Source organism: Proteus hauseri (genome assembly GCF_040139125.1).
GTDB classification, from domain to species: Bacteria; Pseudomonadota; Gammaproteobacteria; order Enterobacterales; family Enterobacteriaceae; genus Proteus; species Proteus hauseri_B.
Genome location: NZ_JBEEUB010000010.1, coordinates 57,672 through 115,342 on the forward strand (window position 1 = coordinate 57,672; position 57,671 = coordinate 115,342).

44 protein-coding genes and 2 riboswitches (2 of these 46 cut by a window edge) are annotated in these 57,671 nt (G+C 38.8%); of the genes, 27 read left to right on the forward strand and 17 right to left on the reverse strand.

The genetic code is table 11. The features are described from left to right. On the forward strand, positions 1-658 hold the 3' portion of the coding sequence (hldE, locus tag ABN099_RS15620) for a bifunctional D-glycero-beta-D-manno-heptose-7-phosphate kinase/D-glycero-beta-D-manno-heptose 1-phosphate adenylyltransferase HldE (RefSeq protein ID WP_349465009.1). It extends 767 nt beyond the left edge of the window; 658 of the gene's 1,425 nt are visible here — the last part of the coding sequence; its start codon lies off the left edge, out of view; the stop codon is at positions 656-658. A gap of 300 nt (positions 659-958) precedes the next feature. Here the strand turns inward: hldE and ubiK are convergent, their stop codons facing one another. Then, complete coding sequence (gene ubiK, locus ABN099_RS15625) at positions 959-1,267, reverse strand: ubiquinone biosynthesis accessory factor UbiK (protein WP_349465011.1); 309 nt, start codon at positions 1,265-1,267, stop codon at positions 959-961. Positions 1,268-1,469: 202 nt separating this feature from the next. After that, positions 1,470-1,629, forward strand: a riboswitch (FMN riboswitch). Positions 1,630-1,749: 120 nt separating this feature from the next. Here ubiK and ribB point away from each other — a divergent pair. From ribB to ABN099_RS15645, 4 genes are all read left to right on the forward strand, one after another. Next, positions 1,750-2,403, forward strand: a complete 654-nt coding sequence (ribB, locus tag ABN099_RS15630; RefSeq protein ID WP_349465013.1) for a 3,4-dihydroxy-2-butanone-4-phosphate synthase — start codon at positions 1,750-1,752, stop codon at positions 2,401-2,403. Between the two features lie 177 nt (positions 2,404-2,580). Further along, positions 2,581-3,366 carry a 4,5-DOPA dioxygenase extradiol gene (gene ygiD / locus ABN099_RS15635; RefSeq protein WP_349465015.1) on the forward strand — a complete coding sequence of 262 codons (786 nt, stop codon included), beginning with the start codon at positions 2,581-2,583 and terminating at the stop codon, positions 3,364-3,366. Between the two features lie 367 nt (positions 3,367-3,733). Then, positions 3,734-3,985 (forward strand): type II toxin-antitoxin system CcdA family antitoxin, encoded by a 252-nt coding sequence (locus ABN099_RS15640; protein WP_349465017.1) that lies wholly within the window; start codon positions 3,734-3,736, stop codon positions 3,983-3,985. Next, positions 3,985-4,305 carry a CcdB family protein gene (locus ABN099_RS15645; RefSeq protein ID WP_349465019.1) on the forward strand — a complete coding sequence of 107 codons (321 nt, stop codon included), beginning with the start codon at positions 3,985-3,987 and terminating at the stop codon, positions 4,303-4,305. The genes ABN099_RS15640 and ABN099_RS15645 overlap by 1 nt, the downstream gene beginning before the upstream one ends. Positions 4,306-4,375: 70 nt before the next feature. Here ABN099_RS15645 and ABN099_RS15650 read toward each other — a convergent pair whose 3' ends face one another. The 3 genes from ABN099_RS15650 to tolC form a co-directional block, all read right to left on the reverse strand. Beyond that, positions 4,376-5,539, reverse strand: coding sequence for a glutathionylspermidine synthase family protein (locus tag ABN099_RS15650; protein ID WP_349465021.1), 1,164 nt, complete (start codon positions 5,537-5,539; stop codon positions 4,376-4,378). Positions 5,540-5,544: 5 nt separating this feature from the next. After that, positions 5,545-6,252 carry a DUF1190 family protein gene (locus ABN099_RS15655; protein ID WP_064721035.1) on the reverse strand — a complete coding sequence of 236 codons (708 nt, stop codon included), beginning with the start codon at positions 6,250-6,252 and terminating at the stop codon, positions 5,545-5,547. 305 nt (positions 6,253-6,557) lie between these two features. Next, positions 6,558-7,958 (reverse strand): outer membrane channel protein TolC, encoded by a 1,401-nt coding sequence (gene tolC / locus ABN099_RS15660; RefSeq protein ID WP_349465023.1) that lies wholly within the window; start codon positions 7,956-7,958, stop codon positions 6,558-6,560. Positions 7,959-8,171: 213 nt separating this feature from the next. On the opposite strand from tolC, the gene nudF reads away from it, so the two are divergent. The 9 genes from nudF to ABN099_RS15705 all read left to right on the forward strand — a co-directional run bounded on the left by nudF (position 8,172) and on the right by ABN099_RS15705 (position 22,784). Next, entirely contained in the window at positions 8,172-8,807 is a 636-nt protein-coding gene (nudF, locus tag ABN099_RS15665) for an ADP-ribose diphosphatase (RefSeq protein WP_349465025.1), read from the forward strand. 224 nt (positions 8,808-9,031) lie between these two features. Next, positions 9,032-9,871, forward strand: a complete 840-nt coding sequence (gene cpdA, locus ABN099_RS15670; RefSeq protein ID WP_349465027.1) for a 3',5'-cyclic-AMP phosphodiesterase — start codon at positions 9,032-9,034, stop codon at positions 9,869-9,871. 3 nt (positions 9,872-9,874) lie between these two features. Then, complete coding sequence (yqiA, locus tag ABN099_RS15675) at positions 9,875-10,450, forward strand: esterase YqiA (protein ID WP_349465029.1); 576 nt, start codon at positions 9,875-9,877, stop codon at positions 10,448-10,450. A gap of 123 nt (positions 10,451-10,573) precedes the next feature. After that, positions 10,574-12,469 (forward strand): DNA topoisomerase IV subunit B, encoded by a 1,896-nt coding sequence (gene parE / locus ABN099_RS15680; RefSeq protein WP_349465031.1) that lies wholly within the window; start codon positions 10,574-10,576, stop codon positions 12,467-12,469. Positions 12,470-12,502: 33 nt separating this feature from the next. Then, complete coding sequence (parC, locus tag ABN099_RS15685; protein WP_349465032.1) at positions 12,503-15,460, forward strand: DNA topoisomerase IV subunit A; 2,958 nt, start codon at positions 12,503-12,505, stop codon at positions 15,458-15,460. Between the two features lie 64 nt (positions 15,461-15,524). After that, the gene (locus ABN099_RS15690; RefSeq protein ID WP_349465034.1) at positions 15,525-16,274 is read left to right on the forward strand and encodes a 1-acylglycerol-3-phosphate O-acyltransferase; all 750 of its coding nucleotides are present in this window, start codon (positions 15,525-15,527) and stop codon (positions 16,272-16,274) included. A 241-nt stretch (positions 16,275-16,515) separates the two neighbouring features. Then, positions 16,516-17,937, forward strand: a complete 1,422-nt coding sequence (gene ftsP / locus ABN099_RS15695; protein WP_349465036.1) for a cell division protein FtsP — start codon at positions 16,516-16,518, stop codon at positions 17,935-17,937. Between the two features lie 442 nt (positions 17,938-18,379). Next, entirely contained in the window at positions 18,380-21,613 is a 3,234-nt protein-coding gene (gene pta / locus ABN099_RS15700) for an autotransporter Pta (RefSeq protein WP_349465038.1), read from the forward strand. A gap of 112 nt (positions 21,614-21,725) precedes the next feature. Next, positions 21,726-22,784, forward strand: coding sequence for a hypothetical protein (locus tag ABN099_RS15705; protein ID WP_349465040.1), 1,059 nt, complete (start codon positions 21,726-21,728; stop codon positions 22,782-22,784). Between the two features lie 32 nt (positions 22,785-22,816). On the opposite strand, the gene ABN099_RS15710 is transcribed toward ABN099_RS15705, so the two are convergent. Beyond that, positions 22,817-23,431, reverse strand: coding sequence for a LysE family translocator (locus tag ABN099_RS15710; protein WP_349465042.1), 615 nt, complete (start codon positions 23,429-23,431; stop codon positions 22,817-22,819). A gap of 176 nt (positions 23,432-23,607) precedes the next feature. On the opposite strand from ABN099_RS15710, the gene folA reads away from it, so the two are divergent. Continuing rightward, a complete protein-coding gene (gene folA / locus ABN099_RS15715) occupies positions 23,608-24,093 on the forward strand; it encodes a type 3 dihydrofolate reductase (protein ID WP_349465044.1) in 486 nt (161 codons plus the stop codon). 499 nt (positions 24,094-24,592) lie between these two features. Here folA and apaH read toward each other — a convergent pair whose 3' ends face one another. The 6 genes from apaH to lptD form a co-directional block, all read right to left on the reverse strand. After that, complete coding sequence (gene apaH, locus ABN099_RS15720) at positions 24,593-25,414, reverse strand: bis(5'-nucleosyl)-tetraphosphatase (symmetrical) ApaH (RefSeq protein WP_349465046.1); 822 nt, start codon at positions 25,412-25,414, stop codon at positions 24,593-24,595. 2 nt (positions 25,415-25,416) lie between these two features. Further along, positions 25,417-25,794 carry a Co2+/Mg2+ efflux protein ApaG gene (gene apaG, locus ABN099_RS15725; RefSeq protein WP_349465048.1) on the reverse strand — a complete coding sequence of 126 codons (378 nt, stop codon included), beginning with the start codon at positions 25,792-25,794 and terminating at the stop codon, positions 25,417-25,419. 24 nt (positions 25,795-25,818) lie between these two features. Then, a complete protein-coding gene (gene rsmA / locus ABN099_RS15730; protein WP_349465049.1) occupies positions 25,819-26,631 on the reverse strand; it encodes a 16S rRNA (adenine(1518)-N(6)/adenine(1519)-N(6))-dimethyltransferase RsmA in 813 nt (270 codons plus the stop codon). After that, entirely contained in the window at positions 26,624-27,625 is a 1,002-nt protein-coding gene (gene pdxA / locus ABN099_RS15735; protein ID WP_349465051.1) for a 4-hydroxythreonine-4-phosphate dehydrogenase PdxA, read from the reverse strand. The genes rsmA and pdxA overlap by 8 nt, the downstream gene beginning before the upstream one ends. Next, the gene (surA, locus tag ABN099_RS15740; protein ID WP_349465053.1) at positions 27,615-28,925 is read right to left on the reverse strand and encodes a peptidylprolyl isomerase SurA; all 1,311 of its coding nucleotides are present in this window, start codon (positions 28,923-28,925) and stop codon (positions 27,615-27,617) included. The genes pdxA and surA overlap by 11 nt, the downstream gene beginning before the upstream one ends. Before the next feature lie 77 nt (positions 28,926-29,002). After that, complete coding sequence (lptD, locus tag ABN099_RS15745; protein WP_349465055.1) at positions 29,003-31,366, reverse strand: LPS assembly protein LptD; 2,364 nt, start codon at positions 31,364-31,366, stop codon at positions 29,003-29,005. A 430-nt stretch (positions 31,367-31,796) separates the two neighbouring features. Here lptD and djlA point away from each other — a divergent pair, with 430 nt between their 5' ends. Then, on the forward strand, positions 31,797-32,597 hold the full coding sequence (gene djlA / locus ABN099_RS15750) for a co-chaperone DjlA (RefSeq protein ID WP_349465057.1): 801 nt from the start codon (positions 31,797-31,799) through the stop codon (positions 32,595-32,597). A gap of 245 nt (positions 32,598-32,842) precedes the next feature. Here the strand turns inward: djlA and rluA are convergent, their stop codons facing one another. From rluA to thiB, 6 genes are all read right to left on the reverse strand, one after another. Further along, positions 32,843-33,496: a bifunctional tRNA pseudouridine(32) synthase/23S rRNA pseudouridine(746) synthase RluA gene (gene rluA / locus ABN099_RS15755; protein WP_349465059.1), complete on the reverse strand. Its 654-nt coding sequence runs from the start codon at positions 33,494-33,496 to the stop codon at positions 32,843-32,845. Between the two features lie 53 nt (positions 33,497-33,549). Then, a complete protein-coding gene (rapA, locus tag ABN099_RS15760; protein WP_349465061.1) occupies positions 33,550-36,453 on the reverse strand; it encodes an RNA polymerase-associated protein RapA in 2,904 nt (967 codons plus the stop codon). Positions 36,454-36,642: 189 nt separating this feature from the next. After that, positions 36,643-38,997, reverse strand: a complete 2,355-nt coding sequence (locus ABN099_RS15765) for a DNA polymerase II (RefSeq protein ID WP_349465063.1) — start codon at positions 38,995-38,997, stop codon at positions 36,643-36,645. 120 nt (positions 38,998-39,117) lie between these two features. Continuing rightward, complete coding sequence (gene thiQ, locus ABN099_RS15770) at positions 39,118-39,819, reverse strand: thiamine ABC transporter ATP-binding protein ThiQ (protein WP_349465065.1); 702 nt, start codon at positions 39,817-39,819, stop codon at positions 39,118-39,120. Next, positions 39,812-41,392 carry a thiamine/thiamine pyrophosphate ABC transporter permease ThiP gene (thiP, locus tag ABN099_RS15775; RefSeq protein ID WP_349465067.1) on the reverse strand — a complete coding sequence of 527 codons (1,581 nt, stop codon included), beginning with the start codon at positions 41,390-41,392 and terminating at the stop codon, positions 39,812-39,814. Before thiP ends, thiQ begins: the two co-directional genes overlap by 8 nt. Next, complete coding sequence (gene thiB / locus ABN099_RS15780; protein WP_349465191.1) at positions 41,392-42,357, reverse strand: thiamine ABC transporter substrate binding subunit; 966 nt, start codon at positions 42,355-42,357, stop codon at positions 41,392-41,394. The genes thiP and thiB overlap by 1 nt, the downstream gene beginning before the upstream one ends. A gap of 115 nt (positions 42,358-42,472) precedes the next feature. Continuing rightward, positions 42,473-42,567: riboswitch (TPP riboswitch) on the reverse strand. 112 nt (positions 42,568-42,679) lie between these two features. On the opposite strand from thiB, the gene rppH reads away from it, so the two are divergent. The 11 genes from rppH to recB form a co-directional block, all read left to right on the forward strand. Continuing rightward, positions 42,680-43,210 (forward strand): RNA pyrophosphohydrolase, encoded by a 531-nt coding sequence (gene rppH, locus ABN099_RS15785; RefSeq protein ID WP_349465069.1) that lies wholly within the window; start codon positions 42,680-42,682, stop codon positions 43,208-43,210. 8 nt (positions 43,211-43,218) lie between these two features. Continuing rightward, complete coding sequence (gene ptsP, locus ABN099_RS15790) at positions 43,219-45,465, forward strand: phosphoenolpyruvate--protein phosphotransferase (protein WP_349465071.1); 2,247 nt, start codon at positions 43,219-43,221, stop codon at positions 45,463-45,465. Between the two features lie 81 nt (positions 45,466-45,546). Beyond that, entirely contained in the window at positions 45,547-46,434 is an 888-nt protein-coding gene (lgt, locus tag ABN099_RS15795) for a prolipoprotein diacylglyceryl transferase (protein WP_349465073.1), read from the forward strand. Positions 46,435-46,482: 48 nt separating this feature from the next. Beyond that, complete coding sequence (locus tag ABN099_RS15800) at positions 46,483-47,334, forward strand: thymidylate synthase (protein ID WP_349465075.1); 852 nt, start codon at positions 46,483-46,485, stop codon at positions 47,332-47,334. Positions 47,335-47,500: 166 nt separating this feature from the next. Further along, complete coding sequence (locus ABN099_RS15805) at positions 47,501-48,019, forward strand: prepilin-type N-terminal cleavage/methylation domain-containing protein (protein ID WP_349465077.1); 519 nt, start codon at positions 47,501-47,503, stop codon at positions 48,017-48,019. Beyond that, a complete protein-coding gene (locus tag ABN099_RS15810; protein ID WP_349465079.1) occupies positions 48,013-48,657 on the forward strand; it encodes a prepilin peptidase-dependent protein in 645 nt (214 codons plus the stop codon). The genes ABN099_RS15805 and ABN099_RS15810 overlap by 7 nt, the downstream gene beginning before the upstream one ends. After that, positions 48,654-49,115 carry a DUF2509 family protein gene (locus tag ABN099_RS15815; protein WP_349465081.1) on the forward strand — a complete coding sequence of 154 codons (462 nt, stop codon included), beginning with the start codon at positions 48,654-48,656 and terminating at the stop codon, positions 49,113-49,115. Before ABN099_RS15810 ends, ABN099_RS15815 begins: the two co-directional genes overlap by 4 nt. A gap of 44 nt (positions 49,116-49,159) precedes the next feature. Beyond that, a complete protein-coding gene (locus ABN099_RS15820) occupies positions 49,160-49,444 on the forward strand; it encodes a hypothetical protein (RefSeq protein ID WP_349465083.1) in 285 nt (94 codons plus the stop codon). A gap of 16 nt (positions 49,445-49,460) precedes the next feature. Continuing rightward, the gene (recC, locus tag ABN099_RS15825) at positions 49,461-52,838 is read left to right on the forward strand and encodes an exodeoxyribonuclease V subunit gamma (protein ID WP_349465085.1); all 3,378 of its coding nucleotides are present in this window, start codon (positions 49,461-49,463) and stop codon (positions 52,836-52,838) included. 15 nt (positions 52,839-52,853) lie between these two features. Further along, entirely contained in the window at positions 52,854-55,742 is a 2,889-nt protein-coding gene (ptrA, locus tag ABN099_RS15830; RefSeq protein WP_349465087.1) for a pitrilysin, read from the forward strand. Then, a protein-coding gene (gene recB / locus ABN099_RS15835; protein ID WP_349465089.1) for an exodeoxyribonuclease V subunit beta crosses the window boundary here: on the forward strand, positions 55,739-57,671 show its 5' portion. The gene runs 1,691 nt beyond the window's last position; 1,933 of the gene's 3,624 nt are visible here — the first part of the coding sequence; its start codon is at positions 55,739-55,741; the stop codon falls past the right edge of the window. Before ptrA ends, recB begins: the two co-directional genes overlap by 4 nt.

Consider the following 57,671-nt stretch of genomic DNA (forward strand, 5'->3'; position numbering starts at 1 on the left):
TTATGATGTGACGGGTGCTGGCGATACTGTTATTGGTGTTTTAGCAACCTCGTTAGCTGCGGGTAAATCACTGGCTGAAGCTTGTTTCCTAGCTAATGCTGCCGCAGGTGTTGTGGTTGGTAAACTGGGTACATCTACCGTTTCGCCTATCGAACTTGAAAATGCTATCCGTGGTCGTTCTGATAATGGTTTTGGCATGATGGCAGAAGAGCAATTAAAACAAGCTGTTGAGTTAGCGCGTCAACGTGGCGAACGTATTGTGATGACCAATGGCTGTTTTGATATTCTTCATGCGGGACATGTAAGCTATTTGGCTAACGCACGTAAATTAGGGGATCGTCTAATTGTTGCTGTCAATAGTGATGCTTCTACTAAGCGCTTAAAAGGTGAAACTCGCCCTGTGAATCCATTAGAACAGCGCATGACAGTGCTTGGCGCTTTAGGTGCTGTCGATTGGGTTGTTGCTTTTGAAGAAGATACACCACAGCGTCTAATTGCTTCTGTATTGCCTGATATTTTGGTAAAAGGTGGCGATTACAAACCTGAAGATATCGCAGGTAGCAAAGAAGTTTGGGCTGCTGGTGGTGAAGTTAAAGTGCTAAATTTTGAAGATGGCATTTCTACAACAAACATCATTAATGCGATTAAAAAGAAATAAGCACAGCTTAAATGCGACACAAAAAAGTACTCTTCGGAGTGCTTTTTTATTGCATAAAATAGGTGTGTTTTAGGTTGCTAAATAATCTGATTGATTGGTTTTAATTATTATTTTTCTGGGGTAATTAATGTTCTTTTAGTTGGTTAGAAAAATACGTGAAGCATTAACCTATTTACCTATGGTTTATTTTAATTTAAATAGTGATACCTAGGGTGTTAATTTTCCTTTTCTAATAAACCACCCTGTACCTTTTTGTGGTGATACAGGGGATTGCAAATAGCATTATGATAATGCGATAGCTTATGCTTTATCTTCAGTTGTATCTTCTACAACAACTTCAGTTACTTCGATTTGAGCCACTTCAGTTTGTTGTCCCGCTTCTAACTCATTTAAACGTTGTTCTAAACGTGACAGTTTTTCACGGGTACGTAATAGCACCTGAGTTTGTACGTCAAACTCTTCACGATTAACTAAATCTAATTTGTTTAATTGAGATTGTAGAACAGTACGAATTTTCTTATCAATATCATCACCAAAATCTTTTAGTCCTTGTGGCAGAATATTCTGGATTTGGCGTGCGACCTGTTCAATTTTTTTTGGGTCCAACATGGGAAGTCCTCATCAATAAAATAGAAAGCTAGGCTAAGTGTAATATGTAGCCATTGGGAATAAAACCAGATATGAGGATTATTGTTACTTTTTTATTATAAAGAGTTAAATAACACGTATATCGTAAACTGAATATGTGACTCGACAAAGATTGTTACTGATTGATGATTGCCTCTTATTATTTTAAAGCGTATAGTTTTGCCGTTAATCTCAGGGCGGGGTGTAAGTCCCCACCGGCGGTAAATACCTAATTATTCAGGTAAAGCCCGCGAGCGCTTTGTATTGCCATTGCAATTCAAAGGTCAGCAGACTCAGTGTAATTCTGGGGCCGACAGTTAAAGTCTGGATGGGAGAGAGTAAAATAGCATCAGTAGGATCACTGTATCCATTTCTGTTGTTTCTACTTATTTATTAAGTAGAGATCCACTCCTAAGACTGCCCTGATTCTGGTAACTTTCATTAATTATTGAGGTTTTTTTACCATGAATCAGACGCTACTTTCCGAATTTGGTAATTCATTTGAACGTGTAGAACGTGCTCTCGAAGCGCTTCGTGCTGGCAACGGTGTGATGGTGCTTGATGACGAAAACCGTGAAAATGAAGGCGATATGGTTTTCGCCGCACAAACAATGACAACTGAGCAAATGGCTCTGTCTATTCGCCATGGCAGTGGTATTGTTTGTTTATGTATTACAGAAGAACGTCGTCAACAACTTGATTTGCCTATGATGGTTGAAAATAATACCAGCCATTTTCATACTGCATTTACAGTAACCATTGAGGCTGCTCAAGGTGTAACAACCGGAGTTTCTGCTTCAGACCGTTTAACGACAGTTCGTGCAGCAATGGCTGATGACGCTAAGCCAGGCGATTTAAATCGCCCAGGTCACGTATTTCCATTACGTGCACAACCTGGCGGCGTGTTAACCCGTGGTGGACATACAGAAGCTTCTATCGATTTAGCCACCTTAGCAGGGTTTAGACCTGTTGCGGTGTTATGTGAGCTCACTAATGACGATGGCACAATGGCAAGGGCACCAGAGGTGATTACTTTTGCTAAAAAGCACAATATGCCAGTACTAACGATTGAAGATCTGGTTGCTTATCGTCTTCGTGAGGAGAAAAAAGTCGGCTGAAAATAATACGTTGTAAACGACACTGAAACACACACACACTTATATCAAGCCGTCTGAGGAAACTCAGGCGGCTTTTTTCATATTTTTTGAATAACTATTTCATACTTCTTTGACTATATTTCAAGTAAGAAGGCAGTATTCTATCGTCATATTATAACAAAGCCATAAGAGGTGATTATGGACACAACAATGATGCCGGCTCTGTTTATTGGACATGGTAGCCCAATGAATGTATTAGAAAATAATGCATATACTCGCCTCTGGACGCAGTTAGGGGAAGCGCTTCCACAGCCTAAAGCGATTTTAGTTGTTTCAGCACACTGGTATACCGAAGGCACCTATGTAACAGCAATGTCTCAGCCAAAAACTATCCATGATTTTTATGGATTCCCGCCAGAGTTATATCAAATCGAGTATCCAGCAAAAGGTTCGATCAGTTTGGCTGCATTAATTGAAGATCTTATTGATCCGATTAAATTAAAGCTCGATATGGATCAATGGGGATTAGATCATGGTAGTTGGGGGATACTCGAAAAAATGTACCCTAATGCGAATATTCCTGTTGTTCAATTAAGCATCGATGCATGTCAATCGGCTCAATGGCACTATGAATTAGGTCAAAAATTAGTTGAGTTACGTAAAGAAGGCGTCTTGATTATTGGTAGTGGAAATATCGTTCATAATTTAAGAATGATGGATTGGAAAAATAGTGATACAACGCCTTATCCATGGGCATTAGCGTTTAATGACATGATAGAAAGCAGCTTAGAAAGCGATAAAACACCAGAAGCACTTTTTCATATTCTTTCTACTGAAGAAGGTAAGCTTTCTCATCCAACACCAGAGCATTTTTTACCTGTACTGTATATTTTAGGTTTAAAACAGAAAGGTGAAAAGGTAACACTTTTAAATAATGATATTGTTAATAAATCACTCAGTATGATGACATTTCAGATTGGATAAAACTTCAATACTCCCATCCTGTAAAGTGAATTAATAAAATAAAAAGCTAAATTCCATTAACTGAATTTAGCTTTTTTTATGTCATAAATAATATGTATTACTAATTAAAATCATATAACCATATTCTATTCCAATTTTTTATTTAGATATGATAAACACATTTAACTATTTGTTTGTATTGGTTTTATTTATTATCAAAAAAGAGTCTGATAAGATTAGCCTTAATTAAATGAATATTTTTACTTCTTTAGTTAATAAAATCGTTCAGATTGTTTTTTGAGCCTACTCTAAGTTTGATGTCGATAATTATTTATTCTACTATGTGCATAAACATGATCATAAAATATGCGTATAAATGGAGTGCATAATGAAAACATTAGTAATGAGTAAAAAGGATAAACGAGGAGTTAATGTGTATCTAACAGCAAAATTGGTGGACGAAGCGAGAGAGCTTGGAATTAATTTGTCAGCAACACTCGATCAAATGTTATCTGACGCCATTCGTGAAAAAAAACGGGAACAGTGGAAAGCAGAAAATAAAGAGCGTATCCAAGCCCTTAATGAGTTTGAGCATGAAATGGGTCTGTTTACGGATGATGATGAATATGGGGTTATTTAATGTCCCAGTACACGGTGTATCGCAATAAATCGCTTAAATCGAGAGAAAGATACCCTTATATTATTGATATTCAAAATGATTTATTGGGGGATTTTGATTCGCGGATTATTATGCCAATAGCGCTGCTATCAGATAAAAATTCTCAATTAAAAATATTAACGCCAGTGATTGAGATAGATAATCAGAAATGTGTGATCATTACAAAATCAGTAACAACAATGGCAAAAAGCCAATTAAAAATAGCTGATATTGTGTGTGTTATACCTGACGTTCATACTGAAATTGTAGCTGCTATGGATATGATTATTTCTGGGATTTAGGAAATAAAAAAACACCCCACTACTTAATAAGCAAGTGAGGTGCTTGAATAGTGACACAACAGGTTTTAGATCAATCTAAAATAATATGTGGATAGAAGCGAGAGAGATCTTGTGTGATTAACTCTCTATCTTCTCTGATACAGATACCTGCAGATTGATCATTTACTAACCAGCTACCAATTAAGGTGTAGCTATCGCCAAATTGTGGCAATGGATGGAAGTCTTGAACAATAAAGCCTTCTTCACCATAAGGACCATCAGCAACTGCAATATCTTTGCCATTATCTACGATACGAATATTTGCACCTTCACGTGAAAATAGCGGTTTAATAACATAGCGAGATAATGATTCTGGTGCTTTACCATTATAAAAGTAAGCAGGTAGCAGATTTGGGTGATTAGGAAACATTTCCCACAGCATTGGTAACAGTGCTTTATTAGAGATAATGCTTTTCCAAGAAGGTTCTAACCAACGGATCCCAGCATCTGCCAGTTTGGTTGAAAAGTCTTCACGGAACATAAATTCCCATGGATAAAGCTTAAACATATTACTAATTATCTGATCTTGAGTATCCGTTAATTCACCACGTTCACCCAAGCCAATATCTTCAATAAATACAAAGTCAGTCGCTACTTCCGCTTCAACTGCACAATCTTGCAGATATTGCACAGTACCGCGATCTTCTTCAGTATCTTGACAACATGCCATGTGCAAATAGCCCATGCCATATTGATCACGCAACTGTGCAAAGCGATCAATCAGCTTTTCTTGAATGCTATTAAATTGATCGGCATTTTGCGGTAATCGACCTGCACTTACTTGATCTTCAAGCCAGATCCACTGAAAAAATGCAGATTCATACAGTGAAGTAGGAGTATCTGCGTTATTTTCTAATAATTTAGCTGGACTTTTTCCATCATAAGCTAAATCAAGACGTGAATAGAGTGAAGGTTGTGATGATTTCCATGAATCACGCACAAAATCCCAGCAATGACGAGGAATTTGAAAACGCGTTAGCAACTCTTCACTGTTAGCGACCTTGTCGGCAACTTGCAAACACATCTGGTGTAGCTCTTCAGTGGTCTCTTCTAGCTCTTCAACTTCTTGCATTGAAAATTGATAGTAAGCATCTTCAGACCAGTAGGGTTCGCCATACATAGTATGAAAATTGAAGCCAAATTCCGTGGCTTTTTCGCGCCAGTCAGGGCGCTCAATAATTAATTCGCGTTTCATGGTTATTAGCCACCTGAACGATAGGAGGATGAACCGGTTGAGCTGCGGTTATTATTAGTAGCTGCTTGTCTTGAAACCGTATTACCGAAACCACCACGAGTTACTGTAGAGGTTGTAGAAGGTTTTGGTGTCATTGCTGTTTTTGGTACGTCCATTTGGCGACCACCAACAGCAGGACCATAGTTACGACCTGTTGCATCAACAAATTTACCATTCGCTGGGCTTGTTGGGTTACGCGAGCTAAACAGTGGTTGTGAAGCACCACCACCCATCATTCGACCCATCATATAACCCGCCATTAATGGCATAAAGAAACTACCACCTGAGTTAGCTTGTGCCATTTGAGTGTTATCTGGGTTTAGATTATTGGCATTTTCAGTGCTAACAGGTTGACCATCAATTGATGCAGTTTGTGTACATTGTGCGTCACCAAATTCAGCAACACAGTCTTCAAGAGTGGCGTATTTAGGCGCTGTACGCTGTGCTTCTTGTAACGCTGTGCGATAAGAATCTTCACATTGAGCAGCTTGTGATGGGTTAGCTTGCGCACATTCTTGTGCATTCATATACAGTGAAACTGTTTCATCGCTCTCTTCACATCCTGAAAGCGCGAATACAGCCGTGATAGCAATAGCGACGGGCGCAAGACGATAAGGGCGGAATGCTTTACGAAAAGCATCACGATTAATCGATTTGGTACGTTTCATTGGCATATTGGTAAGATCCATTAAAAGTAAAACGTTCAAAATAAAAGCTAGGATAGGTTAAATAGACTAGAAAATAAATAAGAAACACCTTATCACAAGGGATAACCAGAAAATTGTGATCTTTATAAGGTTGAGGCAGATGAAATTAACAGAGTTCTCTATTTTTAAAACTATTGTCGTTAATATTTCTAGCGACTTAGTTTAATACAACGGGCAAAATTGTATCGATAAACATTAACGTAAAAAAAACCGCTTATCAGCATATGACTGAAAGCGGTTTATTATTTTCGACCCATTAAAAGGGCGTTAACTTAAGGCACTGGATTAATTGCAGGGCTAGTTAAGTTACGAATAATGCTATCTGGAGAAGTTGAAACTTCTTGACCTAATGCATTATTTAATTGGATCACATCATTTTCGTTTAGTGTACCGCGAGCATATTGAATATTTAATTGGTTAATTAAATAATCGTAACGAGCGTTTGATAATTTCTGTTTTGCATCATAAAGCGTAGTGGTTGCATTCAGTACATCAACAATTGTGCGAGTACCGACTTGGTAACCTGCTTCGGTTGCATCTAAAGAGCTTTGCGCTGAAACAACAACTTGTTGATACGCTTTAATGCTACTGATTGATGCCGAAATATTGTTGTAAGAAGAACGCGCAATTTGCACAACAGAGCGGTAAACAGATTCTAACTGCTCACTTGCACTGGTAAAGCCATATTGAGCTTGTTCAACCTGTGAGCTTGTTCTGCCACCTGTGTATAACGGAATGCTTAGAGATAGACCAATACTGTTTTGTCCAGTGTAGCTATTACGACCGCTGCTTTGACTCGTTATAGATGGTAAAGCACTACCATGGCTATGAGAGTTAGAAACACCTGTTGAGGCATTTAAATCGACAGTAGGTAAGTGACCTGATTGTGCTAAACGAATATTCTCACGCGCTAAATCTTGACCTAAACGTGCACTTAATAAACTTAAGTTACGTTCTTCAGCTTCTTTTAACAGTTTTTCAATTGAATCAGGCGCTGTGGTTGTAAAGCGGTTAATGTTTAGTGATGCAAGATTGATATAGTAAATACCACTGACTTGGCGCAGTCTTTCTAATGCATTATCAACTTCGTTACGACCCGCAACTTCTTGTGCCAGTACGCTATCATAATTTGCACGTGCATTTTGTACGTCAGTAATTGCAACTAAACCCACGTTAAAACGTTGAGTTGTTTGATCTAATTGACGATAAACTTGCTCTTTTTGTGCTTCAATAAATGATAAAGAATCAATTGCACGTAAAACATTAAAGTACGCTGTTGATGTGTCTAAAATCAGCTGTTGTTGGCTGGTTTGATAAGTTACATCACTCATACCGGCTGTTTTTTCTTGTATGTTAAGCTGACGCCATTTAGACATATCAAAGACAGTCTGAGTTAGCGTTAAATTCGCACCAAGAGAATTGGATTCAGTATCTCTAGCATCACGATAACCACTTTTATAGTCAACAGAAGCGCCTAAACCCAGTTGTGGTAATAATGGGCTACGAGCTTCATTGATCTTTTCAAAAGCTTGATTACGTTCAGCAAATGATTTGCGTAACTCAGGGTTACTGTCCTTTGCTTTTTGATAAACTTGAAGCAGATCCTCAGCCTGACTTGCAGTGCTGAATCCTGCCAAACTCATCGCGACCAAAAGAGAGAGCAGTTTTTTCATTTTAATTCCTTGTTGCAACAGTTTCGCTGAGTTGCCTCTGTTAATCTTAATTGAGGATAATTCTAACAGATAGTTTCCCTAACTAGGGGTAGCCATTTGTGCCATATCCTTTTATTTTAGATTAACCTTACATGATTTGTCGGTAAATTTCTTTAAATCTGTATTAAACGTAAGCAATAAAAAAAGTCTTAAAGATAACTTAAGGAATATTGTATGAAGAAAAAGGAAAATATACCATTTTTATACTCTCGTGATGATGTGGAGTTTTTAAGTAAACGAGACTTGTATAAAGGTTTTTTTCGACTAACTGAATATCGTTTTAAGCATCGTCTTTTTGAAGGCGGATGGAGCGAAGAAGTTAAACGGGAAGTGTTTGAACGTGGTCATGCTGGCGTATTGTTGCCTTATGATCCACAACGTGACGACGTCGTATTAATTGAACAAATTCGTATCCCCGCTTATGAAACCAGTGAAACACCGTGGCTATTAGAAGTGGTTGCAGGCATGGTAGAAAAAGGCGAAAGCCCTGAAGAAGTCGTAAGACGAGAAGCGCAAGAAGAAGCAGGCATAAATGTTGCGCGTTGTGAACCGATTATTAGCTATCTCTCCAGTCCTGGCGGTACAAGTGAAAGAATGCATGTGTATGTCGGTGAAGTGGATGCAACAACCGCAAAAGGTATCCATGGGTTAGCGTGTGAGAACGAAGATATTCGAGTTCATGTTGTAAGTAGAGAACAAGCATATCAGTGGGTCGAAGATGGCGTTATTGATAATGCAGCATCAGTTATTGCAATTCAGTGGCTACAACTTCACCATCTTGTATTAAGAAAACGTTGGGCTACGTGTTAATTTTATTGTTAGCATATTTATGTATTCCAAAAGATGTATTAAATATGACAATTATCGTTAAGTATACGATATAAAATGAATTAAATGATAAAATGAAATGCAAAAAGAGTGACTGAGAGCGAGAATATTTCCCAGTAATCTTTTGAAATGTGTATTGGTTGGCAGATTTTTAATACAAAAACGCGTTAAAATAACCGTTATTGAGAGTGAAACAAGGAAACCTTTTGGAAAGCCTGCTTGAATTGTCGGTGACTCAAAGAAACACCGTAAGAATCTTACAAATTACAGATACCCACCTCTTTGCTAATGTGGAAGATACACTGCTGGGTATTAATACCTATCGCAGTTATCACGCGGTGTTAAACGCGGTTAAAGAGCAAGGATTAGAGGTTGATCTGATTGTCGCTACGGGTGATTTAGTTCAAGATCAAACCTTCGAAGCTTATCAGCATTTTGCCGACGGCATTGCAACCTTAACACCACCGTGTGTTTGGTTGCCGGGTAATCATGACTATCAGCCAGCGATGATCGACGCTTTAAATCAGGCGGGTATTTTGTCGGCAAAACAAGTGTTTATGGGCGAAAATTGGCAAATGCTGTTATTAGATAGCCAAATCCAAGGTGTTCCTCATGGTGAGTTATCCGATTGCCAGCTAGATTGGTTAACACGTTGCCTTGAAAGTAATAAAGAAAAAGATACGGTTATTTTACTGCATCATCATCCAATGGCATCAGGTTGTACATGGCTAGATCAACACAGCTTAAGAAATTCTCAAGCATTTTCTGAACGCTTAGCCGGGCACTCTCAGGTGAAAATGATGCTTTGTGGTCATATTCATCAGGAAATGGATGAAATGTGGAATGGCATTCGAGTGTTGGCAGCGCCGTCAACGTGTATTCAGTTTCGTCCACATTGCACTAATTTTACGTTAGATACCGTGTCTCCGGGTTGGCGTTATCTCGAACTATCCCTTTCACCCGATGAGAAAGGAAAAATAGAGACACAAGTTTATCGCCTAAAAGGGACTGAGTTTTGTCCTGATCTTGATGCGGATGGCTATTGAGTTATGCCTCGAATTCTGTATTTACATGGCTTTAATAGCTCGCCTAAATCTGCCAAGGCGCAAGCATTTCAACAGTGGCTAACAACAACTTACCCCGACATTGAGTTATTAGTTCCCCAATTACCTCCTTATCCTCAACAAGCGGCTGAATTGATAGAGACATTAGTAAAAGAAAATGCCGATGATAAATTAGGATTGGTTGGTTCATCGCTGGGGGGTTATCTTGCTATTTGGTTATCTCAACGATTTCATTTACCTGCTGTTGTTGTTAATCCCGCTATTCGTCCCTTTGATTTACTGCAAAATTTTCTCGGTGATAACGAAAATCCATATACAAATCAAAAATACAGATTAGAACCTCATCATATGGATGAATTGCTCGCATTACGTCTCTCCTCAATTACCTCGCCTGAACTTATTTGGTTGCTTCAACAAACTGGAGATGAAATACTTGATTATCGTCAAGCGGTTTCATATCTTGGCGCATGTCGGCAAACCATAGAATCGGAAGGAAACCACGCCTTTGTTGGTTTTGAGCGTTTTTTTCCACAAATTATTCAGTTTTTAAAGATAATTTAGCCTTTCGGTCAATTAACCTGTAAAAGATAGGTTGATATATCTACCCGAAAATTAATATCATATTGCCGCTAACACCTGTTATTATAAACAGTATTTTAAAACAGCGAACCGCAGACTAATACAATGACTCAATCAAGTTATAATGCAAAGGATATTGAGGTTCTAAATGGTCTAGAGCCAGTACGTCGCCGTCCTGGTATGTACACCGATACATCTAGACCGAACCATTTGGCACAGGAAGTGATAGACAATAGCGTGGACGAGGCGCTTGCGGGACACGCAACTAAGGTCGATGTCATTTTATATGACGACCAATCAATCGAGGTTATTGATAACGGGCGAGGAATGCCTGTCGATATCCATCCCGAACTTAAGGTCTCTGCTATTGAGCTTATTCTTGCTCACCTTCATGCTGGTGGAAAATTCTCTAATAAAAATTATCAATTTTCTGGCGGGTTACATGGAGTAGGGATATCAGTTGTCAACGCATTATCTAAACGAATAGAAGTTACTGTTCGTCGAGATGGCAAAATATATCAAATTGCTTTTGAAAACGGCGATAAAGTCGAAGAACTTCATGAAATAGGCACTTGTGCTAAACGTGATACCGGAACCAGCGTTCACTTTTGGCCTGATGTGTCTTATTTCGATATTCCTCGTTTTTCTACCAAAAGCTTAGCTCACGTATTAAAAGCTAAAGCAGTACTTTGTCCCGGTGTTAGTGTCTCTTTTGTTGATAAAGTTAACAACACGCAAGAGAACTGGTGCTATGCAGATGGACTTACAGATTATTTAACGGAAGCTGTCGCTGAATTTATTCGTCTACCAGAAGAGCCTTTTACTGGCAAATTTGAAGGTGATAACGAAGCGGTTGAGTGGTCAATGCTTTGGCTACCAGAAGGCGGTGATTTACTCACGGAAAGTTATGTTAACTTAATACCAACAGTACAAGGTGGTACTCACGTTAATGGCTTACGCCAAGGCGTGTTGGATGCAATGCGTGAATTTTGTGAATTCCGTAGCCTGCTACCAAGAGGCGTTAAACTAACAGCAGATGACACATGGGAACGTTGTGCTTATGTGTTGTCCGTGAAAATGCAAGATCCTCAATTTGCGGGTCAAACTAAAGAGCGTTTATCTTCACGCCAAACCAGTGCTTTTGTCGCTAATGCAGTAAAAAATGCGTTTATTTTATGGCTTAATCAGAACGTTCAAGTCGGTGAATTACTGGCTGAAATGGCGATTAGTAGTGCGCAACGTCGTATGCGTGCGGCAAAAAAAGTCGTCAGAAAAAAATTAACGTCAGGTCCTGCTTTACCCGGCAAATTGGCAGATTGTACTTCCCAAGATCTCCGTTACACCGAACTCTTTTTAGTCGAAGGGGACTCTGCGGGTGGTTCTGCTAAACAAGCACGAGATCGCGAATATCAAGCAATTATGCCATTACGCGGTAAAATTCTAAATACGTGGGAAGTCTCTTCTGATGAAGTTTTAGCATCACAAGAGGTGCACGATATTTCAGTTGCTATTGGTATGGATCCGGATAGTGATGACTTAAGCCAATTACGTTACGGTAAAGTCTGTATTCTTGCGGATGCTGACTCTGATGGCTTGCATATTGCTACACTGTTATGTGCTTTGTTTGTTCGCCACTTCCCTGCACTTGTGAAACAAGGGCATGTTTATATGGCAATGCCTCCACTTTATCGTATTGATTTGGGTAAAGAAGTTCATTATGCCCTCGATGAATCAGAGAAAAACGCCATTTTACAACGCCTTAGTCGTAAAAAAGGGAAACCAAACGTACAGCGCTTTAAAGGGTTAGGTGAGATGAACCCAATTCAACTGCGTGAAACAACACTTGATCCGAATACGCGCCGATTGGTGCAATTGATTATTGATGATGAAAATTATCAAGAAACTCTTAGCATGATGGATATGTTGTTGGCGAAAAAACGCTCTGAAGATCGTCGCAATTGGCTGCAAGAAAAAGGCGATGAAGTTGATATTGAAGTGTAAATGGATACCACAAGAGTCTGAGGAAAATATTGAATGAGCGAATTGACTCATGATGGTGTAGAGCGCCAAGCGCTCCACTTGTTTACGGAAAATGCCTATCTCAATTACTCCATGTACGTCATTATGGATCGTGCATTGCCTTTTATTGGTGATGGGTTAAAGCCTGTTCAGCGTCGTATTGTTTATGCAATGTCTGAATTAGGGTTAAGCAACAATGCAAAATTTAAAAAGTCAGCGCGTACAGTTGGTGATGTTTTAGGTAAATATCATCCTCATGGTGATAGCGCTTGCTATGAAGCCATGGTGCTAATGGCTCAACCCTTTTCTTATCGCTATCCATTAATTGATGGACAGGGAAACTGGGGGGCACCTGATGATCCGAAATCATTTGCTGCAATGCGTTATACCGAGTCTCGCCTATCAAAATATTCACAAACACTATTAAGTGAATTAGGGCATGGCACTGTAGATTGGGTACCTAACTTTGATGGCACGATGCAAGAGCCAAAAATGTTACCCGCTCGCCTACCTAATATTGTGTTAAATGGTACAACAGGTATTGCTGTAGGGATGGCAACAGACATTCCGCCACATAATACCCGAGAAATAGGGCAAGCATTAGTTATGCTATTGGATAATCCAGACGCAGGATTATCTGATGTAATGCAATATGTTCAAGGACCTGATTACCCAACTGAAGCTGAAATAATCACTGCACCCGACGATATTAAGAAAATTTATAAAACAGGTCGTGGTTCAGTAAGAATGAGAGCCGTTTGGCAGAAAGAAGATGGTAGTGCTGTTATCACGGCACTGCCTCATCAAGTTTCTGGCGCAAAAGTACTTGAGCAAATTGCCGCATTAATGCGAGCGAAGAAACTGCCTTTAATTGAAGATTTACGTGATGAATCTGATCATGAAAATCCAACAAGGTTAGTGATTGTTCCTCGTAGTAATCGTGTCGATTTAGAACAGGTGATGTTCTATCTATTCGTTAATACTGATTTGGAAAGAAGTTATCGTGTAAACCTGAATATGATTGGGTTAGATAACCGCCCGGCAGTAAAAGGCTTACTGACTATTTTAAATGAATGGTTGGTTTATCGCCGTCAGACAGTAACAAATCGCTTAAATCACCGCTTAGAGAAAGTTCTACGTAGATTAGAAATCCTTAAAGGATTACTTATTGCTTATCTAAATATTGATGAAATTATCGAAATTATTCGTCATGAAGATGAGCCAAAAGCAGAGTTAATGCGTCGTTTCGAGCTTTCAGATATACAAGCTGAAGCTATTTTGGAATTGCGTTTACGCCACTTAGCAAAACTTGAAGAGATGAAGCTTAGAGGTGAGAGCGATGAGCTTGAAAAAGAGAGAGAGAGTATTGAAAAATTACTTAACTCACCTCGTCGTTTAAATACCTTGTTGAAAAAAGAGATAGAAGCGGATGTAAAAGAGTTTGGTGATGACAGACGTTCACCTATTCACCCTCAAGAAGAGGCGAAAGTCGTTAATGAACAGGATATGTTGCCATCAGAACCGATTACTATTGTGCTTTCTGAAATGGGCTGGGTTCGTAATGCTAAAGGACATGATATAGATCCTAGTGCGATGAGTTATCGCGCTGGCGATAACTATCATAGTGCTGTACGCGGTATGAGTAATCAACCTGTGCTATTTCTTGATTCAACAGGGCGTAGCTATTCATTAAGCCCAGCAGATATGCCATCAGGAAGAAGTCAGGGAGAACCGTTAACGGGTAAATTGACATTCCCACCTGATGCCAGCGTAAAATATATGTTGGCAGGTAATGCAGGGCAAGAGTACTTACTTGCTACCAAAGAGGGTTATGGCTCAGTTTTCTCTTATGAAGAGATGGAAACGAAAAATAAAACAGGTAAAGGGTTACTGGCAGTTTCTGAAGATACTGAGTTATTAGAGCCATTCTTAGTTGATGCACAAAAGAAAAATGATCAGCATTGGTTAATTATCATCACAGACAAAACACGTATTTTAGCCGTTTCAGCAGAACAACTGAGTGAAATGAATAAAAAAGGGCGTGGCACTCGCTTAGTTACTTTAGGCAAAGATCAAGGTGATGTTATTGATCAAATTATATTGGCACCGAAAAATGAAGCATTAATCTTTATGGTTGATGGTCAACATGAAGTGCTAAAAGCTGAAGAAATTAACTATTTCAGCGGTAATGCCGGGGATGAGCCAATCCCACTTAAGCATCTTCATCCTGAGGCAGTGACGGTTATTATGTCTGAAAACGGCTTAATCCGTTGTCAGAAAGGTCATAATATTGATGCTGAATCTGCAGGTTTTAAAGCAGGCGATAGCTACTTTAACGCCATTGAAGGTATGAGTAATCAGTCTGTCCATTTAATTGATACCACAGGTCAAAGTTATACCGTTGATATTGATGCATTACCTTCTGGTAGAAGTAAAGGCGATACGCTTGCTGATAGACTTAAAATTCAAAAAGGTGCGCAATTACGCCATGTCATTATGGGTGAAAGCACAGATAAAGTCCTTATGGCATCCGATGCAGGTTATGGCTTTATTTGTCAGGTCGAAGATTTAACTTCTAAAAATAGAGCGGGTAAATCGTTACTAACACTACCTGAAAATGCGCTACCATTACCGCCACAACGTTTGAATAATGAATCAAGTGATCTGATTATGATCATTACTCAAGGTGGTAGGATGCTAATTTTTGAAGCCTCAGAATTGCCAACAATGGTAAAAGGAAAAGGAAATCAAATGGTTTCTATTCCAGCCGCTCAGGCAGCAAGTGGTGAAGATAAAGTTGCTTGGTTACGCATATTGCCAGAAAATGCATCTGTCACATTGCATTTTGGTAAGCGTAAATTAACGATGTCGATGAACGAGTTATTGAGCTTTAAAGCCAAACGTGGACGCCGAGGAACCTCTTTACCTCGTGGTGCTCAAACCATTGATCATATTGATATCGAAACAAATTAATTACTATATTTTAATTAATAATTAGTGGGTCATTTGACCCACTTATATTAGGACGCTAAAACCTATGTTAGCTATTATTCGTGGCATTATCGTCATTCTTTACACGATTATTGTGGTGACGTTTGGCATTATCTGTTGCATGTTTTCACCAAGAAATCCTAAGCATGTTATGACCTATGGCCGTTTATTTGGCAGATTATCTCATGTTTTCGGCATTAAACTGGTAGAGCGTTTTCCAAGAAATGCACAAAGTTATGGTCCAAGTATTTATATAGGTAACCATCAGAATAATTTTGATATGGTGACTATGTCGAATGCTGTTCAGCCAAACACGGTGACTGTAGGTAAAAAAAGCTTAATTTTCATTCCATTTTTCGGGTTGCTTTATTGGATCACTGGCAATATTTTAATTGATCGTGCTAATCGTTCTAAAGCGCATGGCACAATTTCTCAAGTTGCTGACCAGATAAAATCAAAGAAAATTTCTGTTTGGATGTTTCCTGAAGGAACCCGTAGCCGTGGTCGTGGTTTATTGCCGTTTAAAACAGGCGCTTTTCATGCGGCGATTCAAGCTGGTGTGCCTATTATTCCGGTGTGTGTCTCTACTACGCAAGATAAAATAAAGCTAAATCGTTGGAATAACGGTTATGTTATTGTGGAAATGTTGCCACCGATAGATGTATCCAAATACAATAAAGATCAGGTGCGCGAACTGGCTGAAGATTGCCGCCAAATAATGAAAGCAAAAATTGAAGAACTAGACAAAGAAGTTGAAGAAATGAATCAACGAGATTTTGCTGGTAAATTGAATTAATAGAGACAAAAATTACTCAACTTTCATAATATAAGCCTGTTTTTCAGGCTTATATTGTTTTTAATGTATGAAAACACACTATGCTATCAACTATTTTTAGGATTTACGTCACATCCGCGCTATTATGCTCCCGTAATTTCATTTAAGTCCCCTGTATTTAGAAATCACAGCAGCTTTTTTTTCCTAACACAGCACTTTTTATTGTGAACAAGGAATATTGGTATTTTGTTGCGGAGAAAGTATGTCATTTAGTCGTCGCCAGTTTATTCAGGCTTCAGGCTTTGCGGTATGTCTGGGCTCATTATCTTCTACTGTTCGTGCCGAATCAGCCATTGATAAACAATTACCGATCCCCCCATTGTTAGAATCTCGCAATGGTCAGCCTCTTTTTTTAACGTTACAAAATGTTCATTGGGCATTTAACGGCACACAAAAAGTCGAAGCGTGGGGTGTTAATGGCTCAATGCCAGGACCTACCATTAAGGTAAAAAGTGGCGATGATATAAAACTGATTTATAGCAACCGTCTTAGTGAAGCCGTATCAATGACGATAAGCGGGCTATTAGTTCCAGGAACTCAAGTTGGTGGCGCTGCAAGGCTTATGTCGCCGGGCGCTTATTGGTCTCCTGTATTGCCTATTCGTCAAAAAGCAGCCACCTGTTGGTATCATGCTAATACACCTTTCAAAATGGCACCCCATGTTTATAACGGTCTTATGGGAATGTGGATTATTGAAGACGATGAAAGCAAATCACTGTCACTACCAAAACATTACGGTGTGAATGATTTCCCTATCATAATTCAAGATAAACGCATTGATAACTTTGGTGCTCCTCAGTATGACTCTGATGCGGCAACAAACGGTTTTTACGGCGATACACTGTTGGTTAATGGTCGTGAAGATCCCTATATTGAAGTCTCAAGAGGCTGGATCCGCTTACGTTTAGTCAATGCCTCTAATGCCCGGCGTTATGAATTAAAAGCAAATGATGGGCGTTCACTCTATCTAATTGCTTCTGATCAAGGTTTATTAACAGCGCCTGTAGAGTTGAAATCTATTCCTATGGCACCGGGTGAAAGACGAGAAATCTTAGTCGATATGTCTGAGGGAAACGAAGTCACTATTACTGCGGGTGAAAGCGCAGGCTTTATGGATAAATTGCGAGGTATTTTTGAGCCTTCGAATTTATTGCGTAATGCCAATATTCTCACCATTAGACCTACGGGATTAATGTCATTAATGACAGATAAAGTCCCTCAACAGTTGGCAATAGATGACACCCAAATTACGACGGCTATTCAACCAAGAAGCATTCAATTACATGATAGTCCTCCGGGAATTAATAATGCTCGATGGGAGCTATCCAGAATAGATTTGGTCGGTAAACAAAATAATTGGGAACGTTGGATGGTAACCGTGCCTAGCCCTCAACCTTTTCATATTGAAGGGGTTCGTTTTAAAGTCATTAGCCATAATGGACAAAAACCTGCACCTGCTGATTTTGGCTGGAAAGACACCATATGGATTGAAAACCAAAGTGAATTATTGGTGGAATTAAAACAGCCTTCTTATGGTCACTTTCCTTTTTTGTATTACAGTCAATTATTAGAGAATGCAGATAAAGGTATAGTTGGGCAAATGGAAATAACGCCTACAGAATAATACGAATCGAATTAAAATAAAGACAGTACTTTTAGCCTAAAAGTCTGTCTTTTTTTTGCGTAAAAAGAGTACATTTTGTTTTTATTCAACTAAAGTTAAATAAGCTGAAAATATTTATTTTTTATAGTTGTTAACTAATTTAACAGTATTGTTTATTTATGTATTATTTTTTATTTAATCTATTTAAATATTTAATTAAACCATCATAAATTTATTAATCGTTAATATATCGAGTTTGTAAAATCATCTTTATTGATCAAATATTGTTTCATCTATCTGTATATTTGTGATTAACCAGTCATTCTATCTATTTTTATTGTTGTTTTTCATATTTTTGCGATGTTCTTCAAATAATTATTTCTATATAAAACGCAGAATCCTAACGCCTTTATTTTTGATTTCTAATTGATGTCATTAATTTAAATTTAACTAAGGTATTAGAATGAACAAAGAAATAGCTTTAAGTCATCATCACAGTTCAAAGAAAAAAATTATAATAAATAAAAATATATTTCAGCTTTCACTTGTTGCATCAGCGCTTCTCTTTTCTGGATATTCTGTTGCTTACTCTGAAACAGGACAACTTGGCGATAAGCAGAGTTGGGAAAGTCAGGAGTATCAAAAAGATTGGGGGCTTGCAGCAATGAATGCATCTAGTGCTTATGCACTAGGCTATTATGGGCAAGGCGCTAAAATAGGTGTAATGGATTCAGGGGCTTTATTGTCTCATCAAGAGCTAAGTGGTTCACGTTTTCATGCTGTAAAAGCGAAAGGCGAATATGGCACAACGGGAATGCGTTATCCTCAAGAAATGGGCGGCAATTATAAGAAAGGCGAAGCATTTGATGTCGATGGTGGCTGGATCAAAGGTGTAAATGATACACATGGTACGCACGTAACAGGCACTGTAGGTGCTAACCGTGATGGTAATGGCATGCATGGTGTTGCATGGGGTGCTGATGTTTATCTTGGTAATACAGGCGCAACAGATAGCAATAACTATGGTCCTTATCAAGACTACCAGTATTTTTATACTGGCTGGAAAGCCATGGTAGATGCGGGTGCTCAGGTGATTAATAATAGCTGGGGGACTAACCCACGTATTGTTAATACTATTCCAACCAAAGGTCCTGATGGTGGTAATACCACAGTACATATGCCGGTTGATACCACAGCGCAAACAGAATATGAATATTTCTATTTCAAAAAAGTCTACGGAGATAAACCTTCTTTTGTTGATGCCGCCTATGATGCAGTAAAAGGCACCAATACCGTACAAGTATTTACAACGGGTAACCGTGACTTTGCTCAGCCTTATTATCGTCCTCTTTATCCTTATTTTAATCCAGAAGCTGAAAAACATTGGATTGCGGTTGCAGGTCTTGAACAAACTGCAGATAAATCGGGCTATCAACTTATTAAAGTCTTTAATGAAGCTGGTAATGCGAAATGGTGGACCGTTGTTGCACCAGGACGCGCAATTTACTCTTCTGTTGTAGATGAAGAAGGAAATGCGGGTTGGGATACCTTTAGTGGAACATCAATGGCTGCACCGCACGTAACGGGGGCAATGGGTGTTTTGATGTCACGTTACCAATCTATGAATGCAATGCAAGTACGTGATGTGATGTTCACAACGGCTAATCATCATAATCCAGATGGCTCTTTATATGATAGCTGGACTGCTGCTGAAGGCACTCCTGATGTACGTTATGGTTGGGGAACTCCTGACTTAGATAAAGGTATGTATGGTCCTGGTCAATTCTTAGGTAAATTTGAATATAACTTAAGCATGACCCCACTGGATGTTTGGACTAATGATATTTCTCAAACAGCATTAGATTTACGTGAACAAGAAGATCTTGCTTGGCTTAAAGATTACCAAGAAAAAGGTATTGAAGCGGGTGGTGATTATAATTTAGGTACTGATTTTGTTATCAATGATGGCAACCCAGACCCAACCTCTCACATTGTAACGAAAGAAGATGCTGAGAAATGGCGTAAAGAGTATTACCAAAAACGTGCTGATGCTATCCAAGCTAAAATAGATGCTGGCTTATACGATGGCGCTTTAGTGAAAAAAGGTGAAGGTACTTTAGTTATGACTGGTGACAACACATATCGTGGTGGTACAACAGTCGAACAAGGTACGTTATATGGCTTTACTGAATCTTTTGGTACTGAAGTGGTAAATGTGAATGGCGGTAAATTAAGTGTTATTGATCGCTATAACGACACATTCACTCAACAAGGTCAGTTAGCTTCAAATGAAAGTCATAAAGCGAATATTAATATCAACGACAAAGGGACTTATTTAGTCACTGTTGGGCACGATGTTAATGTTGGTGATATGTCACTCAATAAAGGCGCTACCTTAGATATTGGTGCTGATAATGTGGGGCAATTACGTGATGTTTATCTTAACGATAATCTCGCAACAGGAACCGTTAACGCTGATAATTTAGTTGATAATAGAACTAAAACTAAGATGTTAGCCGCTAACAGTAATGTAGCAACTAACAATGATTATGCGTTATTTGATAAGAATCTTACCGTAAAAGATAACACCATTACAGGTACCTTAAGTAAGAAAGAAAATACTTCTTTAGCCACTTTTGCAAACAATGAAAATGGTCGTTCTATTGCCAATGCTTTAGATAATAATGGCAGTGGTGAGTTATTTAATGCTGTGTTACCAATGAATGAGAGAGATTTAAGTAAAACCTATCAATCATTAGGTAGCGATATGTATTTAAATGCGAATAACGCCAGTGTTGTTAACGTATTAGGATTAACAAGAACCGTTAAAGATCAAGCAATCGGTATTGGTAATGGTCGTTATGCAAAACTTGATAATAGTAATGCGCGTATTTGGATGACGGGTATTGGTCAATGGGGTAGCGCTGACTATGGTCAAAGCAATATGGATGTTGATTTCTATGTTGGTTTATTAGGCGCAGAAATTGATATTACTGAAAATACAAAAGCGGGGCTATTCTTTGGTGCGGGTTCAACCAAATATAAAGGTAATGAACAAGGTAAAATAGAAAGTAACGATATTCATATTGGTGCTTATGGGGTATCAAACCTCTATGATGTTGCCTCTTTAAATTACGGTATTACTCATACCAATCAAGATAGAGATGCAAAAAGAACACTTTGGGTAGGACAAAATGCAGGTTATAACTCTACTAGTTATGATGCAAAAATTACTCAAATTTTCTTAGAAGGTGCTTATACCCAATTTAATACTGATAAGTATTCTATTGAACCTTATGCCGGATTTAACTGGTTACGTGTATCAACTGATGATATCAATGAAAATGTCGGTAATATGAAATTTACCACTAAGACTGATTCACAAGATATTCAAGTGGGTACAGTCGGTTTACGTGGTGGTTATCCATTTATGGCGGGTAATGTCAATATGGCATTAAAAGGTGATATTTCTGCAAGCCATCTATTTGGTGATAACCGTCCTGAATCACGCCTATTCTTATCAAATTCTGGTGATGCAACATTACGTGGTGGTAAATTAGATAACTTATTTGGTGTTGGCTTAGGTGTTGATGCACAATTAAGTAAATCAACCACATTTGGTATCTCTTACCAAGGTCAATATAACAGTGATGTAAGTTCAAGTGGTGTTAATGCAACCTTGAAAATTAATTTCTAATTTATATTGATTATTTTCATAGATTAAAGCCCTTAGCGATAAGGGCTTTTTTTGGTATTAAAAATTGTTTTTTTTAATTATAAATATTCTTATTTAAGAAAGAGTATGAGTCATGATTTCAAAAACAAATAATAACAACTTGTCTAGTTATGTAAATAATGAAAGTAAAGTTACTATTGAATTAAATGAGGTTAGGAATAGACTTAGTAAAATAGAAAACATACACTTCGCTCTCTTTTTACCAACTGAAAGTAAAAGCTTTATTTATAAAATAGTGGAAAAAATAAAATCTATTTTAAATGTAGAGAAAAAAATAGGTTTTATTAAGGGGAGTAACCTATTTAAATCTTCTGTTTTTTTAACTGATGATATATGTGAAAAAAAAGTAAAAGACCTTAATAAAATAACCATTAGTAAAAAACAATTTCATAATTTTATTATTGACTATAATAATAACAATAAATCAAACTCATTTAATTGGTTTGTTAATCAATATGTTAAAACCAAAGGTGATTTATTGTTAGCAACAAAAGTAGCGCATTTTTTAGAAGCTAATGGGAGGGGAATTAACCCATTGAGTTTAATAAGTGAATCTACATGTGTATCAAATTTTTTACCTTTATTTAATTTAATAATCACTGAAACGAATAAAGAAATTAAAAAGGAAATTTTCTTCAATATTATTGATGGCTATTTTAATAAAAGCAAGGATATTTTTGATTCAAATAAAAATGTAAATAAGTTAGATTTTCTTTTAGAGAGTAATTATATCATCGAATGGTCAGATAAATTAAAAGATGCATTTAAAAATATAATGAAAAATATGATCGATAAAAATATCGATCTTAACTACTTTCTTAAGGGGGTTATTAGCTTTGACCTTATCGACATAAAGAAATGTTTTAATGATTTTGGAACAGCAGAACATTATGTTGAAGTTTTAAATAAAATAATAAATAAGCATATATCTGATTATCCAAATCAGAAAGTATGCCGTAACAATATTAGCTATATGATTAATAGTGAAAAAAATATTGATAACTTTATTTGTCAATATCTAAATAAAATAGAGGGTGATTTATATATAGGAATAGATAAAGAGCAATATTTAGTTAGAACAGGGCAAGTTTTAGATGTTTTTAGAAATTTTATAGAGTTAAGTGAAAAATAAAGCACCCATTTAGGTGCTATATTTTTTTGTATTTAGCTCAATGCCACTTTAATACCTAATCCAATAAGCACCACACCCAGTACTTTATCAATACTTTTTTGGATTTTATTGAGCACATTTCTAACGGGGGCACTTTGAATTAATAGCACCAACAATGGCCAGTAAACAATCGCTAATCCCCAAATAATAAACGCATACCACAATTTTTCACTAATAGTAGAGTCCACACTTAAGACTTGTGTGAAAACAGCCAAAAAGAACAGCGTTGCTTTAGGATTAAGCAAATTACACAAGAAGCCTTGCATAAATGCTTTTTTAAAACTGATTTGTAAGTGAGTAGCTGTAGTTTCATCAATCGTATGATTAGATTTTGACAGCAAACTTTGAAAACCGATCCAGAGTAAGTAAGCCGCACCTGCATATTTTAGAGCGGAAAATAGCCATGGAGTGGTAGTAATTAATACCGCGATACCAGCAACACAATAAGACATATGAACCAGCAAAGCGGCAACAATGCCCATTGCAGTCATCATTGCCGCAGAACGTTGATAACGAGCCGCATTTTTCACAACAAGAAAAAAGTCTGGTCCTGGTGAGATCATTCCAAGTAAGGCAATTGTAAAAACGACTAAAGAAGTTTCAAGCATAATAGCGCCTTCTATATAACAATATTATAATGACTGAATCTTATATGATTAAGTTAACACTTCGAGTATAAAGCAATTAATTATTATCATGGAAGCATAAATTGTATCGACTCGGGTTTTAGCTTTACGTATAGTGTGAACAGTTTTTTTCCCCATCTTTACCCGTAGGTGTGTAAATGAATATTAGTTTAATCGCAGCATTAGCGATGGATCGTATTATTGGTATGGAAAAGGCAATGCCTTGGACATTACCTGGTGATCTCGCATGGTTTAAAAAGAATACGTTAAATAAACCCGTTATTATGGGCAGGGTTACTTATGAATCTATCGGTCGTCCTTTGCCGAATCGCCTTAATATAGTATTGAGTAGCCAACCTGGAACTGATGACAATGTTGTTTGGGTTAAGTCGGTAGAGGAAGCATTGCAAGCTGCTGAAAATCATGAAGAAATCATGGTTATTGGTGGCGGTAAAGTGTATGAACAATTCTTGCCAATGGCGAGCTCACTATATTTGACTCATATTGATGCAGAAGTTATTGGTGATACAACTTTCCCTGATTACGAGCCTGATGAATGGGATTCTATCTTTATGGAATATCATGAGGCAGACGAAAATAACTCACATAATTACTGTTTTGAAATACTAAAAAGAAGAAAATAACATTAATTAATTGAAAAGGGAGATTAAATATCTCCCTTTTTATTATTCTAGTTTTATTAATACATTTATATTTATAATGTAAACTTTATGTTCTAATAAAAATATAAGAAAAATAAAAATAGTTTTATGATTAAATAATCATTATTTATATTTTAATAAACTGGCTTTAAAAGAATAAAGTATGAGATATTTTTAATTATATAGAGGTTTTATTCTAAAACCACTAAAAAGTGGTACTTATTTCACAACGATAAAAAATAACTTATTGAATTTTAAGGGTTAATTTAATGAAGAATAGGCTAAGACCTTTTGCACTATATAATAGTCATTATTAGAGTGAAAATAGGTTTATTAATTAGAATAAAAGCTAAATATTAGCTATAAAACAGTATGGTAAATAAGCAATTTATCCAATACAGTGTAAAACCCGTCCTTTAGGGCGGGAAGATGTAAACTTGTATTCTCTACTTAGAAAAAGCTAGCGTTGAGATTGCGATACTTATTCTGCTGCAGATAGGCTTGCTTGAGTAAAATAACATTTATCTTCCCAGCGTAAGCAAGTGAGATCACCTCCCCAGCAGCAACCTGTATCTAATGCATAAACATTAGCAGGTGTACCTTTTCCCTCAAGAGATGCCCAGTGACCAAAGATAATACTATACTCTTCTGGTAGCTGACGTGGTAAATCGAACCATGGCTTTAACGGTGCAGGAGCTTCTAATGGCTTATCTTTGCAAATCATATCGAGTTGACCATTAGGAAAGCAATAACGCATTCGTGTTAACGCATTGGTGCTAAAACGCAAACGAGCAAGTCCTGAAAGTTCAGGAGACCAGTTATTAGGCATATCACCATACATCGAGTTAATGAATAGCGGGTAGCTATCACTGCTTAATATGGCTTCAACTTCACGAGCACAGATTTTAGCCGTTTCTAAATCCCATTGCGGTGTAATACCGGCATGTGCCATCACTAGTTTTTTTTCTTCATCAACTTGTAATACTGGCTGGCGTCTTAACCAATTAATTAGTTCGTCGATATCCGGTGCATTTAATAATTCATTTAATTTATCTTTTGGTTTGTTGCGACTGATTTTTGCAAAAACGCCAAGTAGATGAAGATCGTGATTACCCAATACGAGTTTAAGACAAGAGCCTAAGCTTTTTACAAAGCGCAATACATCGAGTGAATCAGGGCCTCGTGCAACAAGGTCCCCCGTTAACCAAAGTGTATCCTGAGTAGGATCAAAATTTACTTTATCAAGCAGATGGCGTAATTCCTGGTAACAACCATGAATATCACCAATTAAATAAGTAGCCATAATTAGTTTATCAATGTCGGAAGTGCAAGACGGAAAACAGGGATCTCAATTTGAAAAATGCGACCATTAGCATCTATCATTTCATAATGCCCTTCCATGGTGCCCATTGGTGTTTCAATAATGGCACCACTGGTATAGCGATATAGTGTTCCTGGTTCAATGAGAGGCTGTTCACCAACAACCCCTTCACCTTGAACTTCAGTGGTATGTCCTTGTGCATTGGTAATTAACCAATATCTACGCAGGAGGCGAATCGCACACTTATTCAAATTGTGTATGGAGACCGTGTAAGCAAAAACATAACGCTGATTATCGGGTAAAGATTGACTCTCAATGTAAACGCTTTGTACTTGTATCGCCACTTTTGATGAGGTGAACATAGTGCCTCCTGTTCTGGTATTTTCTTATGCTTCTTGTTTTTGCGATAACCAGTTTGCCACTTTACAGTACTGCTCAACAGAGATATTCTCTGCGCGAGCGGTTGGATCGATATCAAGCGATATCATATCTTCTGCTGTCAATAATCCACCTAAGCTGTTACGCAGTGTTTTACGACGCTGGTTAAATGCTTGTGCAGTAATACGGCTTAACATTGTTAAGTCACTCACTGGATAAGGCTTTTCTTTGTAAGGGATCAATCGAACTACCGCTGAATCTACTTTTGGTGCTGGTCTAAATGAAGTTGGTGGAACTTCAAGAACAGGGATGATTTGGCAATGATATTGCGCCATTACACTTAATCGGCCATAAGTTTTACTTCCATGACCCGCAACTAGACGATTAACGACTTCTTTTTGCAGCATAAAAGTCATGTCTGAAATCGCATCAGCAAAACTAAATAGGTGAAACATTAACGGGGTCGAAATGTTATAAGGCAAGTTACCAAAGACACGTAGAGGTTGCTGACGTTCTTTTGCTAATGCAGCAAAATCAATGGTCATCGCATCTTGCTGAATAATGGTCAGCTTGTCTTTTAATGTTGGATGAATTGCCAAACGAGCGGCTAAATCGCGGTCGATTTCAACCACGGTCATTTTATCCATTCTTGCAGCAACGGGTTCCGTTAGTGCACCTAATCCGGGACCGATTTCGACAACGGCTTCACCTGGTTTTGGATAAATGGATTCAACAATACTTTCGATAATATAGCTGTCTGTTAAAAAGTTCTGCCCGAAGCGTTTGCGGGCAAAGTGACCCTGATGGACTCTATTATTCATTACAATTTTGTATCATATTAATGGCTAAATTTAATGCGGTGCGAAAACTGCCAGCATCTGCACTTTTAGTACCTGCAAGCTCAAGGGCTGTCCCATGATCAACAGATGTACGGATAAAAGGAAGACCGAGGGTAATATTCACTGCACGACCGAAACCTTCGTATTTTAGCACAGGTAATCCTTGATCGTGATACATTGCCAGCACAGCATCTGCATGAGACAGATATTTAGGCTGGAAAAGGGTATCCGCAGGATAAGGACCATGAAGGTGAATACCTTGGTCGCGTAACTGTGCTAATGCAGGTTCTATAATATCAATCTCCTCACGACCCATATGACCACTTTCACCGGCATGAGGATTAAGACCACAAACATAAATTTGGGGAGAAGTTATGCCAAATTTTGTTTTTAAATCATGGTTTAGTATAGTAATTATTTCGTTGAGAAGCTCACCAGTTATTGCATCGGCAACATCTCTTAAAGGGAGATGAGTGGTTGCTAAAGCGACTCTTAGCGTGTCTGTTGCCAGCATCATCACAACACGTTCGCAGTGACTACGATCCGCAAAAAACTCGGTATGCCCTGTAAAGGGTACGCCAGCATCATTAATAATGCCTTTATGTACAGGTCCTGTCACTAATGCAGAGAATTCTCCATTAAGACAACCATCACAAGCTCTTGCTAATGTTTCAACAACATATTGCCCATTACGTGCATCAAGAGAGCCTGCAATAACATCTGCATGAATAAGTGGCACTGGCAGTATATAGATTTGGTTAGGAATATGGACTAACGGTGGCGTATTTGGGGAGTATTCGACTAAGGTAAGCGGAATATCTAATAGCTGAGCCCTAGCTTTAAGTAATTGAGGATCTGCGCAGACAACCCAAGGCAGATCCCAATTCATTTGAGCTAATGAGATGATGAGGTCAGGACCAACCCCGGCTGGTTCGCCGGGGGTGATAACAAGGGGTTTATTTAGCTTAGTTTGCATTATTCTCGTTCATAATTTGTACATAAGCCCCTGCACGCAACTCTTGCATCCAGTTTTGAACCTCTTCACTAAACTTACGGTTAAACAGTAAACGGTAAGCTTGTTCTTTATTTGCTGCATCTGTTTTATCAACACTGCGAGTGTCTTCTAGTTCAATTAGATGCCAGCCAAAGTTTGAGCGAACAGGTTGGCTTATTTCATTTTTATTTAAACGCATTAAGGCGTCGCGGAATGCTGGATCATACACATCTGGCATTGACCATCCTAAATCACCACCACGTAATGCGGAACCTGGATCTTCAGAATACTCTTTAGCGGCATCAGCAAAGCTGATTTTTCCACTGCGAATATCGGCTGCGATTTGTTGTAATTTCGCATAAGCCTGCTCATCATTCATAATTGGTGAGCTTTTTAGCAGAATGTGGCGACCTTTTACTTCAGTGACAGAGATAGTTTTTGAACCACCGCGGACATCATTAACCTTGATGATATGTAAACCCACACCAGAGTGAAGCGGTCCTACAATTTGACCTTTTTGAGAATTAGCGAGCTCTTTTGCGAACAGCGTTGGTAATTCATCAATAGATGCCCATCCCATATTACCGCCATTTAGTGCTTGAGGATCAGCGGAATAGGTTGCTGCTAATTTACCAAAATCAGCGCCACTTTTAATTTGATTCATAATACGAGCCACTACTTGCTTTGCTTTTTCCATTTCAGCGGGTGCTGGATTTTCTGATAATGGAATCAAAATATGGCTAAGATTAAGATCGACACTTTGGCTGCTTTGGCTCTCAATTTGTTTGGCTAATGAGTCAACTTCTTGAGGCAAAATAGTAATACGACGACGTACTTCATTATTACGCACTTCTGCTAGCATCATCTCTTTACGAATATCTTGGCGGTAATCGTTGTAAGAAATACCATCTGCTGCAAGACGTTTTTTCAGATTTTCAAATGAGACATTATTTTCAGCCGCAATACCTTTAATGGTTGATTCAACCGCGGCTTCTGGAATATCAATTTGCATCTGCTGTGCCATTTGCAAAATGATGTTATCCATCACTAAACGCTCTAAAATTTGTTGGCGAAGAACTTGCTCATCAGGCATCTCTTGCCCTGCATTTTTTGCGTTCATTTTCACGGTTTGTAGCATTCTATTGACGTCACTTTCTAGAACGACACCGTTATTCACTACTGCAGATACGCGGTTTAATTCTTGTGCAGCAAATGCTGTTGAGCTGGTGGCTGCACCGACTGTGATCATAAAGCCGATAAACAGCGTTTTCCAATTTTTCATAAGTTTCCCATTATGTGTTTTCCGCTTCTATTTGCGGGGTGACATATTTATTCAGCCAATTCCGTAGTCTGATAAAATCAGAATGCTCTTTGATAAGGTAAGATACCGCGTTCAAGCATTTTCTGGCTACCCAAACTATGATTGTTACTTAGGCCTCTGAGTTCCACATTGACAGACCATTTATTATCAATATCGCTGTGGTCAACTTTCCAGCCAACAATTTTGCGTTCATAACCGACGTTTACTGCCCAACAACAGGTATTATATTGTACGCCAACCATTTGGCTAACTGACTCTGATTCTTTGGTATCAAAGTAATAGGAGCCTACAAGTCCCCAACGCTCAGCTAATGGCCAACTTCCCACAATACCAATTTGAGAAATTCCTTTTTGGTATTCAGGGAGTTCATTCATTTTACCGTCATAAGGACGAATACGAGTTGCTTGAATATAATCACGGTCAACATAACGATAGTTTAACTGTAGAAGGTGGTCGCTATCTTTACGATATTCCATAATCGCATCACCCATAGAAACACTGCCTAAGCGACGGTCATATTGTAATCCACCTCGCATACCCCACTCATCAGAGATACGCCAGTAAGTATCACCTGCCCAAACCATTGAGCCAGTTTCATCTTTACTATTAATAATTTCGTTGCTTGAGCCCGTTTTTGGACGCTCAAAGAAATAGATTTGACCTACAGAAACGTTAAAACGTTCAACCAGTTCGCTATCATAAAAACGCGATGTTACACCTGCGGTTAATTGGTTCGCAGACGCAATTCTGTCTAAGCCACCATACATTCTGTCACGGAATAGACCACTGTAGTTTGATTGTAGTAAAGCAGAGTCAAAGTTATTGATATTTGATTGATTTTTATAAGGAACATAAAGATATTGAACGCGAGGCTCTAAGGTTTGAGTAATATCCCCTTGAGTATATTGGCGTTCGAAAACCACTTTTGCATCAGATTTAAATTGAGGTAATACCCGATTTACGCTGTCATCAAGTTGATCAGGATGCTGTTTCTTATAAGCATCCGGAATATCCTGATCGTAATGCGTTGCCATCACCTTAAATTCATTATTAAAACTTGCCCAGCCATTTGAAAGTGGTAGTGAAACAGTTGGTTCGATATGGAATCGATTTGCTTCAGGTATATTGTCACCTACGCTAGTAAAGCGGACAAATTGAGCATAGGTACGAAAATCAAATGGACCAATATCATTTTTGTAATAATTGAGATCAAGCTGTGGCTCTGCACGATAAGCTTTGGCATTTTTATCTTCAGAGAAAATCTGGAACTGTTTGGTGGTGAGTGTGGCATTCCAGTTTTGTTGTGCATAACCCGTGCTGAATTTTTGTGTTGCGTAACCGTCAGTGGTATTACCGTATTGCGAAGTGAAATCGGTAAAGTATTTATTATCACTGACTTTGGTGTAATCAACGTTAAAACGCCAGACGTTGTTCATTACACCATTATGACCCCAGTAAAATAACCAACGATTTGCGTTATCACGCGGTAGATAACCCGAATTTGTTTCGTTTTTGTCTTTATTATATTGCGAGTCGTGATTTATCCAGTCAACGGCGATAGTACCGCGCCCTGGCGTGGTTAAATAACGGAATTCATTATCTAATTTTAAGCCACGACGACTAATATAATTAGTGGTGATAGTGGCATCATAATTTGGGGCAATATTCCAGTAGTAAGGCAGTGAAAATTCTAAGCCTGAGCTACGTGAATAGCTTCCGTTTGGAATAAGAAAACCAGAACGGCGTTTATCACCAATAGGAAGTTGCAGATAAGGGCTGTAAAAAATAGGCACATTGGCAACGCGAAAACGTGCGTTCCAGATTTCAGCCACTTGCTCTTCTTGGTCTAGGATCACTTCTGAACCTAAGACACTCCAGCTATCATCACCGGGTAAACAAGAGGTGAACATCCCTTTATCCATAATGGTATAGCGGTTTTCTCCACGCATTTGCATTTTATTTGCGTAGCCGCGACCTTGACGGCCAACCATTTGGTAATCACCTTCTTCAATATCTGTGTCTTTATTATTTAAATTAGACCAAGCACGAGGGCCTTTTAAGATGATTTGTGGATCATCATAAGACACATTACCTGTAGCTGTTACCATTCTTAATGGTGTTTCACCCTCAGTTTGTGTCAATTCAACACTATCTGCACTGAGTGTCTGGTTGCCTTGTTTAATATCCACATCACCTTTATATCTAACCATACGCGGGTATTCCCCTTGCATATCATTAGCGGTAATTTTGACAGGTAATTTATTAGGATCACCTTCAACGAGTGGTTTGTTATAAACAGGAACTCCCAGCAGGCATTGAGAGGCAAGATCAGCATAAGCAGGCTGACCATATATTGTGGCCCAAACCAAGGTGGCCAGCAGTGTGGGATAACTTTTTTTCATAAGTATTTATGTGCTTCCGTCATCAGTGGCTTCTTACTGCTAAATAGCCAGAAACTAACGCAGGGAGTTACGTGACATCAGCCCGACGTCCTGAACATTGTTCTAACGGTAACCGAAAAAATGGCGTTAACCTCATTTTTTCGATGTTTCTGTGTTGAAATAGGTTAATAGCTTTATTTAAAACAAAAAAACACCGCGCTCGTGCGGTATTTCATGCTACATAACAACGCTAAAGTTATTTGTTTGGTCACTCATTTTACTTTAACACAATTTAAACGAAAACAGCATTATCTCTGTATAAAGAGAAGGGGTGATTTTATCCATTTTAAGAAAAATTCTATTTGATGTTGGCTTGGTGGTAGGTGTGAAAGCAAATGAATAGTATGATAATGCAAATTTGCGAGCAGGGCATTGAAGATTTGAGGAGTGTATGCGCTATTGGGGAAAATTATTAGGCCTTATCATCGGCAGCTTTGCTGGTGTGGGCTTTTGGGGAATTGTCATTGGTGTTTTTCTTGGCCATCTGTATGACGTGCAAAGAAGTAAATTGGGCAATGGCGGACGTTTTACTCGTGATAGACAAGCATTTTTCTTTGCTGCAACTTTTCAGGTGCTTGGACATCTTACAAAATCAAAAGGGCGAGTTACACAAACAGATATCACACTTGCTAGCCGTTTAATGGATAGAATGAATTTGCATGGGGCTGCTCGTCAAGCTGCGCAACAAGCTTTTCGTGAGGGTAAAGCATCTGATTTCCCATTACGAGCTACATTACAGCGTGTTAAACAAAATTGCGTTGGTCGCAGTGACTTACTTCAGATGTTTCTGGAAATTCAGTTACAAGCGGCATTTGCTGATGGAGAGCTTCATCCTAACGAGAAAAAAATGTTGTTTATCATTATTGATGAGCTCGGTTTCTCTCGCGCGCATTTTGAACATATATTAGCAATGATGCATGCTGGTCAACATTTTCATTATCAAAAAGGCAATGCTTATCAGCAAGCATCTCAAGGTCCAACGCTATCTGATGCTTGTAAAGTGCTCGGCGTTAATGAGAGTGATGATGTTAAAACGATAAAGAGATCTTATAGAAAATTAATGGGCGAACATCATCCAGATAAGTTAGTGGCAAAAGGTTTGCCACCTGAAATGATGGAGATTGCAAAACAAAAAGCACAATCTATACAAGTAGCTTACGATTTGATTAAAAAAGAAAAAGGATTTCGTTAATATCTTGTAAATGAAGATGATAAAAGAGAGAATTGTTCCGTGATGGAGATAACTTAGACGTAGTTGAGTTAATTATTTATCACGGTAAAATATAAGTGAAATTTAATTATTTCATTCACTCTTCTCTTAAAAAAGGAACTGTATCAATGTCAAACGTCCGTGTTCTTGTTGGGGTTATGGGATTAGCGCTTTGCCTGCTCCTTGCTTCACTAAGTTCGGTGACCGTTTTAGTTTCGTAACAGAAACTAAAAATCTGCAAGGCATTCAAAATGTATCGGCGAATGAAATGCTGGATGCGTAATGAATAATTCTTGTGCGTGTAACTGCAGGCGAGGTGCCATCGCTCTTGCCTGCTGGTGTGCATAAAAACGATCACCTAAAATAGGATGACCTAACGCCAGCATATGTACTCGCAATTGATGAGATCGACCCGTTATTGGTGATAATTTTACACGAGTTGCATTCTCTTCATATTCCAACACTTCATAAAAAGTTTGCGCTGCTTTCCCTGTCTCATGGCACACTTTCTGTTTTGGTCTATTTGGCCAATCACAAATCAGTGGTAAATCAACTAATCCTTCTTCTTTTTCAAGAAGTCCCCATACGCGGGCGATATAGGTCTTTTTCGGCTCACGCTCACGGAATTGACGTTTTAGCTCTCGTTCTGCTGCTTTGTTTAATGCTACAACCATTACGCCACTTGTTGCCATATCAAGGCGATGCACACACTCTGCATTAGGAAACTCGGCTTTAACACGAGACATAATACTATCGTGATGTTCTGGTGCCTTACCCGGAACAGAAAGCAATCCACTTGGCTTATTAACAGCAATAATATGTTCATCTTGATAAAGAACATGTAACCAAGGATCTGTTGGCGGGTTATAAACTTCCATCATGGTGGATATCTCACAAAATAACGGGGAGTGTAGACTCCCCGTTGTCAATATAACTACTGGTGGGTAACAACAATAAGGCGAATTGCATCTAAACGCCATGTTGCTTCATCTAAGTGATTGAGAATATGAGTGCGCTCATTTTCAATCGCTTCAACTTCATCATCACGAATATTTGGGTTAACTGCGCGCAGTGCTTCTAAGCGAGAAAGCTCATGTGTTAATACACGGTCTGCTTCAGTTTTCGCTTTGCTAATTAACGCAGTCGCTTCAGTTTCCATTAATGGCTCTGAGGCTTTAAGTACATGGTGAACTTCGCTTTGTACAGCATTAACCAATTTACTCGATGTATGACGATTAACGGCATTAAGTTGGCGATTAAAGCTTTCAAATTCAACTTGAGATGCAAGATTATTACCTTTTAAATCCAGTAATAAGCGCACGGGTGTTGCTGGTAAGAAGCGACTTAAATGTAGATTCTTAGGTGCTTGAGCTTCTACAACATAAATCAACTCAATTAATAGTGTACCTACTGGCAGTGCTTTATTTTTCAGTAAAGAAACGGCACAGCTACCCGTGTCGCCAGAAAGTACTAAGTCTAAGCCATTGCGGATAATTGGGTGTTCCCAACTGATAAATTGGGTATCTTCGCGAGATAGCGCTTGCTCTCTATCAAAAGTAATTGTGCAGCCATCTTGTGGTAGACCAGGGAAATCAGGCACTAACATATGATCAGATGGCGTTAAGATGATTAAGCTATCACTGCGATCTTCTTGATTGATACCCACAATATCAAAGAGATTAAGTGCAAAGTTAACCAGTTCAGGATCGTTATCTTGTGCTGCAATTTTACCCGCTAACTCAACACCTTCGTTTCCACCATTAGAGTGCATCTCTAATAGACGGTCACGACCTTGTTCTAGTTTGAGTTTCATGTTGTCGTGCTGTTTACGGCAAGAGGCAATAAATTCATCAAAATCACCGAGTTCATTAGGTTGAGCAAGGTAATTAACTAGTGCATTGTATTCATTATCGTAAATAGTACGACCAGTTGGGCAAGTATGCTCAAAAGCATCTAAACCTTCATGATACCAACGCAGTAAAACAGATTGTGCTGTACCTTCAAGATAAGGAATGCTGATATCGATATCACGGTTTTGACCAATACGGTCAAGACGACCAATACGTTGCTCTAATAAATCAGGATTGAAAGGAAGGTCAAACATAACCAGTTGATTAGCAAACTGGAAGTTACGACCTTCAGAGCCGATTTCAGAGCATAACAGAACTTGAGCACCTTCTTCTTCAGATGCAAAATAAGCCGCAGCGCGGTCACGTTCAAGTAGTGACATGCCTTCATGGAAAACGGCGGCACGAATCGCTTCGCGCTCACGTAGCACTTGCTCTAATTGCAGTGCTGTAGCCGCTTGAGCACAAATGACGAGTACTTTTTCATGACGATTAGCCGTTAAGAAACCTAATAACCACTCAACGCGAGGATCAAAGTTCCACCAAGTCGCATTTTCACCTTCAAACTCTTGGTAAATACGCTCAGGATAAAGCATCTCTTTTGCGCGTACTTCAAGGCTCTTTTTTGCTGCCATAATTTCAGCAACTTTAATGGCTGTTTGATATTGTGTTGGCAGTGGCATTTTAATCGCATGAAGTAAACGATTAGGAAAGCCTTTAACACCCGAACGGGTATTACGGAACAATAAACGACCAGTACCGTGTCTATCCATTAACATATGGATAAGTTCTTGGCGAGATTGAGTACGATCTTCACCTTTGGTATTTGCGGCTTTAAGCAGTGGCTCAACGTCTTGTTCGCTGATCATTTCGCTAATGATATTTTGTTGTTCGACACTTAAATCGTCTTCAGACAGTAAAATAGTCACTGCATCAGCAACAGGGCGATATTTTTGTTGTTCGTTAATAAATTCGTTGTAGTCGTGAAAGCGGCTAGGATCAAGTAAACGTAAGCGCGCAAAGTGACTCTCTTGCCCTAATTGTTCAGGTGTTGCGGTTAATAACAGCACGGATGGAACTGAATCGGCTAACGCTTCAATAACTTGATATTCACGGCTTGGTGCATCTTCACTCCAAACAAGGTGATGGGCTTCATCGACAACTAACATATCCCATGTTGCTTCAACCAGATGCTCAAAGCGCTGTTTGTTTTTACGCACAAAATCTAATGAACAGATGATCATCTGTTCTGTTTCAAAAGGGTTATCGCTATCAAGTAAAGATTCGCTATAGCGGCTATCATCAAACAGTGAAAAACGTAGGTTGAAACGGCGTAACATTTCAACTAACCACTGATGTTGTAAGCTCTCAGGTACAACAATAAGAACGCGTTCAGCACGACCATCCATTAATTGCTGGTGGATTATCATACCGGCTTCAATGGTTTTACCTAAACCAACTTCATCTGCTAATAACACTCGAGGGTTATGGCGTTTACCGACTTCATTGGCAATATAAAGCTGATGAGGAATTAGGCTTGCGCGAATACCACGTAAACCACTTTGTGCTTGTTTAAACTGTTCACTCATAAACTTACGAGCACGATAGCGTAATGCAAAGCGATCCATACGATCTATTTGACCAGCAAATAGACGATCTTGAGGCTTATTAAAAGTAAGTTTGTTGTCGAGGAACACTTCGCGTAATTGTGTTGGCTCTTCGGTATCGAGACGAACACCTTGGTAGATGAGTAGACCGTTATCCTCTTCAACGTTATCGATCATCAGCTTCCAGCCTTCGTGACTGGTGACGGTATCTCCTGCATTAAACATCACCCGCGTAATGGGGGCATCGTGACGAGAGTAAAGGCGATTCTCTCCACATGCAGGAAAAAGTACGGTAACCATACGGGCATCAATTGCCACTACAGTACCGAGCCCAAGTTCGCTTTCTGTATCGCTAATCCAACGTTGACCAAGAGTAAAAGGCATATATATAAACTCAGCTCTCAAATATATAATTTAGAAGTTAATTATTAATGAATGCAGTATTGCGGTGTTGTCATTAAAATCTGGGGGATAAAAAATGTCGATTCTTTAAGTAAAGAAAAGATAATTATCACCAAAGGGGCGTTATGTTAATAGATGCAAGGCAAGCCGTCACCTGCAAAATGACACATCTTAAAATGAGAGCGTCATTTGTCCGTTTAACAAGGTAGAAAAATCATCTTGTATAAAGGGGAGAATAGCATCTGCAATAGGCATTAACTGCTTATTGATATAGTGTTCGTAATCAGGTGCTGCGGTAACATGCTCTAACGGTTCTGGTCCCAAGAGAGTGATTATATAACTAATCCAGCCACCTTGCTGATATTGTTGTGGTCTATTTTGTGATTGATTATACGTATCTGCTAAACGGGCTGCTTTTACATGAGGTGGAACATGGTGCTGATATTCTGATAATTTGCGACGTAAGCGCTTACGATAAACGAGGCGATCATCGTATTTTCCAGCAAGGGTATCTGCGACGTAATCACGAATAAATTGTTGATAAGGTTGCTGGTGAAAGATGCGGATATACAGTTCCTGCTGAAATTGCTGAGCAAGTGGAGTCCAGTCTGTTCTAACGGTTTCTAATCCTTTAAATACCATTTTATCGCCACTTAATCCGGCGTAACGTTTTTTACTGCCAGTATCCATATTGCGTATGGTTGGCATTAAAAAACGACGATAATGTGTTTCATACTCTAGCTCTAGCTTGCTATCGAGTTGGTAAGTTTCTGATAAATAATCTTTCCACCATTGACTCACTTCTTTTGCCAGTTGGTGACCAATATCTTCGGCTTGTTGTTCAGTATGGGGCTCTTTTAACCAAACAAAGGTGGAATCAGTATCGCCATAAATCACTTGATAACCTTTGTCTTCAATTAACTTTCGGGTTGTTTTCATAATTTCATGTCCACGTAACGTAATTGAAGAGGCGAGGCGAGGGTCGAAAAAGCGACATCCTACAGAGCCTAAAACACCATAAAACGCATTCATAATAATTTTTAACGCTTGAGATAGTGGCGCATTTTTGTGTCGTTTGGCATTATCTCGCTCATGCCAAATATGTGAAACAATTGCAGGTAAACAGTGCTGCTCACGAGAAAACCATGCATTACGAAAACCGGGGATAGCAAGATCTTGCTCTGGCTTATGAACACCCTCAATCATTCCTACAGGGTCAATTAAGAAAGTTCGAATAATAGAGGGATAAAGACTTTTGTAATCTAATACGACGACAGAGTCATATAAACCGGGTGTTGAATCCATAACAAAACCACCGGGACTATGCTCCTCAGGTTTTTCACCTTGATTGGGTGCGACATAACCAATGCGATGCATTGAAGGTAAATAGAGGTGAGTAAATGCGGCAACAGAACCACCGCTTCTATCAACAGAAAGCCCTGTAACACAGGATCTTTCTAACAGGAAATCCATTAGCTCTGTTTTATCAAAAACACGATTAACCAGCACACAATCTTGCCAGTTATAATAAGCTAATGCAGGTTTATCCTCTTTAAAACGTCGATTGATTTCATCCATTCTGGCATAAGGTGTATCTATCGCTTTGCCTTCACCTAGTAATGTTTGTGCAACAGACTCGAGACTAAAAGAGGGAAAGTTCCATGTCGCCATTTTTAGTGCTTCAATGCCATCGATGATTAAACGACCTTGCGCAGAGGCAAAAAAGTGTCCTTTTTTAAAACCATGTTCTCGCCACTCTAACGGGCTATTTTGGCGACCTAATAATAGCTTTACGCCATAACGCTGTGCATGAGTATGTAAAATACGCAAATCGAACTGAATTAAATTCCAGCCAATAATGGCATCAGGATCGTAATGCTGTATCCATTCATTGAGCTTTTCAATTAAACGCAAACGGCTAGTGACATAATGCAGGCGATAACCTTCGGGCTGCTGGCTTTCTTGAATATCTGGTAAGTTATCTGCCAGCATAAACACCACATTATCACCACAACCAGCAATACCAATAGAGTAGAGCTCACCAAACTCACTGGTTTCAATATCTAAAGAGGCTGTGCGTAATACGGGACGATAGTCAGGTGCTGGTTTTAAGGTAACGGTATTATTTTCTTGATAACGAAACCAAACAGGGGCGGTGATAAAACGCTCCATCATATAACGTTCATGTGGGCGAATATCTCCTTCATAAAGACGAATGTTACACTCTTTTAGTTGTTGCTCAAGTTGAGTTAATAACTTGTATTGTTTGCAATATATACCAAAAACGGGCTCACGATTAAAATCTTTTAAATCAAGAGGACGAATTTCAATATCACGATTTTGACCGATTAAGGAACGCAACACCGTTTCGTGTTGTTGAGAGACAAAACCGATGGCATGTTGTATTGGCACGGTGATTTTACGAGCGCCATTATCGGTTGCTAACCAATAGGAAACCACAATACCTTTTGGTGTATCGCTCCAGTGGCGAGTGAGAATAAAACCTTGCTCAGTATGACCAATCATTGAATTCCTAATAAATACACCAAGAAAATAAAGAAACAGCCTTCAAGATGTATTTATTATAGTCAGATTCATGGTTATTTATACAGTTAATTTAACGTGTAAATCTTACTGCATAGGAAGTTATTTAAAAGGGATCCCTAAAATAATGGATTGATCCACTTCACCATTGATTAACGCTTGGGTATTACCATCGTAAACAATAGTGCCATTATCAATCACGATAGATCTTGAGGCGATTTTAGCGGCATCTTCAAGGCTATGAGAAACCATTAATAACGTCAGATTTTTTTCATCACATAGCTGCGCTAATAGCGCTAACATCTCTAAGCGCAAGGCGGGATCTAACGCAGAAAAAGGCTCATCAAGTAAAAGGATTGGTTGTTCGCGTACCAGACAACGAGCAATTGCTACTCGTTGACGTTGTCCACCCGATAATTGAGTCGGTAATCGTTCTAGGTAGTCAGTGAGTGAAACTTGTTTGGCACGACTCTCTAACACTGTTTTTTGTGTCGGTGTTAGTTTTAATCCGGGGTGTAATCCTAAGCCAATATTCTGCCTGACAGTTAAATGTGGGAAGAGATTATTATCTTGAAATAACATGGAAATAGGTCGTTTTGCGGGAACTGTCTTGGTGTTGTCTTTACCATTAAGCAAAAGCAAACCTTTTTCTGAAGGCAAAAATCCAGCAATTAAGCTGAGTAATGTACTTTTTCCAGCACCACTAGGGCCCAAAATGGCAATACGCTCACCAGCATTAACCGTTAAATTAAATGTAAGATGCTGATGTTCATAGGTGTAAGAAAGCTGCTCTAACTTAATCATGAGATTTTCCCGGTATTCGTTCTAGCAAACTAAAGAGAGAAAAACACAGTAGCAAAAGGATCATCGCTGTAATTGCACCATCTTGTGTGTGATAGGCACCAATTTGTTGATAAAGATAAAAAGGCAAGGTACGGAATGTTTCATTGCCAAATAAAGCGACAATACCAAAATCACCAATAGAGATAACACAGGCAAAAGCAAGGGCTTGTGAAAGCGGCTTTTTTAATGCGCGTAATTCAATCCAACGTAATCTATTCATACCATGTAAATTTAAGGATTGGCATAAAAGGCTATAACGAGAAGCGATATCATTCATTGGGTTTTCTAGCACTTTTAATGCGTAAGGAATAGCCATTAATGCGTTGGTTAGAATAACCAGAATATAAGGAGATTCAGGTAGCCCAATTGTATTATTTAATAAGAGGAAAAAACCCGTCGCTAGCACAATACCTGGCATTGCGAGAATAATTAGCCCACTCATTTCCATTGCTTGCCCAGCACGAGAGAAATGGCGTAAACGTAGTTCACGGCTACTCCACAATAGCATCATGGTAAGCACAACACAGACAACGCCTGCCCCAAGCGCAATCACTAATGAAGTTCTAAAAGCTTGCCAAAGTACAGGTTGTTGTATCACTCGAATAAATTGGCTATTCATGCCATCGGTTATTACCGCTAAAATGGGGGGGACTAAGAAAAGAATCGCCATGGTGATAATAAAAACATCAGCAATTTTGGCAAATAAAGGGTCGCTTGGATCACGCCATTGCATTTGCTGACTATGCCCAACAAAAAGGGTGCCATTAAGTTTTTGGCTAATTAACACTAACCCTAAACAGCAAGAGAGCTGTATCAAGGCTAAAAGGGCAGCACGATGCAAATCGTAGTCATAACTTAAAGCTTGATAAATGGCGAGTTCAACCGTTGTAGCTGCAGGTCCACCACCAAGAGCAAGTACCGTGGCAAAACTGGCAAAGCAGAGCATAAAAATCAGAGCGGTAGTAGGTAGAATTTGACGCCATAAATAAGGCAATTCGAGAAAACGAAAACGTTGCCAGCCGTTCATACCTAATTGTGATGCTAATTGGCGCTGTTCCGGTGAGATGCTTTCTAGCGCTTGTAGCAACATTCTGGTGGCTAATGGCATATTAAAAAAGATATGGGCTAATAAAATTCCCTGTAAGCCATAAGGTGTAAATTGGTAATCAATACCAATCCACTCACAAAGCTGAGCAATCCAGCCTGCTCTACCATAAACCGTTAGAATACCAAAAAGTGCTACTAAAACGGGCAAAACAAGGCTCATGGCACATAAGCGTAAAAAAAGTGTTTTACCCCAAAATTGCCGACGAAACAGCGCCTTGGCAAGCCAAATGGCGGGCAATATAGAAAAGAGTGCAGATAAAAAAGCTTGCCAAAAGGTGAAGCGAACCACATGCCATAAATAATCATCAGCAAAAATGGAGGCAAGTTCTCCACTTGGTGCATTAAACCACAGTGCACCAAATGAAAGTAATGCAACAATAAGAAGTAAACCCGAGGCAAATAGCCCCGGGAAAAGCCAGCTTCTCATTAGCGACTAACCGCAGATTGCCAGCTACGTATCCATTGTTGGCGCTCTTTGGCAACCGTTTGTGCATCAAATTGCAGTGATTTTTCTGGTTTAGGCATCACAGAGTAGACATCAGGCAGTGGCATATCGATAACGGGATACATCCAATTCGTTGTCGGTATCGTTTCTTGGAAAGCAGGCGTTAACATAAATTGCATAAACTGTTGTGCTAATTCAGGTTGCTGGCTTGACTTCAATTTTGCAGCAACCTCAATTTGTAAATAGTGACCCTCTGAGAAAATCGCCGCCGCATAGTTATCTTTTTTATCCGCTAAAATGTGATAACCCGGAGAGGAGGTATAGCTCAGCACAAAATCACCTTCGCCTTTTAAGAATAAACCATAAGATTCACTCCAGCCTTTAGTGACGGTAAGCGTTTTATCGGCAAGTTTTTTCCACTCAATTGCCGTATCTTCAGGATACAGTGACTGCATCCAAAGCATTAAACCTAAGCCTGGTGTGCTGGTGCGAGGATCTTGATACAAAATCTTCCATTTTTCTTTGCTATTTAGCAGTTCAGCCATACTTTTAGGTGGATTAGCAATACGATTTTTATCATAAATAAAGGCAAAATAGCCGTAGTCATAAGGGACAAAAGTATCATCTGTCCACTTTTCAGGTAAGGCGAGTTTTGAGGTATCAATGTTACTTGGGGCGAAAAGTCCGGTCTCTTTTGCGGCATGAATCAGGTTGTTATCCAATCCTAAGATAATATCTGCTTTACTTTTATCGCCCTCCATACGTAAGCGATTAAGAAGAGAAACGCCATCAGAAAGGGCAACAAGCTTTAATTCACAATTACACTGCTGCTCAAACGTTTTTTTAATTGTAGGACCGGGTCCCCAATCTGCGATAAAAGAGTCATAGGTATAAACCGTCAGAGTGGGTTTTTGTTGGTCTGCATGGGCTGAAAAAACAGCCATCATGCCAAATATACCAATAACGAGAGTATGACCAATAGATTTTGTTAACACGTTACGTTCCTCAGTGAAAAGTCAGGTAGGATCTGAGGGAGTAAGGAGGGCAAATTAAGAAGATATTGCGACATCCAGACTCAAATCCCTACGCCAGTATTAGCTGGATCAGGTTCCGCGGGTTTTTCTCAGCCAAAAATGATGGCACCCCGTTGAGACATTCCCATTGTAGATAAATCCACGCGTTGTGCAAAGTCTGTTGATAGAGGTTTACCGCCTGTGAGTAGTATGAAACAATGAGTTATCTTTCAAATTTTGTTATTGAGGTAGTCTGGTGATCGATGATGATGGCTACCGCCCGAATGTAGGTATTGTAATTTGTAATCGGCAAGGGCAAGTCCTTTGGGCTCGTCGCTATGGGCAACATTCATGGCAATTTCCTCAAGGAGGAATTAATCCTGGAGAATCGCCAGAGCAGGCTATGTATCGCGAGTTGTTCGAGGAAGTTGGGTTAAGTCGCAAGGATGTCAAAATTCTTGCCTCCACACGTAACTGGTTACGTTACAAATTGCCTAAGCGTTTGGTGCGTTGGGACACAAAACCTGTTTGTATTGGTCAAAAACAGCGTTGGTTCCTTTTGCAGTTAACAAGTAATGACAAGGACATTAATGTTCAGCAAAGCAAAACGCCTGAGTTTGATGGTTGGCGTTGGGTGAGCTATTGGTATCCGGTGCGTCAAGTCGTCTCTTTTAAACGAGATGTTTATCGACGGGTAATGAAAGAGTTCGCTCCGGTTGTTATGCCGTTGCAAGAACAAGTGTCTGTATTGCGTCAATCTTATGGATATCGTCGTAAAAAATATTAGATAACACTATGCTGACACGCTTACGGGAAATTGTAGAAAAAGTTGCGATGGCAGCTGGGCTGCCGGAAGCACTTGAACTGTTGGTTAAGGAAACGTGTCAAGCTATGCACACGGATGTGTGTTCTATTTATCTTGCAGATATGCAACGTCGCTGTTTTTATTTAATGGCGACTAAAGGCTTGAAAAAGCCAAGAGGACGCGCTGTCAGTCTCTCCTTTGATGAAGGCGTAGTTGGCGAAGTTGGTCGCCTTTCAGAGCTGATTAATCTTGCTGATATTCGCGAACATCCTAATTTCAAATACCTTCCTCAAGTCAACGAAGAGAGCCTAAGAGCCTTTATTGGTGTGCCGATTGTTTATCGCCGCCAGCTTCTTGGGGTGCTTGTTGTTCAACAAAAAGAGCGTCGCTTATTTAATGAAAGCGAAGAGTCTTTTATGGTGACGCTAGCAACTCAACTTGGCGCCATTTTGGCACAAGCTCAAACCAAAGGGCTTTTTGGACAATATCGACAAAGTCGCATTAAAGCCTTGTCAGTTTCTACTGGTGTGGTGATGGCTTATGGCTGGCAAGAGGTTTCACAACCTATTCTTGAACATGTCTATAAGGCGAGTGCGATAGATACCAAAGCTGAGCTAAATCGTCTGACTATTGCGTTAGAAGATGCAACCGCAGAGTGTCGGCGCTTTAGTAAACGCTTTATGGCGAATGCCCAAAAAGAGAGTGCGGCAATTTTCGATCTTTACTCTCATCTTCTAAATGATCCGCAATTAAAACAGAAAATGACGGCAGTAATTACCCAAGGCTATGTGGCTGAATGGGCAGTTAAAGTGGTGATTGAAAAATTCTCAGCACAGTTTTCAAGTCTTAAAGACGGTTATATGCGTGAAAGAGCGTCTGATTTAAAGGCGTTAGGGCAACGTCTACTCTTTCATCTCGATGATGATTTAAGTTTCACTAATACATGGCCTGAACGCTTTATCTTGGTTGCTGATGAACTTAGTGCAAGCTTATTAGCCGAATTACCAGAGCAACAATTAGCGGGTGTTATTGTGCGAGATGGCGCAACGCATTCGCACTCGGCTATTCTAGTTCGAGCGATGGGAATACCTGCGATTATGGGCGCAGATATTCAGCCTGATCTGTTACATAATCGAATGCTTATTCTTGATGGATATCGTGGTGAGGTCTTTATTGAACCAGAACCCTTTATTATGCAGGAATATCGGCAAATTATTGATGAAGAACGCGTTTTAAGTCAATTAGCCGAAGACCAATTAGAACAACAAGCGGTATTAAAAAATGGTGAATCGGTAAGTGTTCAGCTTAATGCGGGATTAAGTATTAAATATGAACAGCGTATTAGTGTTGGAATTGATGGCGTTGGTTTATATCGAACAGAAATTCCTTTTATGCTACAAAGCGGTTTTCCATCAGAAGATGAACAAAAAAATCGTTATCGTGAAATTCTCTCTTTTTTCCCGGATAAACCGGTTGTATTACGCGCTCTTGATATTGGTGCTGATAAACAGTTGCCATATATGCCAATTAATGAGGAAAATCCCTGTTTAGGTTGGCGAGGAATAAGAATATTACTGGATCAACCCGAAATTTTTCTTATTCAGCTGCGTGCAATGTTAAAAGCGAACCTCGAATTTAAAAATTTGAAAATATTGTTGCCGATGGTGACAAGTATTGATGAAATTGATGAAGCTAAAACATTGCTGCTGCGAGCATGTGATGAAGTGAGTCGAGAAATGAAGTGTGAATGTGCGCCTCCAGCATTGGGAATTATGTTAGAAGTGCCTTCCTTAATTTTTATGTTGCCGCAATTAGCGCATCGTGTGGACTTTATTTCTGTTGGTACTAACGATTTAACACAATACTTGCTTGCAGTAGATCGTAATAATACCCATGTTGCATCGCTCTATGATAATTTGCATCCTGCGTTATTACGTTCTCTTAATTTAATTGTAATGGAGTGCCAGCGTTACCAATTGCCCGTAAGTATTTGTGGTGAAATGGCAGGTACACCAATAGGCGCATTGCTGTTAATAGGGCTAGGTTTTAGGCAGTTAAGTATGAGTGGACGTAGTTTACCTAGGGTAAAATACTTATTGCGCCATCTTGATCCTGTTGTATTGCAACCTTTTATGCTGCGTATATTGCAAGCGCAGACCGCAACAGAGATCAAAGCGTTGTCTTCTGAATTTATGGAAAGGCAAGGGTTAGGTGGATTAATTCGCGGAGGTATTTAATAGACCTTCGTATAAGTCTTTTTCTGTGCTGTGCTATTATTCATAGGCAGAAAAATCATTGATTAAATGAAGTAGGGAATAATGAGCATAAGCTACCTTAAATTTCCAGAAATCGATCCTATCATGTTCTCTATCGGTCCCGTGTCTCTACATTGGTACGGTATGATGTATTTAGTTGGATTTGTATTTGCATTATGGTTGGCAAATCGTAGAGCAGCAAAACCAAACAGTGGTTGGAATAAAAATGAAGTAGAAACATTACTTTATGTGGGTTTTGTCGGCGTGTTTATTGGTGGTCGTTTAGGATATGTTCTATTCTATAACCTGCCTGTCTTCTTAAATGATCCTCTTTACCTATTTAAAGTGTGGGATGGCGGTATGTCTTTCCATGGTGGGTTAATTGGGGTTATTTGCGCCATGATCTGGTTTGCTAAACGCACTAAACGTCATTTCTTCCAAGTTGCCGATTTTGTTGCACCATTAATTCCATTTGGCTTAGGTTTGGGTCGTATTGGTAACTTTATTAATGGTGAATTATGGGGCCGTGTTACTTTAGATACCCCTTGGGCTTTCTTATTCCCAAGCTCGCGTTCTGCGGATCTCCAACTTGTTGCTCAAGATCCAACCACATTACTACCCATTATTCAGCAATATGGTGTGTTACCTCGACACCCTTCACAGCTTTATGAAATGCTGTTAGAGGGCGTGGTACTGTTTATTATTCTGAATATTTTTGTGCGCAAAAATCGCCCTATGGGCAGTGTTTCTGGTTTATTCTTAATTGGTTATGGCGCATTTCGTATTATTGTCGAATTCTTCCGTCAACCAGATGCACAATTGGGGCTATTTAGTGGTGTAAGTATGGGGCAGTTGTTATCTATCCCAATGATTATTTTAGGCATTTTATTTATGGTTTGGGCTTATCGCCGAGATAAAAATAGACCTCAAAATACGACACCATCGCACTAATCAAACTTATATAGATTTATTACTAGCTAACAACAGAAGAGAGTCAACATGAAGCAGTATCTGGCATTGTGTCAACGCATTATCGATAAAGGGGAATGGATTGATAATAAACGGACAGGAACCCGTTGTTTAACGGTAATTAATGCCGATCTGGAATACGATGTTGCTAATAACCAATTTCCGATGATAACAACGCGTAAGAGTTTTTATAAAGCAGCGATTGCCGAGTTATTAGGTTATTTACGTGGTTACGATAATGCCGCGCAATTTCGTGAAATTGGTTGTAATACATGGAATGCCAATGCGAATGAAAACAGTGCATGGTTAAATAATCCTCATCGTAAAGGTGAAGATGATATGGGGCGCGTTTATGGTGTTCAAGGACGCCAATGGCAACGACCGGATGGCACTCACGTTGATCAGCTACGCAAAGTGATTAATAACCTCTCTAAAGGTATTGACGATCGTGGTGAAATTATTACGTTCTTTAATCCGGGTGAAATGGAGTTAGGTTGTTTACGTCCTTGTATGCACACACACACCTTTTCATTAGTGGGTGATAAACTCTATTTGACCTCTTATCAGCGTAGTTGTGATGTTCCGCTTGGGTTGAATTTCAACCAAGTTCAATGTTTTGTATTATTAGCGCTGGTGGCTCAAATTACAGGGCATAAACCAGGAAAAGCCTTTCATAAGATTGTTAATGCACATATTTATGAAAATCAATTACCGCTGATGCGAGATGTACAGCTAAAACGAGCGCCATTACCTTTGCCTAAACTTCATATCAATCCAGAAATTAAAACACTAGAAGATATTGAAACGTGGGTAACAACGGATGACTTTACCGTTGAAGGTTATCAATGCCATGAAGCGATAAAATATCCGTTTACTGTTTAACTTAACCTACTGAATTAAAAGCCCCTGTTGAGTGATAAACCGGGGCTTTTTTGTGTTTAGTCTGAAAAGTGAGTTATTGCGTGATTGCTCTGAAATGCGGTTTTTCTCTATTTACCCCTTTGATATTTATTGGCATTGTCATAACAGGGAATAAAGGGAAAAACAGATGGAACATGATAAATATAAACGATATCAAAACAGTCAATATCAAGTAGAAAATGAAATAGGCGTCAGTCTGTTTGAAGTTTTAATAGTCATGACAATAATTTCTATATTAAGTCATCTTTCATTATCTGCTTATCAACATAATGTAAAAAAACAGCAATTAATTCATAGCGTAAGAGAGACGATAGCCTTTCTATCTTCTCAGCGTCAGCAGGCAATTTTATTTAATCATAAAATACAAATTATATTGTCGTTATCTCCGCATAATGACATTACAGCAAATATTCAATCTTCTTTACCTCCTGCTCAAAAGCAGAAACGTTTTCGATTTGTTTCTGGAGTTCAATTAATTAAAGCAACAACAATGCAATTCTCTTTCGGTGGATTACGTCAAACATTAAGACCGATGAGTTTTGTTATTGCTGATAGCCGTATTAGTGCAGAAGTTAAAATCATTATCTCTTCATTAGGTCGAATTCGAGCATGCAGTCAGCAAATTAAGGCTTTTTCATCATGCTAAAACGTTCTGTATTTGCTTTTTCATCAGGTGTGATGCTGATGGAATGTCTCTTTACTATCACTATTAGCGGCATTTTATTTATTTGTATTAGTCGTGTTTATCCTCAACTAATCAATGGGCTGACACACTCTTATCACCAATATCGATTAGATATCTATTTAAGAGAAAGATTGGTGGTATTAGAAACAGAATTAAGACGTATTGGTTATTGCAAAAGTGGTTGTATTGATAAAAAACAAGCATCATTAATACAACCATCGGCATTAAAAATAGGTGCTTATCCTCATCAGCCTAATGGTTCGTGTATCACTTTTATTTATGACATAAACAATAATGGGCGCTGGGATCTCTCTTCTGCTAAAGAGAGTGACTATTTTGGTTATCGTTTAAGAAACGAGCAATTAGAGCAACAGCGAGGTGTAAAAGATTGTTCTTCAGTAGGGTGGCAACGTTTTTTTGAAAGCAATGAAGTTCGGGTTACTGAATTTTTGTTGAAACCCTATTCACGACTCCATTCCATAACAGGAGAACAGCTTTTTTACTTATCTGTATCGTTAAAATTCGAATTAACTGAAGTACCCGAAGTGAAATCTGATTATCAGACCATTATCTTCTTACGCAATGTATCTTATTTATGACTGATATTTTATACCAAGAAAGAGAACCAGCAGGTTTTATCAGTTTGCTGGCAATAATTAGTTTTATAGTAATGAGTTTATCAGCACTTTTTAGTTTTACTTATCATTATCGGCAAGCACAACAGATGGTGATGCAAGAATTACAAGCAAAACAGGCATTTTTGCTGGCTGAATCTGCACTATTATGGGGAGAAACGCTTAATTGGAATATTTCAGCAACCTCTGCTAATAAATGGCAGTGTCGTACATTTAGTGCAGAAACGAATATAAAGAGCTGTTTTCTTTTTATGGATAAAAACGTCTCTTTACTTCAAGGACAATCAGAAAGTAAGAATGGATATAAAATATACCATTACCAATGGGTTAGTATTTTGGATAATAGTCGTGGCGTAATAACGGCTTATCGCAATGGTTGGCTTGATTATTGTCCATTAAAAAACAAGGAGTGTGCACTATAACTATTAATCACCACAGGAGTGAGCATGGGACAATTTTACTAAATATGATGTTTGCTCTACTGTTTTTTAATATCAGCTTTATCGCTATTATGAACTATAGTCAGTCATTACAAGTTGATTTTCATAAACTAATAAAAATTCAGCAGACAGGACAGGCAATTTTTGTCTTATTTGAGCAAGCTTCTCATCCGCCGCCATTTCACTCTGTCTATAATCAGCAAATAATGACACAATCACTTTTACACGCTGCGGGTTGTCAGAAGATTACTGGGTATTTAACTCGCCATCAATTACCAACAATAAGTTTATATCGCTGGTCATGCTATTAATAAAAATGAGGGTCTGATGTTTCATATTTATCATTCAAATCAGTTGTCACTATTAAAATCACTGATGGTGCATTTTATGCAGACAAGACCTCTATCATCCCCTTTTGAACAAGAGGTTATCTTAGTTCAGAGCCCCGGTATGTCTCAGTGGTTACAAATTCAATTAGCTGAAAGCTTAGGTATTGCGGCAAATATTCACTATCCACTACCAGCGACTTTTATTTGGAATATGTTCACTCAAGTTTTAAAGGGAATACCGAAAGAGAGTGCATTTTCCAAAGATGCGATGACATGGAAATTAATGACGTTGCTACCTGATTTTCTGGATAAAGAAGAGTTTAAACCGCTGTTACAGTATCTTGAAGATGATGAAGATAAACGTAAGCTTCACCAACTCGCAGGAAGAGTTGCTGACTTATTTGACCAATACTTAGTTTATCGTTCTGATTGGTTAGCAACGTGGGAAAAAGGCGAACTCGTTGACGGATTAAGCGAAAACCAATATTGGCAAAAAACATTGTGGTTAGCACTACAACAATATACGGCAACATTAGATCAACCGTTATGGCACCGTTCTAATCTTTATCAGCAATTTATTTCAGAGCTAAATAATGCACCTGAAGGGGCGTTTCAACATAAGTTCCCACCACGTATTTTTATTTGTGGAATTTCAGCATTACCTCAAGTCTATTTACAAGCGTTGCAAGCTATTGGGCGGCATACTGAGATTTTTTTACTATTTACTAACCCTTGCAGGAAATATTGGGGTGATATTCAAGATCCTAAATTTCTAGCTCGCCTTAATAGCCGAAAACCTCGACACTATCAGCAGCTTAACGAATTACCTTGGTTTAAAGATGAGGAGAATGCGGCTTCTCTTTTTAACGATGAAGGTGAACAAAATATTGGTAACCCACTATTGGCTTCATGGGGAAAATTAGGCAAAGATAACCTTTATTTTCTTGTTGAACTTGAATATACGGATCCTCTTTTTGCCTTTGTGGATATTCCTCGCGATAACCTATTACATCAGTTACAAGCCGATATTTTAGAGTTAGAAGATCATTCTCAACTGGGTAAAACCTTTGAAAGCTATAAAACCAGTGAAAATAAACGCATCATTTCTAGTGATGATAATTCACTGACTTTTCATGCTAGCCATAGCCCACAACGTGAAGTTGAAGTATTACAAGATCAACTATTGCACTTATTAGAGCAAGATCCTGAGTTATTACCTAGAGATATCATTGTGATGGTGGCTGATATCGATAGTTATACTCCTTATATTCAAGCCGTTTTTGGTAATGCCCCTTCTGAGCGTTACATCCCTTTTGCTATTTCAGACCGAAAAGCTCGCCAAGCACATCCTGTTTTACAAGCGTTTATTACATTACTCGATCTTCCTCAAAGTCGTTTTACCGCAGAGCAAGTGCTGGCATTACTTGAAGTTCCTGCTTTAGCGGGGCATTTTTCTATTTTTGAAAATGAGCTAAAACTACTACGTCGCTGGGTTGAAGATGCAGGGATCCGTTGGGGACTAGATGATGAAAATGTGGCTTCATTTTCATTACCCACCACAGGGCAAAATACATGGCATTTTGGCTTAATCAGAATGTTATTAGGCTATGCCATGGAAAGCGAAACGGGACCATGGAAAGGGGTGCTTCCTTATGATGAATCCAGTGGTTTAGCCGCTGAGCTTGCGGGGCACTTAGCCGATTTTCTCTATACATTAAGCGAATGGCGCACGCGTTTAAGTGAAACTCGAACACTCGAATCATGGTTAGATCTTGGTCAGCAATTAGTTGATGCTTTCTTTGAGTCTGATGACGAAACAGAACTTGTATTAGCGCTAATTACACAGCAGTGGCAAAAAGTAATAGAGAATGGATTAACAGCACAATACCAAAACGAAATTCCACTGGTGCTTATTCGCGATGAATTAACGGTTCGCTTTGATGATGAAAAAATTAGTCAGCGTTTCTTAGCGGGTAGCCTTAATTTTTGTACATTAATGCCAATGCGCTCAATACCCTTTAAAGCGGTTTGTTTATTGGGAATGAACGATGGTGTTTATCCTCGTAATATTCAGCCATTAGGTTTTGACTTAATGGCTGAAAAGCGTCGTCGTGGTGATAGAAAACGTCGTGATGATGATAGATACCTTTTTCTTGAGGCATTAAGTTCAGCAGAAAAATACTTATATATTAGTTATATAGGGAAATCAATTCGAGATGATAGAGAATGTAATCCTTCAGTCTTAATTAAAGAGTTACAAGATTACATTGGGCAAAACTTTCGCTTAGAGCAAGATGGCGAACTAAATGTTGATGAAAGTGCGATGCGTGTTAATGCACATTTGCTAACTCAGCACAGTCGAGTGCCTTTTGCTCAAGAGAATTTCCAAGCTAACGCTTTACAACGTTCTTATGCTGCAGAGTGGCTTCCCGCAGCAAGTGGTCAAGGTGAAGCTCATCAGATATTTACAACAACACTAAATAAAACAATAGAAAAAGTATCACTTGATGAGTTGACCCGTTTTTATCGCCATCCTATTCGTGCGTTTTTTCAACAAAGCTTAAAAACCAACTTTGTAATAGAAGAGACTGAATTGCCAGAAGAAGAGCCTTTTGTTATTAATTCATTGCAGCGCTATTTGCTTAACCAGTGGCTATTAAAGGCATTAATTGAACAGACATCAACCGATATACTCTTTGAACGTATAAAAGCCGCTGGGCAATTGCCTGCAAATGCGTTTGGTCAAATTTATTGGGAACAGCAAATAGAAGAATTAGTTCCTTTAGCTGAAAAAATTAGAAGTGAACGATCAGAAACGCATTCTGTCACAATAGAGCATCACTTCAGTACAATACCGTTGTTAGGTCGTTTAAATGAAATACAATCTGATGGTTTACTGCGCTGGCGACCAGCGAGTTTAACCGCAAATGATTTATTGCAGCTTTGGATTGAGCATCTTGTTTATTGTTTAAATGAGGGAACTGGTGAAAGCCGTTATTATGGAAGAAAAGAGACACAGTGGCATTTACTACCAGTAGATCCAGCGATTGCCTCCGCAACGTTAGATAACTTAATTCGTGACTATCAAGCGGGATTAAATACACCGCTAGCGCTGTTCTCTAAGAGTGGTTGGGCATGGCTACAAGCTTGCTATGATAAAAAAGCGGATCAATTTCTGTTGGATGACGAAGAAACACTCGAAAAAGCAGAATTAGTCCTGATCCAGTATCTTACTGATAGTTATAATCGAGATGGTGAAATGAGTGATATTTATATTCAGCGCGTTTTTCATCAAATAGATGAGCCTTTTTTGCATGCAGTAAAACAGACAGCATTGACCATATTTAAACCAATAATTCCATTTTTAAAAAAATAAGGGAGCTCATATCAGATGAGAAAGTACTTATCGCAACTTTGGATCATGTTGCTATTGATGTTTGTGAGTATCAACAGCTTTGCTGCTGATCCACTATGGCAAGTACTGCCTGATAGCATTGAAAAGAGTGAAAGTGATCCTCGGCAATATCAAGCTATTAAATTGCCAAATGAGATGACTGTATTACTTGTTTCTGATGAAAAAGCGGTGAAGTCGCTAACCGCCGTTTCTCTCCCTGTCGGAGCATTAGAAGATCCTGATAGTCAACAAGGTTTGGCTCACTACCTTGAACATATGGTATTGATGGGTTCGGCAAAATATCCTCAATCTGGCAGCATGTCGGAGTTTTTGCAAAAAAATGGTGGTTCTCATAATGCAAGTACTACAACTTATCGAACTGCATTTTATTTAGAAGTTGAAAATAGTGCGATTAATGAAGCCGTAGATCGCCTCGCTGATGCGTTAGCAAGCCCGTTACTTGATCCTAAAAATGCAGATCGTGAACGTAATGCGGTAAATGCCGAACTGACTATGGCGCGTTCTCGTGATGGTATGCGTTTTTGGCAAGTAAGATCTGAAACACTCAATCCAGCGCATCCAAGCTCGCGTTTTATGGGCGGAAATTTAGAAACGCTAAGTGATAAACCCAATAGTAAGTTACAAGATGAATTACAAAAATTCTATCAAACTCACTATTCTGGCAATCTGATGAATGGTGTTATCTATAGTAAAAAACCACTTAATGAATTAGCTCAGTTAGCATCAGACACATTTGCACGTATTCCTAATAAACAAGCTAAAACACCCGTCACAACAGTACCTGCAATGACAGAAAAAGAGAAAGGGCTAATGATCCACCTAGTTCCTGCTCAACCACAAAAGACCTTACAAATTGAGTTTGGTATTGATAATAATGTTGCTGATTTTCGTAGTAAAACAGATCAATACATCGGTTATTTAATTGGTAATCGTAGCCCAGGTACATTGGCTGATTGGTTACAAAAACAGGGTTTGGCGGAAAATATTAGCGCATTTTCAGAGCCTTATATTGATCGTAATCAGGGCTCATTTACGTTGTCTGTTTCATTAACAGACAAAGGGTTAGCGCAAAAAGATAGAGTGATTGCGGCGATATTCTCTTATTTACGGTTAATGCAAAATGAAGGTATTAGTCAGCGTTACTTTGATGAAATTGCAAATGTTTTAAATCTCTCATTTCGTTATGGTTCGATAGTCAGAGATATGAATTACATTGAAGATCTCTCAGATATGATGCTGCGCTATCCAATTAAAAATATTCTTAATGCAGATTATCTTGCCGATAATTATGAACCATCGGCTATTCAGTCTCGACTAGAAGCTATGACGCCAGAAAATGCACGTATTTGGGTTATTAGTCCAAATGAGCCTTCAAATAAACAAGCCTATTTTGTTAATGCCCCTTATCAAGTTGATAAATTAACGGAAAAACAGTTCAAAACATGGCAAACATTAGCTGACGATATCAAGTTATCAATGCCAGTATTGAATCCGTATATTCCTGATAATCTTTCTCTTATTGATGCAGATAGCAAAATAACTAAACCACAGCTTTTGTGGCAAGATAACAGCGCTCGTCTATTTTATATGCCATCACACTATTTCTCTGATGAACCTAAAGCGAGTGTGACATTAAGCCTTGTTAATAAAAAATCAGATATCACAGTAAAACAACAGGTTATACAGACACTAACTGATTATCTTGCTGGATTATCGTTAAGTGAGCTCTCTTATCAGGCTTCTGTTGCAGGAATGAATATCTCAGCATCGTCTGGTCAAGGTATTGATTTTTCAATGAATGGCTATACTCAGCATCTACCTGAGTTAGTCAATGCCACGTTGAAAAGCTATATGACATTTACATCAACACAAGAAGAGTTGGATCAAGCTAAATCTTGGTATCGCGAACAACTCGAAATTACGCATAACTTAAAAGCATTTGAAGCTGCAATGCTTCCTGCTCGTCGTTTAAACACCATTCCTTATTATGAAGAAGCTGACAAACTTAAAGCACTAGAGTCTATTACATTAAAAGATATTAGTGATAATCGACGCGAAGTAATTGAAAGTGCAGCACTACAAGCATTAGTTATTGGTAACTTAACACCAGAACAGAGTAGTGAGATTGTTAAATCAGCCCATGCATTGCTAGGAAATAAAGGCACCGAGTATTGGATTGGTGAAACGCTAGTGTTTAAGCAATTAAATGCAGTAGAGTTCCAAAATAAATCTAATAGTACCGATAATGCGTTAGGTGAACTGTTTATCCCCGTTGGTTATGATCGCCTTGAAGGTCATGCTATCTCTTCTGTTTTAGCCTCAGTGATTAAGCCTTGGTTTTATGATCAACTCAGAACTGAAGAGCAACTAGGCTATGCGGTTTTTGCTTACCAAGCCGCAATGGGGCAGCAATCAGGATTAGGTTTCTTACTGCAAAGTAATGCTAAAGCGCCAGTTTATTTAAATGAACGTTATCAAGCATTTTATCAGCAAGCCTATGAACGCTTGAAAAAAATGAGTGATGCAGAGTTTAACCAATATAAACAAGCGCTCATTACGGAGCTTAAGCAACCACCTCAAACCTTCTATGAAGAAGTATCTCTTTATCGTAATGATTTTTATCGTAACAACATTAAATTCAATGAGCGCGAAAAAGTATTGGCTGAATTTAATAAAGTGACCTTAAAACAAGCTATTGAGTTTTATGAAAAAGCAGTAATAAAACCCACTGGATTTGTATTTGTTTCACAAGTTATTGGTAAAGATGGCAATAATGCAGATTATGCACAAAATAAACAGTGGAAACGTTATTCGACAGTCAGTGAGTTACAAAAAACGTTACCTGTTGAGGAAATTAAAGAGTGAGTGAAGTGATACAGGCTCAGCCGTTAAATCCATTTACACTTCCTTTGTATCAGCGACGCCTTATTGAGGCGTCGGCTGGAACAGGTAAAACCTATACAATAGGATTGTTGTATTTACGATTACTGCTTGGACTTGGTGGCGATAGCGCTTTCCATAGACCCTTGAGTGTTGAAGAGATTTTAGTGGTGACATTTACGGAGGCAGCAACGGATGAATTACGTGCTCGTATTCGTAGTAATATTCATGAATTAAGGCTTGCCTGTATCCGCAATGATATTAAAAGCAATAACGATGCTTATAATGAGCTGTTAAAACAGATCAATAATAAAGAGTTAGCAGCACAATGGCTGTTAGAAGCCGAGCGGCAAATGGATGAAGCCGCTATTTACACTATTCACGGTTTTTGTCAGCGTATGCTGGCAAATAATGCATTTGAATCTGGAGTACTGTTTGAACAAGTACTGATTCAAGATGAGTATGAGCTGAAAAAGCGTGTTTGTGCTGACTTTTGGCGGCGTCATTGTTACCCGCTCTCTTATGATGTTGCAAGTGCAGTTAATGAGATTTGGACGGGACCTGAACAGCTACTTTATGAAATTCAGCCCTATTTACAAGGTGAGATGCCTGAAATACAAGGTGTTGGGTTAGATGCAGAAAAAGAGTCAGTTGAGCAGCGCCATCAAACTGTTATCAATGCAATCAATAAAGTAAAACAGCGTTGGTGTGAACATCATAATGAGGTTGAAGCATGGATAACCGCTTCTGGTGTTGATAAACGCAGCTATAGCAGTCGTAATCTTCCTAAATGGATTGAAGAGATAACGCTATGGGCATCGACAGCTGAAACTAAAAGCTACTTATTGCCTGATTGTTTAGTGCGTTTTTCTCAAGAAATGCTAAATGAAAAAGCATCAAAAGGTCCTGCGCCAGAGCATATTCTTTTTACTGAAATTGAAGCGCTTTGCAAACAGAGTTTAACCTTACGTGATGTGATTTTAGCGAATGCAATTCCTGAAATTCGCCAAGGTATTGAAAGTGAAAAACTACGCCGTGGGGAAATGGGATTTGATGATTTACTCACTCGTTTAGATCAAGCATTAAGGCGAGATGGCGGTGATGCTCTTGCTCAAGCCATTCGCCAACGTTATCCCGTCGCCATGATTGATGAATTCCAAGATACCGATCCTCAACAATATCGAATTTTTAACGCTATTTATCGTGATCATGAAGATAGCGGTTTATTGTTTATTGGTGATCCTAAACAGGCAATCTATGCATTTCGTGGCGCGGATATTTTTACTTATATTCAAGCCAGACAACAAACTTCACATCACTATACGCTTAATACTAACTGGCGTTCAGCACCCGGTATGGTAAATGCCGTTAATAACCTGTTTTCGCGTTCAAAAGCCCCTTTTTTATTTACTCATATCCCTTTTATCCAAGTCAGTTCTGCTGAAAAAAACCAAAATATGGCGTTTGTTTATCACGATAAACCCGTCGCTCCTTTTAATTTTTGGCTTGTTGATGGCGATAGCATTTCAACAGGAAACTATGAGCAAATAATGGCAACACAGTGTGCTGCACAAATTCGTGATTGGTTATCAGCAGGTGCACAAGAGCAAGCTTGTTTAGTTCGTAATGGTAAAAAAACAGCCGTTACTTCTTCTGACATTATGGTGTTAGTGCGTAGCCGTAGAGAAGCACTATTAATTCGTGATGCACTTAATCTTTTGTCTATTCAATCTGTTTTCTTATCCAATCGTGAAAGTGTATTTGAGACCAATGAAGCCAAAGATTTACTTTGGTTATTACAAGCAGTTGTAACGCCTGAAAAAGAGCGTGTATTAAGAGCTTCTCTTGCGAGTGCTTTGTTTGGATTCAGTGCAAAACAGATTGATGAGCTTAATCTTGATGAACAACGTTGGA

Coding starts and splice junctions, on each gene's coding strand:
- ubiK (WP_349465011.1), bottom strand. CDS start 1,267: ATGTTGGACCCAAAAAAAATTGAACAGGTCGCACGCCAAATCCAGAAT.
- ribB (WP_349465013.1), top strand. CDS start 1,750: ATGAATCAGACGCTACTTTCCGAATTTGGTAATTCATTTGAACGTGTA.
- ygiD (WP_349465015.1), top strand. CDS start 2,581: ATGGACACAACAATGATGCCGGCTCTGTTTATTGGACATGGTAGCCCA.
- ABN099_RS15640 (WP_349465017.1), top strand. CDS start 3,734: ATGAAAACATTAGTAATGAGTAAAAAGGATAAACGAGGAGTTAATGTG.
- ABN099_RS15645 (WP_349465019.1), top strand. CDS start 3,985: ATGTCCCAGTACACGGTGTATCGCAATAAATCGCTTAAATCGAGAGAA.
- ABN099_RS15650 (WP_349465021.1), bottom strand. CDS start 5,539: ATGAAACGCGAATTAATTATTGAGCGCCCTGACTGGCGCGAAAAAGCC.
- ABN099_RS15655 (WP_064721035.1), bottom strand. CDS start 6,252: ATGCCAATGAAACGTACCAAATCGATTAATCGTGATGCTTTTCGTAAA.
- tolC (WP_349465023.1), bottom strand. CDS start 7,958: ATGAAAAAACTGCTCTCTCTTTTGGTCGCGATGAGTTTGGCAGGATTC.
- nudF (WP_349465025.1), top strand. CDS start 8,172: ATGAAGAAAAAGGAAAATATACCATTTTTATACTCTCGTGATGATGTG.
- yqiA (WP_349465029.1), top strand. CDS start 9,875: ATGCCTCGAATTCTGTATTTACATGGCTTTAATAGCTCGCCTAAATCT.
- parE (WP_349465031.1), top strand. CDS start 10,574: ATGACTCAATCAAGTTATAATGCAAAGGATATTGAGGTTCTAAATGGT.
- parC (WP_349465032.1), top strand. CDS start 12,503: ATGAGCGAATTGACTCATGATGGTGTAGAGCGCCAAGCGCTCCACTTG.
- ABN099_RS15690 (WP_349465034.1), top strand. CDS start 15,525: ATGTTAGCTATTATTCGTGGCATTATCGTCATTCTTTACACGATTATT.
- ftsP (WP_349465036.1), top strand. CDS start 16,516: ATGTCATTTAGTCGTCGCCAGTTTATTCAGGCTTCAGGCTTTGCGGTA.
- pta (WP_349465038.1), top strand. CDS start 18,380: ATGAACAAAGAAATAGCTTTAAGTCATCATCACAGTTCAAAGAAAAAA.
- ABN099_RS15705 (WP_349465040.1), top strand. CDS start 21,726: ATGATTTCAAAAACAAATAATAACAACTTGTCTAGTTATGTAAATAAT.
- ABN099_RS15710 (WP_349465042.1), bottom strand. CDS start 23,431: ATGCTTGAAACTTCTTTAGTCGTTTTTACAATTGCCTTACTTGGAATG.
- folA (WP_349465044.1), top strand. CDS start 23,608: ATGAATATTAGTTTAATCGCAGCATTAGCGATGGATCGTATTATTGGT.
- apaH (WP_349465046.1), bottom strand. CDS start 25,414: ATGGCTACTTATTTAATTGGTGATATTCATGGTTGTTACCAGGAATTA.
- apaG (WP_349465048.1), bottom strand. CDS start 25,794: ATGTTCACCTCATCAAAAGTGGCGATACAAGTACAAAGCGTTTACATT.
- rsmA (WP_349465049.1), bottom strand. CDS start 26,631: ATGAATAATAGAGTCCATCAGGGTCACTTTGCCCGCAAACGCTTCGGG.
- pdxA (WP_349465051.1), bottom strand. CDS start 27,625: ATGCAAACTAAGCTAAATAAACCCCTTGTTATCACCCCCGGCGAACCA.
- surA (WP_349465053.1), bottom strand. CDS start 28,925: ATGAAAAATTGGAAAACGCTGTTTATCGGCTTTATGATCACAGTCGGT.
- lptD (WP_349465055.1), bottom strand. CDS start 31,366: ATGAAAAAAAGTTATCCCACACTGCTGGCCACCTTGGTTTGGGCCACA.
- djlA (WP_349465057.1), top strand. CDS start 31,797: ATGCGCTATTGGGGAAAATTATTAGGCCTTATCATCGGCAGCTTTGCT.
- rluA (WP_349465059.1), bottom strand. CDS start 33,496: ATGATGGAAGTTTATAACCCGCCAACAGATCCTTGGTTACATGTTCTT.
- rapA (WP_349465061.1), bottom strand. CDS start 36,453: ATGCCTTTTACTCTTGGTCAACGTTGGATTAGCGATACAGAAAGCGAA.
- ABN099_RS15765 (WP_349465063.1), bottom strand. CDS start 38,997: ATGATTGGTCATACTGAGCAAGGTTTTATTCTCACTCGCCACTGGAGC.
- thiQ (WP_349465065.1), bottom strand. CDS start 39,819: ATGATTAAGTTAGAGCAGCTTTCTTACACCTATGAACATCAGCATCTT.
- thiP (WP_349465067.1), bottom strand. CDS start 41,392: ATGAGAAGCTGGCTTTTCCCGGGGCTATTTGCCTCGGGTTTACTTCTT.
- thiB (WP_349465191.1), bottom strand. CDS start 42,357: ATGATGGCTGTTTTTTCAGCCCATGCAGACCAACAAAAACCCACTCTG.
- ptsP (WP_349465071.1), top strand. CDS start 43,219: ATGCTGACACGCTTACGGGAAATTGTAGAAAAAGTTGCGATGGCAGCT.
- lgt (WP_349465073.1), top strand. CDS start 45,547: ATGAGCATAAGCTACCTTAAATTTCCAGAAATCGATCCTATCATGTTC.
- ABN099_RS15800 (WP_349465075.1), top strand. CDS start 46,483: ATGAAGCAGTATCTGGCATTGTGTCAACGCATTATCGATAAAGGGGAA.
- ABN099_RS15805 (WP_349465077.1), top strand. CDS start 47,501: ATGGAACATGATAAATATAAACGATATCAAAACAGTCAATATCAAGTA.
- ABN099_RS15810 (WP_349465079.1), top strand. CDS start 48,013: ATGCTAAAACGTTCTGTATTTGCTTTTTCATCAGGTGTGATGCTGATG.
- ABN099_RS15815 (WP_349465081.1), top strand. CDS start 48,654: ATGACTGATATTTTATACCAAGAAAGAGAACCAGCAGGTTTTATCAGT.
- ABN099_RS15820 (WP_349465083.1), top strand. CDS start 49,160: ATGATGTTTGCTCTACTGTTTTTTAATATCAGCTTTATCGCTATTATG.
- recC (WP_349465085.1), top strand. CDS start 49,461: ATGTTTCATATTTATCATTCAAATCAGTTGTCACTATTAAAATCACTG.
- ptrA (WP_349465087.1), top strand. CDS start 52,854: ATGAGAAAGTACTTATCGCAACTTTGGATCATGTTGCTATTGATGTTT.